Here is a 57,671-nt window from a genome sequence, read left to right on the forward strand (position 1 = left end):
TCCTACAGCATTACGCCAAAGGCGGGGTTTTAATGAACGGCGCTTCAGAGCAGGAAGATTGTCGCCAGCCCCAGGAAGATGAAGAAGCCGCCGCTGTCGGTCATGGCCGTGATCATCACGCTGGCCCCCATCGCCGGGTCGCGCCCCATCTTCGCCAGGGTCATCGGGATCAGAACCCCCATCAACGCCGCCAGTAGCAAGTTGAGCGTCATCGCGGCAGTCATCACCACGCCCAAAGACCAACTGCCATAGAGCAGGTAGGCAACCACGCCGATCACCCCGCCCCAGATCACGCCGTTGATCAGCGCTACCGCCAATTCCTTGCGCATCAGGCGCGAGGTATTGCCGGTGCTCACCTGGTCCAGCGCCATGGCCCGAACAATCATGGTGATGGTCTGGTTACCCGAGTTACCACCGATCCCCGCCACGATCGGCATCAACGCCGCAAGCGCCACGAGCTTCTCGATCGAACCCTCAAACAAACCGATGACCCGAGAAGCCACGAACGCGGTAATCAGGTTGATCGCCAGCCAGGCCCAACGGTTACGCAGGGATTTCCAGACCGACGCAAAAATGTCTTCTTCTTCACGCAGACCCGCCATGTTGAGAACTTCGCTTTCGCTCTCTTCACGGATCAGGTCGACCATTTCATCGATGGTCAGACGGCCGATCAGCTTGCCGTTCTTGTCGACCACGGGTGCGGAGATCAAGTCATAACGCTCGAATGCCTGGGCGGCATCGTAGGCGTCTTCGTCCGGGTGGAAACTCACCGGATCGCTGGCCATCACCTCGGAAACCTGTTTGTCCGGATCGTTGACCAGCAAACGCTTGATCGGCAACACGCCCTTGAGCACGCCGTCGTAATCGACCACGAACAGTTTGTCGGTGTGGCCCGGCAACTCCTTGAGACGGCGCAGATAACGCAAGACCACTTCAAGGCTGACATCCTCGCGGATGGTCACCATCTCGAAGTCCATCAACGCACCGACCTGCTCCTCGTCATAGGACAGAGCCGAACGCACGCGCTCGCGTTGTTGCTGGTCGAGGGTCTCCATGAGCTCATGGACGACGTCTCGCGGCAGCTCGGAGGCCAGGTCAGCGAGTTCGTCGGCATCCATGTCCTTGGCGGCTGCCAGGAGCTCGTGATCGTCCATGTCGGCGATCAGTGATTCACGGACCGAATCGGATACTTCAAGAAGGATGTCGCCGTCGCGATCGGCCTTGACCAGTTGCCAGAGCGTCAGACGGTCGTCCAGCGGCAAGGCTTCAAGGATGTAGGCGACGTCGGCGGAGTGCAGGTCATCGAGTTTGCGTTGCAACTCGACGAGGTTCTGCCGGTGGACCAGGTTCTCGACCCGGTCATGATGCGGGCCTTCCTGGCGGTGAGTCAGGTCTTCTACAACTCGCTGGCGCTGCAGCAACTCAACCACCTGAGCCAGGCGATCCTGCAAGCTTTCCTGCGTTTTCTTTACTTCAACTTCGGACATAGGCGAACTCCACTCCCAGCAGCGGGGCACGCCGGAAGGATCAATCAGTCAATTCATGATTGGTGAAACGGGGTACTGAGTAACTACTGGGTAAGTCCATGGAGGTATTCCACAAGCCCCGGCGGGGCTGACGGGCGCAATGATACACCGCCTGACGGTTTTAAACGTTAAAAAATCTCGGCTGAAACAAGCGCTTGCACAACAAACCTGAGCATCGGCCTGATCCATGAAAATGCGACGACGTATTCCGAAAAGAAAACACACACCCCTTCGAAAATTGTAGCCGCTACCCTTGAAAAGGAACGTCACGGAGGACGCCTGATGCCATCAGTTGCTCAATTCTTTTTGGTTTTCACCCTGCTCAGCCCCCTGCCCTTGGCGGTCGCCACCACCGTTCAGCGCTGTGAGGCTGCCAATGGGCGCATTACCTTCACCACACTGGGTTGTGCCGCGGGAGAGAATGTTTCACTTCAGGACGCCCGCGCCTTTACACCTGGCAACACGATGGCGCTAATGCCGCCAGCCGAGCCCCGCGAAACATCAGGTATGAAAATCCGAAGCAGAGAGCCGACCGTGGTCGGTCAGGCGCAGGACAAGTGTGGAAACCTGATCAATGCCAGAGAGCGCCGGGAGGCAATCATCAATCAGCGAGTGATCGCCGGCATGAGCCAGCAAGACGTCGAAAGCGCCCTCGGCAAGCCAGACAGGATCAGTATTCGAAATTCAGCCACGAGCTACCGCTACGACACCCTGCGAGGTCGCAGTGCACAGGTGGAGTTCGACGAGAGAGGATGCACGAAAGGAAAAGCCAAATCCCGGACGGCAAAAAGCCCGCATTAAATGCGGGCTTTCTGTTGTATGGTGCACTCGACAGGATTCGAACCTGTGACCGCTCGGTTCGTAGCCGAGTACTCTATCCAGCTGAGCTACGAGTGCAATTTGTGTTTTTATACCAGATCACAACTGGTTGAAACCAAGTTACTTACATTGCTGTAACTAACTCTTAAATGGTGCACTCGACAGGATTCGAACCTGTGACCGCTCGGTTCGTAGCCGAGTACTCTATCCAGCTGAGCTACGAGTGCATTTGTTGCCGCGCATTATAGGCCGCCTAATCTCTATGTCAAGCACTTTTTCTAGTAATTTCAACAACTTACCGAAAAAGCCAGATTACAACGTACTACGCAAATAATGGCGGAGAACGGGGGATTCGAACCCCCGACACCCTTTTGAGGTGTACTCCCTTAGCAGGGGAGCGCCTTCGGCCACTCGGCCAGCTCTCCGCAACACGGGGCGTATATTAACCAGCTTCTTCCCCGTTTGCAAACATAAAAAACGATAAAAATTAATGGCTTGGTTCTTCGTCCTTCTCTTTCTTGATACGCAGGTAAATTTCTTCCCGGTGAACAGCTACCTCTTTGGGGGCATTAACACCGATGCGCACTTGATTTCCTTTGACGCCGAGCACGGTCACGGTGATTTCGCCATCACCGATAATCAGGCTTTCTGCACACCGACGAGTCAGAATCAGCATACCTTTCTCCTCACGCATTTCATTTCAGGGACAACAGTCTGCAAAAAAAAGGCACTCGACCCACAACCGGAGCGGTCGCAGCCCTACATGCCTGAGTATTGACTAGCGCGAGCAAAAGAACAGTCTCGGGGGGTCACGCCATTCAAAAAAACAAAAGGCGCGGTCAGACCGCGCCTTTTGGCAAACGCATCACTCGCCCTGGCGGGCCGGTGCGTCCAGTTCGAAAGCCGTGTGCAGAGCGCGCACAGCCAGTTCCAGATACTTCTCTTCGATCACTACGGAGACTTTGATTTCCGAAGTCGAGATCATCTGGATGTTGATGCTTTCCTTGGCCAGGGATTCGAACATGCGGCTGGCCACGCCTGCGTGAGAGCGCATGCCAACGCCGACGATCGACACCTTGGCGATCTTGGTGTCGCCCACGACTTCACGGGCACCCAGCTCGCCAGCGGTTTTTTCCAGCACGGCTTGCGCCGCCTGGTAGTCGTTGCGGTGCACGGTGAAGGTGAAGTCGGTGGTGTTATCGTGCGCGACGTTCTGCACGATCATGTCGACTTCGATGTTCGCGGCACTGATCGGGCCGAGAATCTTGAAGGCAACGCCCGGGATGTCTGGCACGCCACGGATGGTCAGCTTGGCTTCATCGCGGTTGAAAGCGATACCGGAAATGATCGGCTGTTCCATGGTTTCCTCTTCATCAATAGTAATGAGGGTGCCCGGACCCTCCTTGAAGCTGTGCAGTACGCGCAGCGGAACGTTGTACTTGCCGGCGAACTCGACCGCGCGGATCTGCAACACCTTGGAACCGAGGCTGGCCATTTCCAGCATCTCTTCGAAGGTGATCTTGTCCAGGCGCTGAGCCACGGACACCACACGCGGGTCGGTGGTGTAGACGCCGTCGACGTCGGTGTAGATCTGGCATTCGTCAGCCTTCAGGGCTGCCGCCAGCGCCACGCCGGTGGTGTCGGAACCGCCACGACCGAGGGTGGTGATGTTGCCGTGCTCGTCGACGCCCTGGAAACCGGCGACAACCACCACACGACCTGCCTTCAGGTCACCGCGAATCTTCTGGTCATCAATCTGCAAGATACGCGCTTTATTGTGCGCGCTATCCGTCAGAATCCGCACCTGGTTGCCGGTGTACGACACCGCCGGCACGCCGCGCTTGATCAGCGCCATGGCCAACAGGGCAATCGTCACCTGCTCACCGGTGGAAACGATCACGTCCAGCTCGCGCGGAACCGGTTGGCCGTCGCCACTGATTTGCTTGGCCAGATCGATCAGACGGTTGGTTTCGCCGCTCATTGCAGACAGCACAACCACCAGGTCATCGCCGGCATCGCGGAATTTCTTAACCTTGTCGGCGACCTGCTCGATTCTCTCGACAGTGCCGACCGAGGTGCCTCCAAATTTCTGTACGATCAAAGCCATTTCAAAGCCGCCTCTGCCCATGAAGGGCGCCCAAATAATCACTCAAACAGCGTTGCGGCCCACCACTAGACTGCGGGCCGCAAGTACTGCCTTATAGACCCTGCTCTACAAACGGAACGGTCAGGGCCAGTGCCGCATCCAGTGCGCCAGCGTCGGTACCGCCGCCTTGCGCCATGTCTGGACGACCACCACCCTTCCCGCCCACTGCCGCAGCGGCTTGCTTCATCAAATCACCGGCTTTGAGTTGGCCAGTCAGGTCTTTGGTTACGCCTGCAACCAGAACGACCTTTTCCTCATGGACACTGCCGAGCAGGATCACTGCGCGGCCGAGTTTGTTTTTCAGTTGATCGACCAGCGCCAGCAGCGCCTTGCCATCCTGACCGTCCAGACGCACGGCCAGCACTTTCACATCCTTGACGTCCAGCGCCTGGGCCGACAGATCGTCGCCCGCGGCACTGGCAGCCTTGGCTTGCAACTGCTCGAGTTGCTTCTCCAGCAGACGGTTGCGCTCCAGCACAGCCGACAGCTTGTCGATCAGGTTATCGCGGCTGCCCTTGACCAGGCTGGCCGCTTCCTTGAGTTGTTCTTCCGCCGCGTTCAAGTAAGCCAGCGCTTGCGCACCGGTGACTGCCTCGATACGACGCACGCCCGATGCCACACCGCCTTCGCTGATGATTTTCAGCAGGCCGATGTCGCCGGTACGGTTCGCGTGGATACCGCCGCACAGCTCGACGGAGAAATCGCCCATGCTCAGTACGCGTACGTTGTCGCCGTATTTTTCGCCGAACAGCGCCATGGCGCCTTTCTGCTTGGCGGTTTCGATATCGGTTTCTTCGGTTTCAACTTCGGAGTTCTTGCGAATCTCGGCGTTGACGATGTCTTCCAGCGCTTTCAGTTGTTCAGGCTTGATGGCTTCGAAGTGGCTGAAGTCGAAGCGCAGGCGCTGACTGTCGACCAGCGAGCCTTTCTGCTGAACGTGATCGCCCAGCACCTGACGCAATGCTGCGTGCAGCAAGTGAGTCGCGGAATGGTTCAGCGAAGTGGCGTGACGCACCTCGGCATCCACCTGCGCCTGAACTGGCGAGCCAACGATCAGGCTGCCCGAATCCAGCACACCGTGGTGCAGGAACGCACCGCCGGTCTTGGTGGTGTCGCGCACGTCGAAACGCGCAGCGCCAGCCTGGAGGAAACCGCAATCACCAATCTGACCACCGGATTCCGCATAGAACGGCGTCTGATCGAGAACGACCACGCCCTCTTCGCCTTCGCTCAACACGTCGACCGATTGCCCGTCCTTATAGAGAGCAACGATCTTGGCGGAACCGCTGTGAGCGGTGTAACCGGTGAATTCGGTGTCCACATCAACCTTGACCAGGCTGTTGTAGTCCATGCCGAAGGAACTGGCGGAACGGGCACGAACGCGCTGGGCTTCCATCTCACGCTCGAAACCTTCTTCGTCGATGGTCAAGCTACGCTCGCGAGCGATGTCGCCGGTCAGGTCCATCGGGAAACCGTAGGTATCGTAGAGTTTGAACACCACGTCGCCCGGCACCACGTCGCCCTTGAGCTCGGCCAGATCCTGCTCGAGGATCTTCAGGCCCTGCTCCAGGGTCTTGGCGAATTGCTCTTCTTCGGCCTTCAACACGCGCTCGATGTGCGCCTGCTGGGATTTCAGTTCCGGGAAGGCTTCGCCCATCTCGGCGACCAGGGCCGCGACGATTTGATAGAAGAAGCTGCCCTTGGCGCCCAGCTTGTTACCGTGACGGCAGGCGCGACGGATGATCCGGCGCAGCACGTAGCCGCGGCCTTCGTTGGACGGCAGCACGCCGTCGGCGATCAGGAAGCCGCAGGAACGGATGTGGTCAGCCACGACTTTCAGCGAAGCCTGGGCGTCGTTGGTGCAACCGATGGCCTTGGCCGAAGCGCTCAGCAGGCTCTGGAACAGGTCGATTTCATAGTTCGAGTGAACGTGCTGCAGCACGGCACTGATCCGCTCCAGGCCCATGCCGGTGTCGACCGACGGCGCTGGCAGCGGGTGCAACACGCCATCGGCGGTGCGGTTGAACTGCATGAACACGTTGTTCCAGATTTCGATGTAACGGTCGCCGTCTTCTTCCGGCGAGCCCGGTGGGCCACCCCAGATGTCGGCGCCGTGATCGTAGAAAATCTCGGTGCAAGGACCGCACGGGCCGGTATCGCCCATGGTCCAGAAGTTGTCGGAGGCGTACGGTGCGCCCTTGTTGTCGCCAATGCGCACCATGCGCTCGGCCGGAACCCCGATTTCCTTGGTCCAGATGTCGTACGCCTCGTCATCGCTGGCGTAGACGGTGACCCAGAGCTTTTCCTTCGGCAGGTTCAACCACTTGTCGGAAGTCAGGAAGTTCCAGGCGTAGCTGATGGCATCACGCTTGAAATAATCACCGAAGCTGAAGTTACCCAGCATTTCGAAGAAAGTGTGGTGACGAGCGGTATAACCGACGTTTTCCAGGTCGTTGTGCTTGCCGCCGGCGCGCACGCATTTCTGGCTGCTGACAGCGCGGGTGTACGCGCGCTTTTCCTGGCCCAGGAAGCAGTCCTTGAACTGGTTCATCCCCGCGTTGGTGAACAGCAGGGTTGGGTCGTTGCCCGGAATCAAAGAGCTGGAGGCTACACGGGTGTGGCCTTGCTCTTCGAAGAAGCGAAGGAAGGCTTCACGGATTTCTGCGCTTTTCATTAGGTTCTTCCACGGAGGCTGCGGCCAAAGGCCTGTTCGAAACGTCAACAGACGAAGCGACGGCAAAGGGCCGCATTATATCGGCCCTGCGCGCGGGGTACAGCGTGTTTATACGATAGAAACGGTCAATTGGAGTGCTAACGCTATCACTTGCGCGAAAAGTCGACGAATGTCGCGACGACCTGCTCGATTTGCGCACGGCTGACGTCCATGTGCGTGACCATGCGCAGACGCGCAGCGGCACTGAGTTTGATCCCGCGCTTGGCGGCAAAGGCCTTGATGGCCTCGGCCTGGTCGCCCATCTGCACGTAAACCATGTTGGTCTGCACCGGTTCGACCTCGAACCCCGCCCCGCGCAGGCCTTCGGCCAGCAACTGCGCGTTGGCATGGTCATCGGCCAGGCGCTCTACGTTGTTATCCAGCGCATACAGGCCTGCCGCCGCGAGAACCCCGGCCTGACGCATGCCGCCACCGACCATCTTGCGCAGGCGCCGGGCCTTGCCGATCAGCTCGGCCGAGCCGCAGAGCACCGAACCGACCGGTGCGCCCAGGCCTTTGGACAGGCACACCGAGACGGAATCGAAATACTGGGTGATTTCCCGGGCATCCACACCCAGCTTCACTGCCGCGTTGTACAGACGTGCGCCGTCCAGGTGCAGTTGCAAGCCATGCTCGCGGGTAAAACTGCGCGCCCGCGCCAGGTATTCCAGCGGCAGGACCTTGCCTTGCATGGTGTTTTCCAGCGCCAGCAAACGGCTGCGGGCGAAATGGAAGTCGTCCGGCTTGATCGCTGCAGCGACCTGCGCCAGGTCCAGCGAACCATCGGCCTGCACCTCCAGCGGTTGCGGCTGGATCGAGCCAAGCACCGCTGCGCCACCCCCTTCGTACTTATAAGTGTGGGCCTGCTGGCCGACGATGTACTCGTCACCGCGCTCGCAATGGGCCATCAACCCCAGCAGGTTGCTCATGGTGCCGGTCGGCACGAACAGTGCCGCGGCGAAACCCAGGCGTCTGGCCAGTTCGGCTTCCAGGTGATTGACCGTCGGATCTTCGCCATACACGTCATCGCCGGTGGCGGCCTTGGTCATTGCCTCGAGCATGCCGGCGCAAGGTTGGGTGACGGTGTCGCTGCGAAGATCGATAACACTCATGAATCTGGCCTCGGTAAGCAGGGGGAAATCCCTTTCAGGAAAGAATTACTGCGGGCATGGCGACGATTAATCAACCCTTGCGTAGGAAAAGGCCGATTAAACCAACGGAAAAGTCGATGACAATCATCCAAAAGGGGTCATGCGCATACCGCAAATATGTGATAAAAACGCTGCGCCGCCAAACATTTGGGCGGCAAAAACGTTCTCAGGGCGGGGTGCAACTCCCCACCGGCGGTAATTGCGCGCAATGCGCATAGCCCGCGAGCGCTTGGTGACAGCACGGCTTCGGCGGTGCCTGACAGCAAGGTCAGCAGACCCGGTGTGATCCCGGGGCCGACGGTCATAGTCCGGATGAAGAGAGAACGGGATTGACAACAAAGGGCCGTCCGCCGGCATTCGTGCGAGCGTGCGTACCCTCAGATCCCCTTCGATTCATAACGCCCTGTTTTTCACACAAACAGGAGTCAGAACATGCAACCCACCGCAATCGACAGCAAAAGCAAACACCATCAGGGCGAGCGCGTAGCGTTCATCCAGGCCTGCTGGCACAAGGACATTGTCGACCAGAGCCGTAAAGGCTTCGTCGCCGAAATGATTACCCAGGGTTATCAGGAATCCGACATCGATTTCTTCGAAGTCGGCGGCGCCTTTGAAATGCCCCTGCACGCCAAGTTGCTGGCCAAGACCGGTCGTTATGCCGGCATCGTCGCCGCAGCCCTGGTGGTGGACGGCGGGATCTACCGTCACGAGTTCGTCGCCCAGTCGGTGGTCAGCGGCCTGATGCAGGTTCAACTGGAAACCGAAGTGCCGGTGTTCTCGGTGTCCCTGACCCCGCACCACTTCCATGCCGGTGAAGAACACCAGAAGTTCTTCTTCGAGCATTTCCTGCATAAAGGTCAGGAAGCGGCGAAGACTTGCGCGGATACGCTGATGAAGATCCGCTCGCTGCGTCGCAGTGAGCCGCGTGCGGTAGCTGTCTAAAGGCTAAGTGAGGTCTATGGCCTCACTCAAAACCAAATGTGGGAGTGGCGGTGCGACGATTCGACTTGCTCGCGAAAGCGGTGTAACAGTCACATCGATTCTGGATGTGCCTCCGCTTTCGCGAGCAAGCCCGCTCCCACATTGGTTCTATGCTGAATTCAAGCCAGGTTTTCGTCGGTAGTCGGCACAACCAGGATGCCGGCACGCAAACCATTCTTCACCCTGGGGTTCGGGAAGATGATTCGGGCGCCCTCTTCCTCGATGATCCAGCGGGTGTTGGCGATATCTTCCGCCAGCAGGTAACCCACTTCCAGTTCCGAAAAGTTCTCGATGTCTGCCGGCAGGTTCAGGCGGAAGCTGTCGCTGTGCTTGATGATTTCTCGCGCCACGCTGTACAGCTGCAAACCGTCCAGCGCGTCCTCAGTCAGTTCTGGTTCGGTGCCCTCGATGATCTGCTTGAGGCGCTTCTCCAGCAGCGACACGTTGACACCGTCGTTCTGACCGAACGGCCGCGCCTTGCCCAACTCCAGGGTAAAGGCCTCGGCACCCAGCTTGTCGTAGGTATAGGAGCTGAACACAATGGACGGCTTGTTCTGCAGCAACACCGCTTCCATGCCGGCAGCACGCAGGCGCGCCAGTTGCTGACGCGAATGCTGGCGGTCTTCCTTCCACGGGTACAAGGCGAACTGCTCGATTTTCGAGCCACGAATCGCCGTGTGCAGGTCGTAGTGCAGGCGCTGGCGATCCGGCAGGCTGAAGAAGCTGGCAGCCAAACGCTCCAGCTCACAGGCGCGCAGGGCTTCGCAACCGCTGCTTTGTTCGTGACGGCCATTGAACAGCCGATTGACGTCCTGCTCGACGAAACGCTCGCCCTTGCGAATCGCTTCCGGGTTGCCGAACAGGAACAGAATACGTGCGCGCGGCTTCAAGTCGCCGCGGGCAATGTCGTGCAACAGGCGATCGAGCAATTCGATCGGCGCTGTTTCGTTGCCGTGGATACCCGCCGACAGCAGCAGGTCCAGGCCATTGTCACGCGCTTCAGGTGGCCGGACTTCCAGCGCACCTTCGCTCAACCAGCGCATGCGCACGCCTTCGACAGTCAGTTGAGTCTTCTCCGCCGGTTCGCGGCCGGCGAGGGTCAGTTCAAGCAGTTTGCCGAGGGCGAGCATAGAGCGGTTTCCTTAATGGTCGTGGTTGCAATCCGGGCCGTGAACGTGATCCTCGTCGTCGCCGAGTTCAGCCGGTTCCATCTCCAGTTGCAGACTTACCAGATTAGTCGCCAATGGGCGCAACAGCAGGTTGGCGTATTCGGCATCGCCTTCCTCGACGTCCACGCCGATCAGCAACTGACCACGGCCGTCCTGCTGGATCCACAGCTCTTTACCTTGCCACAGGACCGCGACGCGGGTGCAGGACGTTTCCAGTTGCGTGCCGTCGGTGTCTTCAAGGATCAGCTGCAGGGTATCGCTCATGTCTTTACGCTCTCGTTTGAGATGAATCAGCGCGCTGCCGTAGAAAGCGGCGCGCCGTCGATCAATTGATCTGGAATGGATAAACCGCGCCCAGTTTAAGGATTTGCGTCAGTTCATCCAGTGCCGTCCGGCACTCAAGCAGCAATTGCGGGTCCGCCAGATCGTTTTCGGTCATGCGGTCGCGGTAGTGCTTCTCGACCCATTCGGTCAGTGTGCCGTACAACGGTGCCGTCATGATAACCCCTGGGTTGACGGCCGCCAGTTCGGTTTCGTTGAGCGCGACACGCAGTCGAAGGCAAGCAGGGCCACCGCCGTTCTGCATGCTCTGCTTGAGATCGAAGACTTTCACTTCGCGGATCAGGCCGCCGGAGCTGGTCAAACCCTGCAAGTACTGCCAGACACGCTCGTTGCCACGGCATTCTTCCGGCACGATCAACAGCATGGAGCCGTCAGGACGCGACAGCAGTTGGCTGTTGAACAGGTAGGAACGAACCGCGTCTTCCACGCTGACGGCGGAACGTGGCACACACACAGACTGAAATTTCCCACCGACTTTGGCGAGTTTGCTCTGCAATTCAGCGAGCATCTTCTCGGTCTCGAGGAACGCGTCCTCGTGATAGAACAGCACTTCACCATTACCCACGGCGATCACGTCGTTGTGGAACACGCCCTGATCGATCACCGACGGGTTCTGCTGGGCGTAGACCACGCCGTCATCGCTCAAGCCGTGCAAACGGGCAACGGCCTGGGACGCTTCGAGGGTCTGGCGCGCCGGGTACTTCTGCGGTGCCGGGTAGCGGGTGTCGAACGCACTGCGGCCGAACACGAAGAACTCGACACCGGCTTCGCCGTATTCACGGCAGAAACGCGTGTGGTTGGCCGCGCCTTCGTCACCGAATTGCGCCACGGCCGGCAAGGCGGCGTGGTGGGCGAAGTGTTTCTGGTCAGCGAACATCGCCCCCAGCACGCGGCTGGTGGTCGGGTGTTCGATGCTGCGGTGGTATTTGCAGTTGAGGTTGGCGGCGGTGAAATGCACGCGGCCATCAGCGGTGTCGGCGCTCGGGCTGACGGTCGCGGCGTTGGCCACCCACATGCTCGACGCCGAGCAACTGGCCACCAGCAGCGGCATCGCCTCTTTGGCAGCGCGCTCGATCACTTGAGCGTCGGTGCCGCCAAAGCCCAGGCGACGCAGTGCAGCCACATCCGGGCGCTCTTGCGGTGCCAGTACGCCTTGCTGGAAACCCATTTCCATCAGCGCTTTCATCTTTGCCAGGCCTTGCAGCGCCGCTTCCTTGGGGTTGGAAGACTGCTGGCTGTTGCTCTGGGACGCGACGTTGCCGTAGGACAGGCCGCCGTAGTTATGGGTCGGCCCCACTAGACCGTCAAAATTGACTTCATAGGATTTCATCAGCGAGGCTCCACGAGAATCTGTTGTTATAGGCTTCAGTAACTGTTCTTTTAGACCGGGTCGCGGCCATCGCGAGCAAGCTCGCTCCCACAGTGATTGCGTCGTACACAAGATATGTGAACGCCACCGAACCTGTGGGAGCGGGCTTGCCCGCGATGGGCATCACGCCATCTTCACGCCAGGCGTAAGGGCCGCTGGCAACACCAGGCTCGGCGTTTCCAGCGAGGCCACCGGGTACGCGCAGTAATCCGCCGCGTAGTAAGCGCTGGCGCGGTGGTTACCCGAGGCCCCTACGCCGCCGAATGGCGCGCTGCTCGCGGCACCGGTCAGTTGCTTGTTCCAGTTGACGATACCGGCGCGGCTTTCCAGCCAGAACTGCTGGTAGCGTGCTTCGGAGTCCGACAGCAGGCCGGCGGCCAGACCGTAGGCGGTGTCGTTGGCTTCAGCGATCGCCGCTTCAAAATCAGCGTAGCGGATCACCTGCAGCAACGGGCCGAACAGCTCTTCGTCAGGACGATCGGCAACGGCGCTCACGTCCAGGATGCCCGGGGTCAGCAAGGCCGATTGAGCCTGAGGCTGAGTCATTTCCAGCAGCGCCACGGCGCCATTGGCCAGCAGATGCTCTTGCGCATCCATCAACGCTTTCGCAGCGCCAAGGGAAACCACCGAGCCCATGAACGGCGCCGGCTGCTGATCGAAGGCTCCGACTGAGAGGGTCGAGCTGACCGCCACCAGGCGCGCCAGCAACGAGTCGCCCCAGGCACCTTGCGGCACCAGCAAGCGACGGGCACAGGTGCAACGCTGGCCGGCGGAAATGAACGCCGACTGAATGATGGTGTACACCGCGGCATCGAGGTCGGCGACCTGATCGACCACCAGCGGGTTGTTACCGCCCATTTCCAGCGCCAGGATCTTGTCCGGACGACCGGCAAATTGCTGGTGCAGGTGATTGCCGGTCCGGCTGGAACCGGTGAAGAACAGCCCGTCGATGCCCGGGTTCGCGGCCAGGGCGATGCCGGTTTCGCGAGCGCCTTGCAGCAGGTTCAAGACGCCAGCTGGCAGGCCAGCCTCGATCCAGCACTTGACCGTCAGCTCAGCGACTTTCGGTGTCAGTTCGCTAGGCTTGAACAGCACGCTGTTACCGGCCAACAGTGCCGGCACGATATGGCCGTTCGGCAGGTGACCCGGGAAGTTGTAAGGACCGAACACTGCCACCACGCCGTGGGGTTTGTGGCGCAGCACAGCGGTGGCATCGCCCAGCGGCCCGCTCTTCTCGCCGGTACGTTCGCGGTAGCTCTGCACCGAGATGGCAATCTTGTTGACCATGCTGGTGACTTCGGTCGCCGCTTCCCACAGGGGTTTGCCGGTTTCTTCGCCGATGGTATGAGCCAATTCGTCAGCGTGATTCTTCAGCGCGGCGGCAAAGGCCTCCAGCACCGAGATACGCTCTTCCAGGGTGCGCCGCGCCCAGTCCGGGAACGCCTGACGCGCCGCTTGCACAGCCGACTCGACCTGACCGGCGGTGGCTCCGACGCCGGACCACAGCACCTGCTGCGTCACCGGGTTCAGCGACTCGAAGGCTTCGCCCCCACCTGCCAGCCATTCACCTGCGATGTAAAGCGACTTCATTATTTCGACTCCCGAGCTGCGGACAACGCCACGGCGCGCACTTGATCGCCCGCGTTGAGTTGAAGACGTTTGGCGGTCAACGGGTCGACCACCAGGGTGCCGGCGGCCAGACGTGCAGGCGCGGCAGTGATCCGGCAGTCCTCGCGCTTGCGGTTGTGAATGATGAATGGCGTGGCATCGTCACCCGGTGTGCCGACGGCCAGCACCAGCGCCTGGCTGTCGCGCACGGCGCGGATCTTGCCCGTTTCGCACTCGATCGCCGGGCCTGCGTCGAAGATATCGACGTAGCCCTGGTAGCTGAAACCTTCGCTCTTGAGCATGGCCAGCGCCGGCTCGGTGTCCGGATGAACCTGACCGATCACATTGCGCGCATCCGGCGACAGGAAGCAGGTGTACAGCGGGAATTTCGGCATCAGTTCGGCGATGAACGCCTTGTTGCCCACGCCGGTCAGGTAGTCAGCCTGGCTGAATTCCATCTTGAAGAAGTGCCGGCCCAGGCTTTCCCAGAACGGCGAACGCCCGGCCTCGTCGGAAACACCGCGCATTTCGGCAATGATCTTGTTGCCGAACAGTTGCGGGAATTCGGCGATGAACAGCATCCGCGCCTTGGACAGCATGCGACCGTTGAGGCCACTGCGGAAATCGGCGTGCAGGAACAGCGAGCACAGCTCGGAGTTGCCGGTCAGGTCGTTGGCCAGGAACAGCGTCGGGATTTCACGATAGATGTTCAACTCTTGCGAGGCGCTGACCGTCAGACCGACCCGGAAGTTGTACCAAGGCTCACGCAGGCCAACGGCGCCGGCAATGGCGGAAATACCCACCACGCGCCCGTCGTCATCTTCGAGCACGAACAGGTAGTCCGCGTCGCCCCGCCCGGCTTCGCCGCGAAAGGTCTTCTCGGCCCAGCCGACCCGATGGGCCAGCCGCTCTTCGTTGGCCGGCAAGGTGGTCAGGCCGGTGCCGGTGCTGCGGGCCAGGTCGATCAGAGCGGGTAAATCGCTGCTGCGTACGGGACGAACGATCATGCTATCTCCTCAAACGGGCCGCTTGCGCCACCCGTGAAACTTCGCTGCTTTCTAAACGAGCAATCAGGCCAGGTCGCTGTTAAACCGCGACCAGGCGCACGCTGGCACCCTCGCCGACACCCAGGGCTTCGGCGGCCTCCAGGTCCAGGGTCACCGGTTTGCCCGGCGCGTAATCGAGCTCGAGCATGACCGCGCGGTAATCCTGCAACTGGGCATTGGCAACCAGGTACTGGCGACCGACGCCTTTGACCGGCTCACCGATCTTCACCGGCACCACACGGCTCTGGGCGATCGAACGGATCCCCGAGACACGGGCATGCAGGGTCGGGCCACCGTCGAAGATGTCGATGTAGTGATCGGTCTCGAAACCTTCGCGCATCAGAATGTCGAAGGTGATCTGCGCGCGCGGGTGCACCTGGCCCATGGCTTCTTGAGCGGAGTCCGGCAAAAGTGGCACGTAGATCGGGTAATGCGGCATCAGTTCGGCAAGGAACGTACGGCTTTTCAGCCCGCACAGACGCTCGGCTTCGGCGTAGTTGAGGTCGAAGAAGTTGCGACCGATGGCATCCCAGAACGGCGAGTCGCCGTTTTCATCGCTGTAACCGACGATTTCGGTCACCACGGAATCGGCAAAACGCTCCGGATGGCTGGCCACGAACAGCAAACGGCCACGGGAGTTGAGCTCCGACCAAGGCGACCCCACCAGCTCGCGCTGCACATAGAAGCTGGTCAGCAAGCTGTTGCCGGTCAGGTCGTGGCACTGGGAGAGCACGTGGATCTTGTTGTGAATCTTCAACTCGCGGGAAGCGTGCACGAAGGTTTCGTTGCGGAAGCTGTAGAACGGCTCGGAGTAACCGGCCGACGCCACGATGGCCGAGCAACCGACCAGCTTGCCGGTGGTGGAGTCTTCGAGGACGAAGAAATAGCTTTCCTCACCGTTGAAGCTCACTTCGGCGGCGAACGAGGCTTCGCTTGCCGCGATCTTGTCGCTCAGGCGCTCAACGTCATCCGGCAAGGAAGTGACACCAATCGGACTGTCCGCAGCCAGACGCTGTACCTCGCCCAGATCAGCCATTTGCGCGGGGCGCATCACCAGCATGGTGTCACTCCTTAATCTCAGAACTTACAGAAAAAAATCCCGGGCCATCTCCGCAGGAGACTGTGGGAGCGGGCTTGCTCGCGAAAGCGGTGGGTCAGACAGCAAAAATGTTGACTGATACACCGCTTTCGCGAGCAAGCCCGCTCCCACATTTGATCCGGCCCGGAACAAAAATTGGGTTCGACGCCTGAAAGGTCAGGCGTCGAAGGGTCTATCAGGCTTGCGTCAGTTTTGCCGCGGCACGTTCGAAGCGGTCCAGACCGGCATCGATATCCGCGTCTTCCACCACCAGGCTCGGGGCGAAACGCACCACGTCCGGGCCGGCTTGCAGAATCATCAGGCCTTCTTGTTCAGCGGCATTGAAGATGTCCTTGGCCTTGCCTTTCCAGGCATCGCTCAGCACACAGCCGATCAACAGACCCAGGCCACGGACCTGGGTGAACAGGCCGTATTTCTCGCCGATCTGCTCAAGACGTGCCTTGAACTTGTCGTGCTTGGCATTGACGCCAGCCAGCACCTCTGGGGTGTTGATCACGTCGATCACCGCGCCTGCGACAGCACACGCCAGCGGGTTGCCGCCGTAAGTGGTGCCGTGGGTGCCGACGACCAGGTGCTTGGCCAGGTCTTCGGTGGTCAGCATGGCGGCGATCGGGAAACCACCGCCCAGGCTCTTGGCGCTGGTCAGGATGTCCGGGATCACGCCGTAATGCTGGTAGGCGAACAGGTGGCCGGTACGGCCCATGCCGGTTTGCACTTCGTCGAACACCAGCAGCGCGTTGTGCTCGTTGCACAGTTCGCGGGCGCCTTGCAGGTAGGCCAGTTCGGCCGGCAGTACGCCGCCCTCACCTTGAATAGGCTCCAGGACCACGGCGCAGGTCTTGTCGGAAACGGCAGCTTTCAACGCAGCCAGATCGTTGTACGGCACGTGGGTGATGCCGGTGATCTTCGGACCGAAGCCATCGGAATACTTCGACTGGCCACCGACGTTCACGGTGAACAGGGTACGGCCGTGGAAGCTGTTGAGCGCGGCGATGATCTCGTACTTCTCGCTGCCATAACGGTCGAACGCGACACGACGGGCCAGCTTGAAGGCGGCCTCGTTGGCTTCGGCGCCGGAGTTGCAGAAGAAGGCGCGCTCGGCAAAGGTGGCGTCGACCAGCTTGTGTGCCAGGCGCAGGGCCGGCTCATTGGTGAACACGTTGGACACGTGCCACAGCTTGTTCGCCTGCTCGGTCAAGGCACCGACCAGCGCCGGATGCGCGTGACCCAATACGTTGACGGCGATCCCGCCGGCGAAGTCGATCAGCTCGCGACCGGACTGGTCCCAAACGCGGGAACCGGCGCCACGCACAGGAATGAATGCGGCAGGCGCATAGTTGGGAACCATTACCTGATCGAAATCGGCGCGTTGTACCGCAGCGTGCTCAACGGACATCGGAGTCTCCTGAAGAGAAAACACTCGCCTGAAACTGGCGAGCTTGGTGAGGATTGTAAGGACAGTTTTCGGCCCGGCCTTGCCGCCAAGCGACAACTTCTTATAGCGCAAACCCCGGATTTTCCCGGGTTTACGGCAATGCGACATATAGGGTCGCAAAGGCGCAGTTTAACTGGCGGCGGACGTTTGCGGCAGGCTTGCTGCGTTGTAACTCATGGCAATGGCCCGAGCGCGGTAAATATGTACCGCACAGCGTCCGGGCTAACGCGGTTTCCTAGGGGTCTCATCCAACTTCGATGGTCACCTTAACCGCATGAATACCCAACATACCGACATTGCTAGCGACGCCTTCAGGCCAGACGCTCACTATCAGCACTTGAGCAACGTGATCCCCTCCTGGCTCCGCCAAGCAACGCCTCAACGGCGTGAGGCACTGCGCAACAGCGCGCCAGGCATTCCGGCCGGGCTCAAGGACGCTCCACCCCATCAGCATGCAGAACTGGGCAAACTCATTGCCCGTCATGTGAGCAGCCAGAACCAGGTTGATCAAATGATGGCAAAGCTGCAGAGCCCCGCCGACTTTGCCAAACCACTACTCGAAACGGCGCTCAAGACCCAATTTGGCCTGGAACTGGACGCTCATAAAACGTTCCTTCGCCTTTATATCCCGGCTCACATTCCATGGCTTCGGCTGAAATCCGGCGCTGCGCGCATCTGGACGGTGTCGCTGCTGGATGCCGCATTGCACAATTTTGAAAGCGCCGAAACCAATGCAGACGCCTTCGAGCCCGCCTCGACTTACATCACGCCCCCTTCTGCTACCGGGCAATTCAATACATTGCCGCAGATACTGGAAAAGATGCCCATCACGGCTTTTACCCGCCTCTGCCGGGAACTGGACATTGGCCAGCGCTATAAAGAGTATCTGGACGACAATCTTGGCATCAGCAATCCCGTGGCCGCGGCAATACTGAAATCGAAAATTCACGACAGCCAGAAAACCGCAATCACCGCTGCCCTGCACATGGCGCAGATGCAAAAAATGCTGGGCAGTGACGTCCACCAACTGACTCTTGGCTTGCTCGACAACCTGCCTACTTTACGTTTGCATGGTCTGCCCTGGGGCTTCCATGAACTGACAATCATGAACGCTCGCCTGACCGGCATCGTTTTGTTTGCACCGGATCTGGAGCGCGCAACAGATGTGGTCAGAGTGGTGGCCTACATTCCTGACGACCCCGAACACCCGATCAAGGAATACAGTTCAACCGCCGCATTCGCCGAGGAACTTGGCAAGCGCTTGCGTGCCCCCGAATACCAACAGTTTTTCAGTCGATTCATCAATCATGAGGATCGCGGGCACTTTTTCGCGCAGTTGAACAACGAGCTATCACCTTTAACCTGGCAGCCTGTTCCACCGGGCGATCCGCACCCGACCTGGCGAGAGCGCCCCAACCAACGTCCCGACTTGCACATTGCGGCCACGCCGGTGAAAGACGATCTCTTGACCCACCTCTACCAGAGCAAGCTCAACAAGATCCTCAACGATGCGCGGGTGATCGCGGTATCCACCGCAACAGTCGACCAGAGAGCCCGCTGGGCGTTATGGGACTCCTTTACCGAAATAGCTTCGACCCTGCTGAACATCGCAGCCTTTATTGCCCTGCCGTTCGTACCTTTCCTTGGCGAGTTGATGCTGGCCTACATGGCCTACCAGTTGCTCGACGAAACCTTCGAAAGCATTGTTGACTGGGCCGAGGGCCACACCACCGAGGCCTTCGAGCATTTCATGGGCGTTGTTGAATCCGCCGTACAACTGGGCACCTTTGCGGTGGGTGGCGTGGTCGCGGCGGGAGAACTTCGCGCGATCCTGCCCAAGGAAATTGTGCAGTTCATCGACCGTTTCAATTCAGTGAAGCGGCCCAATGGCGAAACCCGCTATTGGAAACCCGACCTGACCACCTACGAGCACCCCGCCACACTCCCGGCAGACTCAAAACCGGATTCACTCGGACTGCACAGGCATCAAGGTAAAACCCTGTTACCCCTGGAAGGCAAAAACTACGCCGTCAGCGAGGACTCAGTCATCGGCGAGCATCGCATCGACCACCCCACCCGCCCTGACGCCTACAAACCACAACTGCGGCACAACGGCAGCGGCGCCTGGCAAACCGAACTCGACCAGCCGTTGAGTTGGGACCAGGCCACCGTGCTGCACCGTATCGGCCCGGACATGCAGCGATTTTCGGCCAGTACCCGCGAGCGCATCCTCAGTATCAGCGGCAGCCACGAAGATGCCCTGCGCAAGATGCACGTGAATACCGGGCAGGTGCCGCCGTTGTTGGCCGACACACTCAAACGCTTCGGGATCGATCAGGACATACAAACCTTTATCGATCAGATCGGCAGCAACCAGCCGGAGCACTTCCTCAAGGCGGATCCCGTGACACAACTGGAACTGCTCAATGAAAACGGTTACTGGCCGGCAAACAAAGGCCTGCGACTGATCGACGAAAATGCGCAAACCCTTTGGCAAAGCCCGGCGCCCGATGTACCCGTGGTGGAAGTCGACGCCTCCCGCCTCACCGACGGCGACCTGCTGAAAACCTTTCTCCTGCCCCTGTCGGACAGCGAAGCCAGAACGCTGATGGGCGAAGAATTCGCTCACCCCTCCCCTGGCCTGGAAAACCGGGCGCAGCGGTTGCGCAAGATACTTGCGCGGCTTGCCGAACAGAAACGGCAAGGCCTGTTCGATCAGCGTTATCGCAGACTCGAACGTGGCGCTAGCGCGGCCATACAAGTGGTTATGGATGCCGAGCCCGGACTGCCACGCAGCGTAGCTCAAGCAATTGTGGACACAGCAAGCGACCAGGAACTGCAGCAGCTAAAGAACGCAACCGTTGCCCCTCGATTAGCCGAGCTGAGCCGAGAGGCCGGATTGCAAGTGCGCGTGACACGCGCCTACGAGGGGCTTGATTTGCCATCGACCGAGAACAACCTCGACACCGACCGGCTGGCCTTGCACACCCTGGAAAAACTGCCAGGCTGGACGGGACAGCTACGGTTGGAAATCCGCCAGTATGCCCATGAGGGCCTGCTGATCGAGAGCCTTGGCCATGCCGACGCGCCTCTGCGTAAAGTGCTGGTACTCAGAGAGGACGGCTCTTATCAGGCCTTCGATCATGACGGCGAAGAACTCAGCGGCATGGGCTCGCTCTACACCTGCCTGCTACAGGCCATGCCGGACAGCGAACGCACCGCCCTGAATCTGAATATCGGTGAAGGTGAACGGCTCAAGCAGCTGATTCGCCAGCATGCCTTGAGCCGAGATGCATTGCGCGCGCGGCTGGTTCAACACCCCGACCTCAAACCCACCTACGACCCAAAGGTAATGCGCTTGCTCGGTGGCAGTGACGGGTATCGTCAAATGCCACGCAACACACCTACCTTGCAAGCTCGGGCTCAGACACTGTTCCCCCATCTATCCACCGAAGAGCTCGACGCCTTCGTCGAACGCTTGCAACAGCACCCAAACGGACCGCGGGCAGAACTGAGTCGGCTTATGGTTCAACACACGCAGCTCCAGGAAACGCTTTCTTCCTGGCGCGACGAAATTCCGCTGTTTATTCCAGACACACAAATCAGGGTCACTCCCGAGCAATTCGCTGCACAAAAGCAGGTCCGTCGACAGTTCACCATCGACCTGATGGACTGCTGGCGACAGCAATGGACCCTTTCCGAGACCGCGCCTGAAACAGTCGAATTCAACTTCTTCCAACCGATCATCGGCGAATTGCCAACCCTGAGCACCGACTTCAGCGGCGTCACAATGCTTACACTGGAAGGCAGCAGCGCCACGCGGGGCATGCATGAGTTTCTGCGCAGCTTTACCGGTTTACGCATCCTGAAACTGCGCGATTTCAACCTTGGCCACTTACCGGAAACCCTTCCATCGCTGCAGCTCGAAGAACTCATTCTGAGCAATTGCGCGATCACCCTCAGCCCAGAAAGCCAGGTCGGGCTCGCGGGCCTGCATCGGTTGACCACAATGGACCTGTACAAGAACCCCTTGGGCCTGACACCCGATGTCGGCAGCATGCCCGATTTGAATTACATCGACGTATCGCAGACGGGCATTACTGAACTCCCGCGCGATTTATTGACTCGCCCACGCCTGCGCACCGCCCTGCTCAATAACAACCAGATCAAAGAGTTGCCCGGCGAACTTTTCACGTTGCAACAACGCACACAGGAGGGTTTCGACCTGGGCAACAATCCGCTTTCAAGCGCAGCCCGCGAACGCCTCAAACAGCACTTCCTGCAGACCCGTCAGGACTTCGGTATCTTTGCCGAAGAAGCAGATATCCACCGCGCGCAGGCACTGTACCCCTGGATGGACCAGGAAGATGCCAGCAAATTCGTCTACAAACTGCCCGGGACCCTGGATGAGGGGCGAGTCGAACTGACCCGCCTGGAAGTCGAACTCACCACCCTGGAGAACGACCTGTCCGCCTGGACCGGCAATATTCCCGCCGTCCACCCCCACAGCAATCAACCCTTCACTGCCCAGCAACTGCTGATCGAACACTCGACGCGGGACGCATTCAGAGAGTCCGTACTGCGCTGCTGGCGCCGGGAAACCGAGCTGGATGATATCGACGATTCACTGCAAGCAACTACTTATGACCTGAGCCTGGACACGCGGATTACCGGTAACCTGCCGACACTGAGCGCAGATTTCAGCCATGTTTCTCTGGTTTACCTGGGTAGCGAGAGCGGCCTGACCACAGGCGTCACCGGATTTCTGGAGTGCTTCCCCAAACTCAAGACCCTCGTTATCAACGACTTCAGGCTAGGCGATCTCCCGGAGGCGATCTTCCGGATGAGCGATTTGAGATCGCTCAATCTCCTCGACTGCAACATCACCCTGACCCCGCAGTCTGCCCTGAACCTGGCCGAGATGGCCCACCTGGAGTTCATCGACTTGAGAGACAATCCGCTGGGGCTGGCTCCGGATATCAGCCAGATGGCGGACCTGGCGACCCTGCAACTGGACAACTGCGGGCTCACCGAATTACCCGCTGGACTGTTGCAGCTCAAGAGCCTGGAAACCGTAGACCTGAGCGACAACGCGATCAGCCGGATACCCGCCGACCTCCTCGAACTGCCGCTGGAGATCGCCGAAAGCATCAACTTGCGGGGCAATCCGTTCTCCGAAGACAGCCTGCAGATCCTGATCGAGTATTTCAGGCTGACCAGTGTCGACTTCGGCGTTCAGGAAGTGATCGATCGGGCAGAATTGGAAGTGTCGACGTCCGAGGCGTCCGAACCGGAAGACTGATCGGGATCAGGAGCTGCTCAGCCGCGTTCCGGCGGCACCGATGACAATTCGAACGGGCTGCTGCTGCGCCGCTGGTTGCGATCTTCCCGCGGCGTGGCACCGAAGAAATTGCGGTAGGCGCTGGAGAAATGCGGCCCCGAGGAGAAGCCACAGGACAGGCCGATCTGGATGATCGATTTGCTGGTTTGCATCAACATCTGCCGGGCCTTGTTCAGGCGCAGTTCCAGGTAATACTGGCTCGGCACACGGTTGAGGTATTGCTTGAAGATCCGCTCCAGCTGCCGACGGGATACGCACACGTGCTGGGCGATTTCGTCGGTGGTCAGCGGCTCTTCGATGTTGGCTTCCATGAGCAACACGGCTTGTGTGAGCTTCGGATGGCTGGAACCGAGGCGGTTCTGTAACGGAATGCGCTGGCGCTCGCCGCCCTCGCGGATGCGTTCGACCACCAGCTCTTCAGACACCGCACCGGCCAGTTCCGCACCGTGATCGCGGGCCAGCACGGCCAGCAACAAGTCGAGCACCGACATCCCGCCGCACGCGGTCAGGCGATCGCGATCCCAGTCGAACAGGTGACTGGTGGCGATGACCTTCGGAAAGCGCTCGGCGAAATCATCCTGCCAGCGCCAGTGCACAGCCGCGCGATAACCGTCGAGCAAACCCAACTGCGCCAGCGGGTAAACACCGGCCGACAGACCGCCGATCACACAACCGGAACGCACCAGTTGCTTGAGCGCACTGCTGAGCGCCGGCGCCAGTGCGGTCGGTGGTTCGTCAGCGAGCAGGAACAGTTTCTGGAAGTTTTCGAGCTTGCCGGTCCACGCCTCACCCGGCAATTGCCAGGCGCTTTCACTCGGCGCTTCGGCCTGCAGGAACGACAGTTCGTAAACCACGTCCGGATGCACACGCTGGGCAACACGCAAGGCCTCCTCAGCCAGCGCAAGCGTCAGTGCTTTAGTGCTGGGCCAAATCAGGAAACCAATTCGATGGGCAGTCATGGGCGAGCGATCCGAAGCGAAGAACAGTGATGAAGGCATGGGCCAATGCTAGCCCGTAAATGAACACAAATCGCAAAACCGGCAAAGATCAAATGTGGGAGCGGGCTTGCTCGCAAAAGCGGTGGTTCAGACAGCCATGATGTTGACTGACACACCGCCTTCGCGAGCAAGCCCACTCCCACAGGGGATCCGGGCCAGCCTTTAGACTGCGAAGCATGCACTATCGCAGTGCACAACGTCAGTTCTGATTACTTCAGGCTACCCGACAGGAATTGCTGCAGACGCTCGGATTGCGGGTTCACCAGCACTTCGCGCGGGTTACCGCTTTCTTCAACCACACCTTTGTGCAGGAACACCAACTGGTTCGACACTTCACGGGCAAAACCCATTTCGTGGGTCACCACGACCATGGTCCGGCCTTCTTGGGCCAGAGCCTGCATGACTTTCAACACGTCGCCGACCAGCTCCGGGTCGAGGGCCGAGGTCGGTTCGTCGAACAGCATCACCTCAGGTTCCATCGCCAGCGCACGGGCAATCGCCACACGCTGCTGCTCGCCGCCGGACATGTGCCCAGGGTAAGCATCCTTGCGATGGGCCACGCCCACCTTGTTCAGGTAGTGCTCGGCCTTCTCGCGTGCTTCAGCCTTGGACACGCCCAGCACATGCACCGGTGCTTCCATGATGTTTTCCAGCGCGGTCATGTGCGACCACAGGTTGAAATGCTGGAACACCATCGACAGGCGCGAACGCATGCGTTGCAGCTGCTTCGGGTCGGCGGCCTTCAGCGCACCGTCCTTGTTCGCCACCAGCTTCAGCTCTTCGTTGTTGAGCAGAATCTTGCCCGCGTGCGGCTGCTCCAGCAGGTTGATGCAGCGCAGGAAAGTACTTTTGCCGGAGCCACTGGAACCGATGATGCTGATCACATCGCCGGCTGCCGCTTTCAGGGACACGCCCTTGAGCACTTCGTGACTGCCATAGCGTTTATGCAGGTCTTGGACTTCAAGTTTGTACATGCTGTCGGTTCTCACAAAAACAGTCAGTCAGTGATATCAGTGCTTGCGCGGGGCCAGGTAGCCCAGCCAGCGGCGCTCGGCCATCTTGAACAGCTTCACCAGGATGAAGGTCAGGCACAGGTAGAACACGCCAGCGGTGATGTACGCCTCGAACGGCAGGTAGAACTGGGCGTTGACCGTGCGCGCGGCACCGGTGATGTCGATCAGGGTCACGATGGACGCCAGACTGGTGGTCTGCAGCATCATGATCACTTCGTTGCTGTACTGCGGCAGCGCGCGACGCAGGGCCGACGGCAGCAGGATGCGTTTGTACATCTTGACCCGCGACATGCCCATGGCCTTGGCCGCTTCGATCTCGCCGTTCGGCGTGGCGCGCAGGCTGCCGGCAATGATTTCAGCGGTGTAGGCGCTGGTGTTGATCGCGAAGGCCAGGCACGCACAGAACGTTGCGCTGGACAGCCACGGCCAGAGGAAACTTTCCCGCACGGCTTCGAACTGCGCCAGACCGTAGTAGATCAAAAACAGCTGCACCAGCATCGGCGTGCCGCGGATCACGTAGGTGTAGAGCCAGGCCGACATGTTGACGACCGAGTTCTTCGAGACGCGCATCAGGCCCAGCGGCAAGGCGCACAGCAAGCCGAAGAACAGCGACAGCGCGAGCAGTTTGAGGGTGGTCACCAGGCCGCCAAGGTACAGCGGCATGGCCTCCCAAATGACGTTGTAGTCGAAGATCATAGATCAGCCGCCCTTACGCCTACCGAGTAGCGCTTCTCAAGGTGACGCAATGCCAGCAACGACACACTGGTGATCACCAGGTACATCGCGGCTACTGCGAGGAAGAAGGTGAAAGGCTCGCGGGTGGCATCGGCCGCCTGCTTGGCCTTGAACATCATGTCTTGCAGACCCACCACCGAAATCAGCGCGGTAGCCTTGGTCAATACCAGCCAGTTGTTGGTGAACCCCGGAATCGCCAGGCGAATCATCTGTGGCACCAACACCCGGAAGAACACCTGAAAACTGCTCATGCCATAGGCCATGCCGGCTTCGGCCTGACCCTTGGGGATCGCCATGAAGGCGCCACGGAAGGTTTCCGACAGGTACGCACCGAAGATGAAGCCCAGGGTGCCGATACCGGCCGCCAACGGGTTCAGGTCGATGTACTCGTCAAAGCCGAGCAGCGGTGCGACGCGGTTGAGCAGGTCCTGGCCGCCGTAGAAAATCAGCAGGATCAGCACCAGGTCGGGAATACCGCGGATCACCGTGGAATACAGGTCGCCCAGCCAGGCCAGCCAGCGCACCGGCGACAGACGCAGTGCCACGCCGATCAGGCCCAGAACGATGGCCATGGCCATGGACGACAAGGCGAGCTGAAGCGTCAGCCAAGCGCCATCGAGGATGACAGCCCCGTAGCCTTTCAACATGATTCAGGTCCTCGAAAGTTGGGATGAAAAAATGGCGCAAACCTCAGAGATCCTGTTGCTTGCGCCATTTCGGACTTGTCGCTGGGACGTATTACTTGCCGTAGATATCGAAGGCGAAGTACTTGTCCTGGATTTGCTTGTACTTGCCGTTCGCACGAATGGCTGCGATGGCGTTGTTGAGCTTGTCCAGATCTTCCTTGTCGCCCTTGCGCACCGCGATGCCTACGCCGTCGCCGAAGTATTTGACGTCGGTGAACGCAGGGCCGACGAAGGCGAAACCTTTACCGGCATCGGTTTTCAGGAAGCCGTCATCCAAAAGCGTAGCGTCTGCCACGGTGCCGTCGAGGCGGCCGGCGGCCACGTCGAGGTAAATTTCGTTCTGCGAACCGTAAGGCTTGATCTCGGCACCCAGCGGGGCCAGGACTTCGCGGGCGAAACGCTCGTGGATCGAACCACGCTGCACGCCGATGTTCTTGCCCTTGAGCTCGGTCAGGCCTTCGCTGACCTGAGTGCCGGCCTTCATGACCAGGCGAGCCGGGGTGTTGTAGTACTTGTTGGTGAAGTCCACGGACTTCTTGCGATCTTCAGTGATCGACATGGACGACAGGATCGCGTCGATCTTGCGCACTTTAAGCGCAGGGATCAGGCCGTCGAACTCTTGCTCGACCCACACGCACTTGACCTTCATTTCTTCGCACAGCGCGTTGCCGATGTCGTAGTCGAAACCCACGATGCTGCCATCCGGCGCCTTGGACGCGAACGGAGGGTAAGCCGCCTCGATACCGATTTTCAGAGGTTTTTCATCGGCGAAGGTTGGCAAGGACAGCACGGACAGTGCCAGGGCGCCAAGCAGCACGAGTTTCTTCATCTTGGGACTCCATCGGTAAAGGGCAAAAACGGCAGAGTGAGCAACAGCCCAATATGCGAATGAGTGGAACCAGAAAGCAGTGCTGCGTCCTGGGAAGCGGGTGTTGAAATTCAACACGAGCAACGACGAGCGAGTGATCGGCATTCTAACGACAGGCCCGAGGCCGATATTTCTTCAATGCGACAACTAATTACAGAAGCACCGAGAAAGCCGTTTTAGCACGTTGACAGCCCTGCAAAATCATGCAAGAGCAAAAGATAGTGAACCGATCTATGTTGCAAATTGCGGGCCTATTATTGGCAAACCCTTCTAATCCGGCAAGCGCAGTGTAGCGGCTTATTTTTTTGAGGCGCATTTCAGGGCCGGATTTAAGCACTGGCGTTTCCCAATGCCCCGTATTGGCGCGATGCGGTTACACATTCAGTAACCTGAAATAACACAGGTAACAGTAGGAATTGTCCTGCGGCCGAAGCCGATATTTATTGGCCGTTGTTTATTTGGTGTCAGGCAGACCGCCTTCGCGAGCAAGCCCACTCCCACAATGGTTTTGTGTCGAACGCAAATTCCGCGTTCACCACAGACCCCCTGTGGGAGCGAGCTTGCTCGCGATGAGGCCAGCCCAACCAACACAAAACCCAGGCACAAAAAAGCCCCGCCAGGCTCAACACCTGACAGGGCGTTTAAGTGACTCAGAACCGCCGCTTACGCGACATTCATGGTCTTGTGGGTATCAATCAAATGCTGCACCACACCCGGATCAGCCAGGGTGGAGATATCGCCCAACCCCTCATACTCAGCCGTGGCGATCTTGCGCAGAATCCGCCGCATGATCTTGCCCGAACGAGTCTTCGGCAGCCCCGGCGCCCACTGGATCACATCCGGTGAAGCAATCGGGCCGATCTCCTTGCGCACCCAGTTTTTCAGCTCCAGGCGCAGCTGCTCGTTCGGCTCCTCACCGTTCTTAAGGGTGACGTAGACATAAATGCCCTGCCCCTTGATGTCGTGCGGCACGCCAACTACAGCGGCTTCGGCGACTTTCGGGTGCGCGACCATCGCGCTTTCGATCTCGGCGGTGCCCATGCGGTGGCCGGACACGTTGAGCACGTCGTCCACGCGACCGGTGATCCAGTAGTAACCATCGGCATCGCGACGGGCGCCGTCACCGGTGAAGTACATGCCGCGGAAGGTCTTGAAGTAAGTGTCGACGAAGCGGTCATGGTCGCCAAACAGCGTACGAGCCTGACCCGGCCACGAATCGAGAATCACCAGGTTGCCCTCGGCCTCGCCTTCGACGATGTTGCCCAGGTTGTCCACCAGGGCCGGCACCACGCCGAAGAACGGACGCGCCGCAGAGCCTGGCTTGAGCGCATGAGCGCCCGGCAGCGGGCTCATCATGTTGCCGCCGGTTTCGGTCTGCCACCAGGTGTCGACGATCGGGCAACGGGACTTGCCGACATTCTTGTAGTACCAGTCCCAGGCTTCCGGATTGATCGGCTCACCCACCGAACCCAACAGGCGCAGGCTGCTGCCATCGGCACCTTCAACGGCGGCGGTGCCCGAGGCCATCATGGCGCGGATCGCGGTCGGTGCGGTGTAGAGGATGTTGACCTTGTGCTTGTCGACGATCTTCGCCACCCGGGTGATATCCGGGTAGTTCGGCACGCCTTCGAACAGCAGCGTGGTCGCGCCATTGGCCAGCGGGCCGTAGACGATATAACTGTGGCCGGTGACCCAGCCGACGTCGGCGGTGCACCAGTAGATTTCACCCGGGCGGTAGTCGAACACGCGCTCGTGGGTCATGGCCGCGTACAGCAAGTAGCCGCCGGTGGTGTGCTGCACGCCCTTCGGCTTGCCAGTGGAGCCGGAGGTGTAAAGGATGAACAGCGCTTCTTCGGCGCCCATCTCTTTCGGCGCGCACACGGTGCCGGCCACTTTCATCAGGTCCTCGAACCAGATGTCGCGATGCTGGTTCCACTTGATGTCGCCACCGGTGCGCTTGCACACGATGACTTTCTGGATGCTGCTGGTTTCCGGGTTGGTCAGCGCGTCGTCGACGTTGGCCTTGAGCGGGATCCTCTTGCCGGCACGAATGCCTTCGTCGGCGGTGATCACCACTTTGGATTTGCAGTCGATGATGCGACCGGCCAGGGCTTCCGGCGAGAAGCCGCCAAACACCACCGAGTGAATCGCGCCGATCCGGGTACAGGCCAGCATGGCGACCACGGCTTCGGGGATCATCGGCATATAGATAGTCACCACGTCGCCGCGGTGCACGTCCTGGCCACGCAGGGCGTTGGCGAACTTGCACACTTGCTCGTGCAGTTCGCGGTAAGTGATGTTGCGGCTTTCGGCAGGGTCATCGCCCTCCCAGATGATCGCGACCTGATCGCCGCGCTCGGCCAGATGACGGTCCAGGCAGTTGTAGGAAACGTTCAGGGTGCCGTCGGCGAACCATTTGATGTCGACATGGTGATCGTCGAAGGAAGTCTGCTTCACCGTGGTGAAAGGCTTGATCCAGTCAAGGCGCTTGGCTTGCTCGCGCCAGAAGCCGTCGGGGTTGACGACCGACTGCTGGTACATCGCCTTGTAGGTCGCCTCGTCGGTCAGCGTGTTAGCCAGAACCTCGGGACGAACGGGATACAGGGAAGCCGCACTCATCTTTCTTACCTCGGTGGAATAGTTGTTTTTGTATGACCCTGTTGTAGCCCGGGCCGGGCCTATAGAACCATTCGACGATGGTAGTAACAAGTCCCTACAAAATGTCGTGAAAAACCGTCAACCCCACTACCGCCGCGGTACCTGTGGGAGCGAGCTTGCTCGCGATGGTCGTCAACGATAACGCGCCCAACCTGACACCCCGCAGTGCAAGCTCGCTCCTACAAAAGAAGAGGTTATTCAGGGATTGTTACAGGATCTGTCAAAAGTGTTTATCAAAACCACGCCTATATGGACGAAGCGTCGACGCCTAAAATCAGCCACGCCAACAAGGCAACCTGATTAACCAAGTTGCAGCCCCCACGAAGGCAGTTAATCAAACCCCTGATACCGAAGCTCCACACGCAATCCCAAAAAGATTGCGTGCCCCCTTTCGACCTCTAAAAGGTAAATTTCAAATGAAAGCTTTATTGGTTCTGGCCCTCAGCAGTCTGTGCGCAACCGCCATGGCAAACGAGGTCCCGACTGATGTCGCACAGCAACAACCAGCAATAGAGGAATACACCTACTCCACCCACCTGGACATCGCCAAAGTGATCTCCATGAGCGAAGCCCCGAACGTGTGTGAAGTTGTGCCGATGAAAATGGAATACGAAGACTCTCACGGCCAACGACATATCCTGCGCTACAGCATGATGGGCAATGGCTGCTCCAACGGCTGATCCCCTACTTCACCCCTCCCCCAAAAGGTTCGACCCACCCGCCGCAATCAGGCAGATGAAGCGCCGAACCCTAATGATCGATTAATTCGATTATTTTAAGCATTTATTTGCGCTTTTTAATCGAAATAGCAGGCGTAGAATCAACTGCAACCCAAGACAAACAACACCCACGAATCTGGAGCAACAACCATGAAAACCCAACTGATCCTCGCCCTGACCCTCTCCGCCCTGGCAGCCAACACCTTCGCCGCCGATGGTTACGACCGCACCGGCTCTGCCGTTTACACCAGTGAAGCGGCTGTCGCTTCCGACGGTTCCGACCACACCGGCGCCGCCCGCCTCGCTGCCGATGGTGCCGATCACGTTGGCGCAGGCAAATTGGCTTCCGACGGCTCTGACCACACCGGTGCCGCCCGCCTCGCCGCCGATGGTGCCGATCACGTCGGTGCAGGCAAACTGGCCTCCGATGGCTCCGACCACACCGGCGCAGCCCGTCTAGCCGCCGATGGTGCCGATCACGTCGGTGCCGCTCGCCTGAGCTGATCCGCCAGCGTGACTTCACAGCCCGACTTCGGTCGGGCTTAGTTGTGTCTGGAGCCTGAGAAACACCCACCGAAACACAAGATGTAGTGAAAAAAGCCTTTTTTGTTCATTTCTTGAACAAAAATAATCCGGGGCAAAAAATTAAGAAAAAAAATCTTCCCCCGCCAACATCGTTCAAAGCCCTGTAAACCCTCACTCCGACCGAAAAACGGCCCCCGTCGACCGTTCCGTGAGCCATTTCGCCGCACCACAGCACGCAAAACTTCCCTATAATGCGGCCTTAAACGGGCCTGCAATATTCCCTTACAGGGACGAAAAGCCAGTCTGAAGCCCCGCACAAGCGATCAACGCTTGCTGCGCCCATCAGTGGCTCTCGGAACCCCGTACAAAATTCTGTTTGATGCCTGCGTATAGCTGCCGCAAAAAACGATTCCTTTAGATCCAACGCGGCCAGTAAGGCCGTGTGAAAAACCGACCTATCCAATTTCACACGGGCACACTGGCCCTCACGCAGGAGACGACACGTCATGCTGAGCTGGGACGAATTCGACAAAGAAGACACGGAAGTAGCAGTCAAGAGCGCCAACGCTGGCCACGCCACCGAAGCCAACATGGACCGTCTCAACAGCGCCGGCGGTGCCGCCGCCCTGGAAGCCCGTGCCGTGACCGCCACTGACTCCGCCGCCGTTGCCCGCGCCAAAGCTGCCCTGGATTCCCTCGACGTCGCCGAAGGCCTCGCCGAACTCGAAGGCGCCTCCGCCCGTGTCGCCGTTGACGAAAAGCGCATGATCAACTGCCGCGCCGACCTCAACCAACTCGTACCCTTCAAGTACGACTGGGCCTGGCAGAAATACCTGGACGGCTGCGCAAACCACTGGATGCCGCAAGAAGTCAACATGACCGCCGACATCGCCCTCTGGAAAAACCCGGAAGGCCTGACCGACGACGAGCGCCGCATCGTGATGCGCAACCTCGGCTTCTTCTCCACCGCCGACTCCCTGGTTGCCAACAACCTGGTCCTGGCCGTGTACCGTTTGATCACCAACCCGGAATGCCGCCAGTACATCCTGCGCCAGGCCTTCGAAGAGGCGATCCACACCCACGCCTACCAGTACTGCATCGAATCGCTGGCCATGGATGAAGGCGAGATCTTCAACATGTACCACGAGATCCCGTCGGTCGCGAAAAAAGCCACCTGGGGCCTGAAATACACCCGCTCGATCTCCGATCCGAAGTTCGAAACCGGCACCGTCGAAACCGACAAAGAACTGCTGCGCAACCTGATCGCCTACTACTGCGTTCTGGAAGGCATCTTCTTCTACTGCGGCTTCACCCAGATCCTCTCCATGGGCCGCCGCAACAAAATGACCGGCGTCGCCGAGCAGTTCCAGTACATCCTGCGCGACGAATCCATGCACCTGAACTTCGGCATCGACGTGATCAACCAGATCAAAATCGAAAACCCGCATTTGTGGGATGCCGAGATGAAGGAAGAAGCTTCGCAGATGATTCTGCAGGGTACTCAGCTGGAGATTGAATACGCACGTGACACCATGCCTCGCGGCGTGTTGGGCATGAACGCGGCGATGATGGAGGATTACCTCAAGTTCATCGCTAACCGTCGCCTGTCGCAGATCGGTTTGAAGGAAGAGTATCCAGGGACGACTAACCCGTTCCCTTGGATGAGCGAGATCATGGACTTGAAGAAAGAGAAGAACTTCTTTGAGACTCGGGTTATTGAGTATCAGACTGGTGGGGCTTTGAGCTGGGATTGATTCCTAAGCTAGCCGCGATTTGCCGGTCATGATCTGAATCGGCAGACTGGAAAAATCAAAAGCCCTGACTTGTTCAGGGTTTTTGATTGGGCGAAAAACTAAATTACACCCTCTTCGACCACTAGCAGTCTTTTTAGATGCACCTGCTAGGCCCTTGGCAATTCAATTTACCAGCAGCAAATGCCACTTGCGGATTGTGTCTCGCTGTAACTCGACAGGCATCCAACCGGCGTAATCCGTTTCAGTCCCTCGCTGCAAGGTTCTGAGTAATAGGCCGATCCCCTGGCAGGCCGTGTTTTTCCGAGCTACTGCTGCTACGGCCTCGCTCAACCATGTCACGAGTTGTCCTCATCGTCGGTCCTCCAGTAGTCGCTGAGCTTTTTCGCAGCATCAACAATACCGCCGTTTTTCAGCGAGCACTTTGTCTTTGCGACAGCAATGCTCGCCCAAGTCAATCTCGGACAAAACGGCGGCGTCAAGGGCGACAACAAACTTGGTTCCGACTGACAAGCTCACGATCAATGGCCACGGCCTTGAATGGATACAGGGTCCGTCTCCCGGCCAACAATCTACCGGTTGCCTTACCCAAAAATCACGCCATCATCTTTGCTCATTGCTGCTTCTGGTTTCGCCACAAAAGGGGGGCGAGCAGCAACAATGCCATCGACACACCACAAATTCTGACAAGCGGAGTTTGGCGGAAAATATTATTCGTGACGACCGCAACTGCGCTAGTCTCCATGAAGCCAGATGGAACGTTATCGTCGTCTGGGAGTGTGATCTAAAAGCTGGCGCCGAAGGCGTCTGAGCAGAAATACGCGACAAACTACGGACGGTCAGTTGATGGCAAAACTTCATCATCTTCCGCCAAGCGCGGCCAGCCTCACGGCATCACTACGGGATTTAGGCTACTCGCTGGAGACCGCGATCGCAGATCTGATTGACAACAGCATCTCTGCGGATGCAACGGATATTCAGATTTTTTGCGATATGAGCCGCACCAATCCAGTTCTTGTCATCGCTGATAACGGGAATGGGATGGCAGAAACCGAGGTCATTTCAGCCATGCGACATGGCGCCATGGATCCCCGAAAACAACGTAGCCCTAAAGACTTGGGTCGCTTTGGGCTCGGACTCAAAACCGCATCTTTTTCCCAATGCCGTCGGCTGACTGTTCTGAGCGCTAAAAACAGTATCCGCACTGGCGCTGAATGGGACCTGAGAAAAGTTGAGGAGAATGACGACTGGTTCATAAGCATTCTCGATTCTAATGAGATTGACGAACAACCCTTCATCGAAGTACTCGGTGCCACGGGAACGATTGTCATATGGCGCGACCTCGATAGGTTGTTCGAAGATGAGGTTGGCCACAAGCGCGAAGAAATAGTTAACGAGAAGATTGATGTAGTCGGACGTCACCTCTCACTTGTCTTCCATCGCTTTCTTTCCGGTGAAATGAAAGGCCGGAAGAAACTCACCATCAGCATTAACGGGCATCCAATAACTTCGTTCGACCCGTTTTGCCAGAAAAATCCCGCCACGCAAATGCTGCCGGAAGAGACCGTCTGGGTAGACGATATTGCAGTTACGATGCAGCCATACATTTTGCCGCATCATAGCCGCCTTTCAGCTTCTGAATATGACTACTACCAAGATAGAAGCGATTTTATCTCCAATCAGGGTGCATATATCTACCGTAACGGCAGACTAATGGCTTGGGGTGATTGGTTCAGGTTGATCCCGAAAAATGAAACCACAAAACTCGCTCGAGTCAAAATTGACTTCGCGAATAGCCTTGATGAAGCTTGGACAATCGACATCAAAAAGTCCCGAGCTCGACCACCACATCCCGTACGGGAGCGTCTGAGGCAGATCATCTCAAAGATCGCTGCGCGGAGCGTGACAGTACATCGCGGCCGCGGCCAGCGGCTTTTTCAAGAATGCAAAGTACCTCTATGGGAACGCTACGTGGACCACGGTGGTATCCGATTCGCAGTAAACACCCAGCATCCTCTGATCACATCACTTGCAACGCGACTCCCAGCGAAGGAGATCGCTTCACTCCTTGTCCTTCTAGAGGCTGTCGCCGCATCACTTCCAGTAGAGATGATCTATTCCGACTATTCGACTAGCCCACGCGAGGTTAGCCAAGTAACAGCGGATGATGATCAGACTTTTAGCAGGCTGCAAAGTCTTAGACAAGCTATCTATGGCGATGGGCCCGTTGACCCGAAAGCATTCCTTCAGATCGTCCGCTCAACGCATTTTTTTGAAGGACAAATTGAATTGGTAGAGGAGTACATCAGGGAGACTTTCGAATGAGCGGTAATCCAGCATCGGAAGAAAAGAATATCGCAACAGCACTGATCTCGGGACTTGGCAATTTAAGTGAGCCCCCGACGCTAGCATTAGTCAAAGAAAAGGCCGAGCAGATAGCTACGATTTTCGGCTATACCGGTGATCTTCGAAACATCATCACTGAAGCAATGATTTCCGTCGAAACACGGATGGGTGCAGGCGTTTCGCTTATCGATATTGATGCTAAACACGATGACCAATGGGTTCACAAACGAGAGAATATCGCATCAGCCTATGCGGACGCCTACGAGAATTTTCTAAGAAAAGGTGGGTGGTCTCCACGTATGGTTCAGTCACTTAGCGATGTGACCACTCGTATCCTCGGACACCTTCAGGACCCACTCAGTGAGGGTACAGCCTGGAACCGGCGAGGCCTAGTCATTGGGCATGTACAATCTGGTAAAACGGCCAACTACACCAGTCTGATCGCTAAGGCCGCAGATGCTGGATACAAGTTCATCATCGTCATTGCAGGCATTCACAACAATCTACGCAAACAGACACAGGAGCGTATTGATGAGGCTTTCATCGGTCGCTCTAGCGACCCCGAAGATCGTCGACTGATTGGCGTCGGTCTTGAACCCCACTATCCGCATCCGGCCACCCTCACTAATATCAATGAAGATTTTAATAAAAACACAGCCGCCAAAAGTGGCTGGAGGATAAACGACTTCAGTAAGCCCATAATCCTTGTTATCAAGAAAAACGTGACAACCCTTACGGCTCTTCACAAATGGTTAAAAGAGCTGAATACGGAGGGCAACGGTCGAATTTCAGACGTACCTATGTTACTGATTGATGACGAAGCTGATAACGCCTCCATCAACACAAATAAGGAAGACTTAGACCCTACAAAGACCAACGCTATGATCCGGCGCATTCTCGGTCTATTTGCGAAATCCTGCTACGTCGGTTACACAGCTACCCCCTTCGCAAATATTTTCATAAATCCTGAAGCTTATGACGATGACGTACGGGAAGAGCTATTTCCTCGCGACTTCATATACTGTCTTGATGCCCCAACAACGTATTTTGGCGCCGAGAAGGTCTTTCTAAACGAACAGACAAGCCCATCGATCGTTCGACAGATTGATGACTGTGAAGATCTCATTCCTTATGCCCATAAACGCGATGACCCGGTATCCGAGCTGTCGCCGAGCCTTTATCGTGCTTTAAATGCGTTTCTCGTTGTGCGAGCGATCCGGAACCTCCGTGGGCAGACGCGCAAGCATTGCTCCATGATCATCAACATCTCTCGCTTCGTTCCCGTACAAAAGACCATTCGAGACTTTATAAGTCTGCGCGAGAAAAAAATTAGAGAGGCAGTGAAAGCGAACTACATGATGCCTGAATCCGTCTCGTCAGCAAACGCCTATATGCAAGGGTTAAAGCAAGTATATGAAACCGAATTTTTCAGCTGTGGTTTTTCTTGGAGCGAAGTAAAATTAGCGCTTAATGGAGTGTTCGACCATCTCCGCCTCTATGTCATTAACAGCAAGAGCGATGAAGTTCTCGACTACAGCAAGTATACAAAAGAGGGAGTTGGGCTTACTGCAATCGCAATTGGTGGTTTGAGTCTATCCCGAGGACTAACGATCGAGGGTTTGAGCGTAAGTTATATGTACCGCAACACAAAGATGTATGACACGCTAATGCAAATGGGACGGTGGTTCGGTTACAGGCCAGGTTATGAGGATCTCTGCCGCGTCCATCTCTCACAAGACTCAATTAACTGGTATTCCCATATTGCAGCCGCTGCCGAGGAGCTTACCCAGCAAGTCAAGCGCATGCGGAGAGATGGCTTGAGCCCGCGCCAGTTCGGACTTTATGTCATGGCACATCCGGATAGCCTTCTAATCACAGCCGCCAACAAGATGCGCACCGGTGAGAAGGTAACGTTCCGACAAAACTTCAGCGGCCGAATGCTCGAGAGCTACATCGTTTCGATCGACAAGAACGTAAATAAAGAAAACTTCTCTCTAATAGAAAAATTTTGGAGAAACGGTTTTGATGGAAAAATAGGAGAAGACACTGGTAAGGGTCAGATTTTCCGAAACGTATCAGTCGAACAGATTGAAGACTTCCTTATCGGTTTCCAAGCGCACAGTCAGTTCGCAGATCGCAAGGCTGATATCATCGCTTACCTCAAAGTTCTTAATGAAAAAAGCCCAGTCGGAGACGTGCTCCTAATTTCGCCGAAAAGTGACAGCAATGAACCTTATCGTTTAAATGGGCAGAAACGCGTCGTTGGTGGCCTGCAGGCTGGCGCCTGGAGACTCAATAAGGATCGCGTGGCTTCCCGTGGTGATGAAAAACTGGGGCTCACACTCACAGAACAAGCTGAAGCCGAAAGGCTCGCCGCATCCGGCAAAAAACTAGTCACACCATCAGACACACATTATCGTGAAGTACGGAACAAACCGCTTCTAATGATTCACTGCCTGCAGCCACATGGTGATAGTCGTGCAGAGGATCCGGTCGCAGCGTTCGGCGTTAGTTTCCCTCCAGGTCATTACGAGACGGAAATTGAGGTTGTGGCCAACCGTGTGTGGTTGGAACGTATGCAGGGAGCACCTGATGATCCCGATGAAGAGGACGACTACGATGACTGAGTCCTCCCCTTGGGACAATATTAAGGTACCCAATGCAGACTTCAATGTCCGCCAGGTGGACGTCACGACATTCGCGCCATGTTACTGGGGTCGTGATATAGAAGGCGCCTGTCTCTTTATCATGGAACTCGCCGGGGACCACACGGTTCAATACCGGAAAAACGTTACCACATTGAACGGGATTGAGGTTGATCTCCGCAGTGGGGCGGCTGGTAGCCAGCGGCTTGTTTTATCTCTTGAGCAGCATGTGGATCGTGACCTGTTCGAGGGTTTCTGCCACACACTGGTTACAGCGCTTACATATGCGAGCGACTCATCAAGCTCGCTTGCCGTAGCCCTTGCGCATATCCGCAGGTGGAAGACGTTCCTATCCGGTCGTATCGGCCATCACCTCTCAATGGAGGAGATTCGCGGGCTCTTTGCCGAACTAACCTTTCTTTTTGAACTTCTTGAGCGATGGCCCGCGGCGAGCGATGCAATCACGGCTTGGCTTGGCCCAGAGAAATCGCATCAAGACTTCATTTTCGGTAACACGGCGGTTGAGATCAAAGCCCTTTCGGGCACCGAGCGCAGCACTATACGCATCTCATCAGAAGACCAACTTGAATCTCTCAACGACGCTCTTTTCCTGAAAATTTATCGACTTAGTAGCTTGCCCGAATCCTCCAAAGCACAATCACTGAACGAAATTGTTGCAAAGATCCAAGGTCTACTCTCGGATATTGCCAGTGTCGAGGCATTCGATCGTAAGCTCGTCACTCGAGGTTATGCGCCATTACCCGAGTACGATGAACCGCACTTGGTAGTTAGCGATGCTCGTACATTCCAGGTGACAAACGGTTTCCCGAGGCTAATCCGTTCCGAGCTACTGAATGGAATTACCAAAGTTAGCTATGACATTCAGATTGAAACCATTGCTCCCTTTCAGTGCGATGGCGAAACTATATTTGTTGGAGGGGACTGATGGAACAGACCATCGAAGACTTTTTCCACGATTTCCGGCAGGAAATTATCGCAGATGCGGAGTCGAACAGAACCTATCAGCTGGAAGCATTCGTGAGCGCCGTTTCAAACGAGCTAATCGAGACGGGCTTCGTCGAGGGTTTCGAGCACTGCCACTACCGTGCCGTGCGTGGAATGCGGGTCGATGGATACTGGTTCAACGACGAAGATGCTCTCGATATTTTTGTGGCGGACTTCGACTCTCGCCGCGAACTCGAAACACTTACCCGGACGGATATTGATACCACCTTAAAGCGTTTAGTGAACTTCTTCGACGCGAGCCTTCAGAACTCAATAGAGCCCGATATCACGACCCCGGAATATGGGCTTGTCCGTCAAATTATCGATCGCAAAGAATTGCTACGTCAGGTCAACTTCTACGTAATGTCCGAACGTACTCTAAGCGACCGATTTCAGACCCTCCCAGAAAATGAGGTCAGTGGAATACCAGCGACGTATCACATCTGGGACATGTCGCGGCTCCAGCGTCAGCATAGCTCGAGAGGCCACAAAGAACCACTGACCATAGATTTTTTGGAGCTATTTGGACATGGCATAAGCTGCCTTCCTGCCAATCTCGGGTCGGACTCTTATCACTCGTTTCTGATCGTTATGCCGGCAACAATACTCTCTGCACTTTACGATCGATATAACACTAGATTACTGGAACAAAATGTGCGGACATTCCTTCAAGCACGAGCGCAGGTAAATAAAGGTATTCGTGCAACAATCCTCAGCGAACCGCACATGTTCTTCGCATACAACAATGGCATCACCGCAACGGCCCTGTCCGTTGAAACGGAGGTGACAGAACGTGGTCTTCAGATCACACGGATGATTGACCTGCAGATAGTAAATGGGGGGCAGACGACGGCTTCCCTATTCCACACCCAACGGCGCGACAAGGCGGACCTCTCGCACATCTTCGTTCAGATGAAGCTCTCTGTTATCGATAACGAGCAAAGCGAGATGATCGTGCCGCGCATTTCCGAGTATGCCAATACGCAGAACCGCGTTAACGCAGCCGACTTTTTCTCCAATCATCCGTTCCATGTGCGAATGGCGGACTTTTCGCGGCGCATCTGGGCGCCGGCACGGCAAGGTACGCAGCGTGAGACAAAATGGTTCTATGAACGCACGCGTGGCCAGTATGTCGATGCTCAGGCGAAACTCACAACTGGCGAGCAAAAACGCTTTAAGGCTGAATATCCAAAGGCTCAGATGTTCACCAAAACGGATCTTGCGAAATTCGAGAACGTTTGGGATGAGCACCCAAAATGGGTCAACCAAGGTGGCCAAAAGAACTTCGCACGCTACGCTCTCCGCATCGGTAAGGAATGGGAGACATTGTCAGATGGCTTCAATGAGTTGTATTTCCGTCGTGCGATTGTGCGCTGCATCCTATTCCGGACCACCGAAAAACTTGTTTCAGCTCAACCTTGGTACAATGGCGGATACCGGGCAAACATCGTCGCTTACACGCTTGCGATCCTTAGTGAGATTACAAGGCGCCGTAAAGTAACTATCAATTACCCGCGTATCTGGAGCAGCCAGGAGGTTGATGGGTTGCTTACCAGCGTGCTCGAAATCACAGCAAAGGCTGTAAACAATATTATCACTCAACCACCACAGGGAATTTCCAACATATCTGAGTGGTGCAAAAAGGACAGCTGTTGGGAGCGTCTTACCGAGCAGGCAACTGCTATCTCCAAACTACTACCTGAAGATTTTTGGGTTGAGCTCATTTCAGCCGAAGATAGTCGACTTGATGCTAAGGCCGCGCGTGAAACCCAGAAAATCGATAATGGTATAGAGGCGCAAAGGCAAGTAATCGCTATACCAGCCTCACGCTGGCGGAGTATCTGTGACCAGATGAACGCTAAGCATCTACTCACGCCAAAAGAGCTCAGCATTATGAATGTAGCCGCTCAAATCCCTACCAAGATACCCACCGAAAACCAGTCTCGCGTGTTGATTGGCATCCTTGAAAAAAGTAGAAATGAGGGTGTTCTCTTACCGGAATAAACTGATCTGGAGACAGCAACTTCAGATAGACATTAGCGAATGCATTGTATCCCCTCAATGCTCAATGACAGTTAACCCAACGCACTGCCGTCGTTGACTACTTGATCAGTTCTACCTTGGATGCCCTCAGCCAAGAGGCAAATCGCGGCGTCAAAACATGATGGGGACGGTTCCTTCATAGATCAAATCCACCCACCGGCCAATTCGGCCATCAACTATATCTAGCCATATTGCAGCTGAACACGCTCTACATCGAATCCTCAAAAAAACTTTCTAAAATAGTCAACTGATAACGTAAACCATCATCCCACGATCCACTTTCAGTTCTTTGCTCACCCTCAGCCTCAGCCTCAGCCTCAGCCTCAGCCTCAGCCTCAGCCTCCGAATGCTCCCCATCAGTTTCGCAAACACCAACAAAATCTGAACATTCGACTTCCTTAAAATCAACCAACCCAGATCCGTATTTTTTGAAGAAAAATCAATCAACACTGAAAATTTTTTGCACCCTATTTAAAATCATGCACACACACTTCACTAATTTTGTAAAACTGTGAGAGTTAGCAACTATTAACTTTCGTAAGTGCAATAAAACTCTCAAGCGCCATCAGCCAGTCTCTCTGGGAACCGGAATAGGTTGTTTGTATTTTTTTGGGTACTACAAGCTGCAATCCATGAGATCGCATCTCCATAATCTGACTTTCGCTAATAGCAGCTTCCATCGTAACCAAGTGCTTCTCGGTAATTCTGTGAGCCTCGCTCAAAACCTGGCGCCAACGATCTTTACAGGTTGTCTTTGCCCCTAGCATAAATAGCTTCTCAGGAGGAAACACAGGGTCACGATACTCAGCAAAACCCGGAAATATGAAATCAGGCCTAGAGTTATTTTCGGTTGTTAAACCTTTACCTCGCCCCTGTTGGAAGCGCAAGCCGTGCAACCGGAAGATTTCGTCCAGATGACCTTCAAACGCATGGCCCACCCTGGATTTCCGACGATTTTGCACGCTCAAAGAGAAACTGATGAACTCATCGACATCATCACCCGCCTCGCCAAACCCACTGCGAAGTCGCTGCTGAACCAAATGCCGTTCGTAAATACGAAAAAGCTTTTCTTCATGCTCCATCCAATCAAGGATGGTCTGATCGGGGCAACCTAGAGGATCAACCATCTCCTCAATAGATTTTCTTGCGTAAGCCGAGAATGCGGACGTCGTTGGAAAAGCCTTTCCGCCAAACATTTGAACGAGTTGTTCAAGCCAAACATCATCTCCCGTTTCAATTCGGCTTACTTCAATTCCTAAATCTTCTAGCATTAGCCGTAATGGTAAAAGCAACTGCACAGAGTCCAGCGTTCCCGAGATAAAGCTCTCACCTACGTGATCCAGACCGAACAGAAGCCGCAATTGGCTCTCAACCGTGCTACCTGCCGGCGTGAATATCATCAGCAATGAACCGTCACGCATTTTCGCTACCAGAAGGAAATCCCCTTCTTCGAGCAACTCGGTTACTGCATTCGTATTGTAATAGAGACGAAACTCAGCGCTTCGATGAGGTTGCTTTCGCCGACAATCGTACCAAGTGACCATCCCTTCGCTGATGTCGGGCGCAACAGATTCATCCGTGAAATAAATTTGCTTGGCCTTGAATCGATACTCCTCATTCTTCGCAGGAGTACCTAGGTATTGCTTGAATCCTGCGGCAGGAAGACCACCAATTTCGTGCTGATGAGAACGACCTGGATCTGCATCCACTGCGCTCAAATACTTGGCAGCTACACCTTCGAAGTAATCACTGATTCGGTCGCTGAACATGCTTTTTCATCTATCTGTAAATGTTCATTACCGTTTATCAGCCACTCAGCTATTAGGTCAATCAGCAAAGAAGATTTCTCTCGCTTCATTGACCTTACCGCGCACTCCCAAACGACAAGAACCCTCCACCCTTGCCCCAACAGGGAAGTCTCATGGGATCGGTCTCTGATCTGATTTTTACCGATTTTCTCCAACCAAAAATCAGGTCGCGTCTGGGGGACTTTGAAATATTGACAGGTGTGTCCATGCCAAAAGCAGCCGTGTACAAACACCACTGCGTTGTATTTTGGTAAGACCAGATCAGGTTTACCGGGGAGATGTTTAACGTGCAAGCGGAAGCGGAAGCCACGTGCATGCAAGGCTCTACGGATTAGAACTTCTGGTTTGGTATTTTTACCCTGAATGCCAGCCATCATTCGAGAGCGGGTTACCACGTCCACAATATCGACCAAAAAACCACCCCCATGCAATCGATAGCTACACCCCTTTGTATACCTTAGGAGCGAGTGCTCTCAAGGCTGGATGTGAGCTATCCGATGCATTCGAGAATGTCGATCGACGCGCCGGAGCGCAAGCGCTCCGGACTTCCTGCTGGAGGGGTATCTCCTCACTCGGGAAGGGCAAACTCCAGCTGTGGTCGCTCCGTGTCAGCAGTCTTTTCCTTTGCAGCCAAAATACGATCTTTCATAAGCCGAGCCACAGCTTCAAAAACCGGGACGGCTACCGAGTTACCAAATTGACGGTAAGCTTGGGTATCAGATACAGGGATCACAAAATTGCTTTCGCCCGGCTTGTCGAAGCCCATCAAGCGTGAGCACTCATGTGGAGTAAGCCTACGTGGCCGATTGATCTGATTCAGTTCACTGTTGAAATCCAGGCTTTCCAGAAAACCGCGGTCAACCAAAATCTCCGATCCATCCTTGTGGTATCTAGCGGAGAGCGTGCGCGCCACATCATTCGGACGAGTCAAACCAAAGCCAAAACCATTGCCTTTCTCGCGGTGTTTTTCTGCATACCGATAAAGGTAGTCCCAAAGCTTTGGTGTCAGGATGTACTTGCTGTCCACTTCCTTATCAAGCAAATCACCAAAGCTAGGTCGCTGCTTGGGTATCAGTTTGCTGATATCGCGTAGTGTGAAACCTTGGTGAACATTCAGGTTCCGACGGAAACCTACCAGCACAATTCGCTCGCGATGCTGTGGCAGGAAGTGTCGCGCATCAATGACCTTTGGATCTGTTCCCTTCGGCGCATTGACGTCGGCAACCTCGTAGCCCAGTTCATCGAGAGCCTCGCAAATGATCCGGAACGTATTGCCCTTATCGTGACTTTTGAGGTTTTTCACGTTTTCAAGCAAGAACGCGGCTGGCTGCTTTGCAGCGATAATTCGAGCCACATCAAAAAATAGAGTGCCTTGGGTTTCACATTCGAAGCCGTGTTTGCGTCCCAAGGAATTTTTCTTGGAAACGCCAGCAAGGGAGAACGGCTGACATGGAAAACCTGCCAACAGAACATCGTGATCAGGGATCTCATGATCAATATTCTTATACGCCTCCTCGTCACTCACCTCGGGCTTGTCCGAAAGAGTGACCGACCGAATATCCAGATTGAAGCTATGCCGAACCGGATCGCAAAAATGGTTCGCCTTATAGGTTTTGACTGCGTATTTGTTCCACTCGGACGTGAACAGGCATTCGCCACCGATGGCTTCAAAACCTTTTCTGATACCCCCGATACCGGCAAAAAGATCAATGAAGGTAAACGAAGGTTTATGGTTCAAACGCTTGGGTAAAAGAGCTTCCAGGCGAGTGAATTCGATATGAGAAAGCTTTGGTGAAGCTTTACCTTTGACCCAGCGATTTATGGTTTCACGACACCAGTGAGTAGGGCTGACATCGTTGAGAATTTCAGCGAGCTGACCTTGGTCATAGATTTCCAGCAGCTTATGAAGCAGTGCGAGATCAGTGGCTGGATGGGTATCTGTGTCATGGGAGCGCGAACTCATTTCACTCAAGGATTCAAAAGATGGCGTTTCAAAAAGATTCATGAGCCCGAGATCCTCTGGGTCAAAGCTGTGACGAATGGTCACCATTTTAGCCCTTGAAACTTCAAAGTAAATGAAATTTCTTGGGTTTCCAAGCATTTGGATTGATGACGCAAGACAGGGTTAGGGGTAGGAATTTGCAAATGCAAAATACTGTATATGCAGCCAGTCTAATTCACTCTTCGTCGTTGTCCAGCGATCCTTGTGTTCAGAAATTTATGAAACGAACTGTGGGTTGACGGAGCTATCTGATCCTCCTACCCTCGGCTCCGAGCCTAAGAAACTCTACAAACCAGAGCGGTCCTCCGCACCCGACAGTCATGCGGCTTTTTTTCGTCTGCGGTTTCTCTACGCCTGCGAGAAAATCCCCGTTATGTCGGGAGTGGGCGAATACAAGACCCGAAAGGGGAATATGTCCGGCCCGTCTCTGGTGGGTTTCTTAGCTCCCGACACCCTTAACGAATGCCCTAAGAAAGCAGCCAGAGGTAAAGGAAATGCCTGACTATCTGACCTTCACGATGAAGGTGAATCGCCGTACCCACAGATCCAACCACGCGCTTCCGCTCCAGGAGGCCCGCCATGCCTGAATCACTCAAACCCACCATTTTCACTCGTCACAACGTCCACCTGCATGCCCTTCTTTTGGAGAACCAGGCCTGGTTCTGCGCACATGATCTCGGTCGACTTATGGGTAAACACCTTGATGAGCGCGTGACGCGCAAGCTCGATGCGGACCAGAGGCAAATGATGCTCGTCGACCTCTTTGGCGCCACTAAAGAGCGTTTGATGGTGAGCGAGTCAGGTGTGTATGCGTTGTTGATTTATCACTACTGCCCTGAGAATCGATTGCTGCGAGAGTGGCTGACTCATCAGGTGGTGCCTGCGCTGCGGGATGCACGGCCGTCGCGAATGGTGGAGCGCCCGACGTTGAGTTTGCTTGATTGGCCGAAGATGTCGCTCTGTATGTTGCATTGGCAGGATGAGCCGTGGATTCGATTGCGGGATATGCCGTGTGTGTTGGCGGATGATCCTTTCAATCGGCGTGAATCCTGGTGGCGGAAGGCATCAAGAGTGATGCGTGGATACTGATTGTTCACTCACATTAAAATTGGCTGCCTAGGTTTCAGGCAGCCAATTTTTTCGACAGCAGTCGTCAATCCGCGCAATTCGGTTTGTCTGATGCTCCCGAGTTGCAGCATTTGGGGCCGCTTCGCAGCCCAACGGGGGCAAGCCCCCTCGCCACAAAGTTGGTGGTTGGCTTGGTTGTTGTGTTGGTTTTGTGAATCGCGAGCAAGCTCGCTCCCACAGGGGTTCAGCGGCTGGCTTGGTAACGTCTGTGTATCAGGGCCGCAGGATTTATCCTGCGGCCTTTTTCTTTGGCTGTGATTGCGGTTACGAGATCATTTCCCCAACCCACTAATCCGCCACGGACACACCGCCGCCCTAACCCCACTAGGCCCAACAATCTCCGGCGTCTGCCCCAACGACCTAGCACTCAACACACTCCCCACCCGCTCAATCAACTGATCAAACCCCAACGTCGCATCCTCCTGCTGCGACTTGCGCAGTTGTTCGACCATGGCGTAGGTGAAGGCGCCGTAGTGGTTGGAGCCCACCACATATTCACTGGCCTTTTCGTTCTCCCGCGCCGCGTAGAGCATCAGGGGCATGTAGGGCCCGTGGTGGCCGTAGAGTTTGGTTTGGCGCAGCAGTTGGGCCTTTTTCTCGGGGCGCAGGCCGGTGGCGGCGCCTTGGGTGTTGCGGGTGCGGGTGAGGCCGCGGGTTTTGTTGTCTTGTTCGCTGAAGTCGCGGCGGTCGGCGTCGGTGGCATAGACGCGGCGGTCCCAGTCGCCGGCGTAGGGGTCCCAGCGCAGCATGCGGTGGCGGATGTCGCTGGGTGGGGTGATGCCGCGCACGCGGCCGTTGCCGCGGGTCATGCCGCCGGCGTAGCAGCAGTCGAACAGGACGGTGAGTTTGGCGCCGTGGCCGTCCGGGTCGAATGGCAGGTGGCTGTAGAACTGGCGGAACAGTTTGTCGGTGAAGTGGGTGCTTTCGTCGTCCCAGTCGAAGTCGTGGAGCACCAGGGTTTCGTCCATGCAGTCGGCTTCGCCGCTGCTGCTGTATACGGGCAACTGGGTGCCGTGGCCGGAGTAGAACAATACGCGCTCGTCGCCAGCGCGGGCGCCTTCCACCAGCCATTCGAGGCGTTCGACGAAGTTGGCCCGGGTCGCTCGGGCGTCGTGCAGCAAGCGGATGTCGCCGGCGTCGTAGCCGCTTTCCTGAAGCATGCGGCTGATCAGGTAGGTGTCGTTGATGCAGCCCTCAAGGCGTGCGCTCGGGTCGAGGTAGTCGTTGATGCCGACCACCAGGGCGCGGCGTTTGCGTTGGCCGCTGCGGGACAGGAACGCCGGCACTTCCAGCGCTCGCGCCGCCACCACATCGCGGGCGAGTTGCGGCCACAGGCCGGTCTGGCTGGTGGGTGAGGACAAGTAGGCCTGGGCGGCGTGATTGAGGTCGAGCAGGTCATCGCGCAGCTGCACGCTGAATTCGGTTTGCAGGTCGACCCGCGCTGAATCCGGCGAGGTAATAGGCCGGGTCAGCAAGCCGTCGTTGGGGTTGTGGAGGTGGAACCAGCGGCGGATGCCTCGGCCGTTGTCGCTCAGGCGCAGCACCCGCCCGCCCCACACTTCGCGCATCACCAGCGGCAGTGCGATCGGCGAGCCGAAGCTGACGAACACTCGGCCATCGATGCGTTTCAGTGCCGACCCTTTTTTTGCCACCGAGCGGCGCAGGGCGTCATAGCCGATCAGGCTGCCCAGCCCTTGGGCGAAGATGATCTGTGGATTGAATGCCTCGACCTTCGCCAACAGATGTTGCGTCAACGCCGTGCGCAACTCGGCGTCTTCGATCCATTGCACGATGGCGCCAACGGTAGTGCGCAACATCTGGTTGACCGGCAGTCCCCAACTGCCGAAATTCTCGTCGGCCTTGCCCCTGGCGTCGGCGCTCAGCATCGCCAGGCCTCGGGTGATCTGGGCGAAGTCCGGCCCCTCCTTGAGTTGCTCGTCGAAGGACAGGAAGTCGATGTCCTGGTCATCGATGAGGCGACCGTTCTGCGCCAGTTGAGTACGGATCAAGGTGCGCCATTGATCCTGCCAGTTCGCATCGATGCCGCCCTGCCCCTGGCCGGCTGGCGTGAAACCGACACCAGGCAGGCACAGGACGCGCAGCCGTGTTGGCGCGACTTCCGCCCCCGGTTCTGCCAAGGCTTTGCTGGCAGGCACTGCAACGGGGCGAACAGCTTGCCCTTGGGCGGTCACCATCAAATCCTGCAGGCGTCGCAGTTTCGCCTCCAGGCTGTCCGCACTGGGCGCGGCAGGCGTGAGCGCGGCCTGAGCCGGATCAGCCAGGGCCCGGCTGCGGTTGCCAAGAAAACCGCTGACCCATTGGGCGCTGCTTTTCCAGATCTGCTCTGGATCGAGGCCGTCGAGGTAACCGGTGGCGCTGTCCACCACCTGCCGGCTCTGGGTCGCCAGTTCGGACTCGATCAATGGCAACCCGACGCGACTGGGCACCACGGTGGCCGCCAATTTTGGCGCAGCCGTTACACCCGGTGCAGCGCGCCAGATAGGTGCGTTGCCGAAGTGCTGCGCCGCGACCACCCGCGGGCCGAGGGCACTGCGCGGCAATTTGAAGTGATCGCAAAGAAACGCCAGCAGGCTGGTGTGATCGTAATGCTGGGCCTGGACGTTGCCCGTCCAGGGAATCAAGCCTGGCTTGAGCCACGGCGAAGCCAGGATCGCCGGAACACGAACGCCGAGGCGGGTGAATGGATTTTTCCACGGAACATCGACCGTTGAACCGGTCGCCACGCAAGTCGGCGGCACCACGTGGTCATGGAAACCGCCATGTTCGTCGTACAGCAGCACGAACAGGGTTTTGTTCCAGACAGCGGTGTTGGCCGACAAGGCGTTGAACACCTCACCGACAAACTGATCGCCAAAGCGCAAATCTTCGGGCGGATGATGCGACACATTGGGCCCGAGTTTGCCGTTGAGCAGGCCATAGCTCGGCTCGATCCAGGACAGTTCGGGGAGCTTGTCACCGGCGACGTCCGACTTGAAGTCGTCGATGCTCAGGTGCTGCAAACCACCCTTGACCAGCGCCGCCAGCGGGATCGCGCCATCGGAATAAATCCGCGCGTCGTGGCCGTTGTTGCGCAGCAGCGAAAAAATACTCTCGCCACCGAACTGCGCAATCAGGCTTTTGATGCCGGCCAGCACCGTGCCCGTGGAGGGCATCAGCAAGTGACCATTGCAACTGCCGAGCATGGCAAAAAAACGGTTCGGCCAAGTGGGGCCTGGCACCGAGGAAAACCAGCGGTCGCACACGGTGAAGTTACGCGCCAGTCCGTGGATGGCCGGCAGCGTATCCTTCGCTGGCGTGGCGCCGAACGGGATGTAGTTCATCGCCCGCTGGGCCATGGATTGCGACCAGGTTTTGTATACCTTCAGGTCGCTGCGGGCCTTGTCGTAGGCGTCCTGGGCAAAGCCGGCGAGCGTAGGGTTGGCCGGGCTGGTCTTGAAGGAGACGCCCAGTTGTTTCTCTACGTTGACGAATTCGTGGCCAAGGTCGAAACCCTCGCTGTTGCCCGGCGGCAGCGCCGGAGGCAGAGGGGGCGGCGGCGCCCACAGGCTGTAGTTTTCCGGGAACTCCGACGCTTGGGTGATCACCGTCGAATTACCTTTGGCCAGCTTCAACGGGTTGGTGCTGGGCGCCTTGCGGTTGATACCGTCACACGCGGCATTGATGCTTGTGTAATCCCCCAGCAAATGGTCGAACGAACGGTTTTCCATCATCAGCACGACGACGTGCTCAATCCCTGCGGGCCAGTTGTTCGGCATGGTTCGCTCCTTGATGTGAAGTCTCTATTTCAATCTCGCGGGTTTCACGGCAATCCGTTCCCTTCATCTTCCCGCTCCCTGTAATCCACCCGATAATTCGCCACATAACTATCCACAGCCGTCCCAATCGTAGGAAAAAACGCCGTCTCTCCCAGCCGCGCAAACAACCCGAACCGCTTCAGCTTGTCCTTCACCGGATCCTTCATCTCGGCAATGCACAACTCAATACCCGCCGCATGCAAGGTGTCGTCCAGTTCGGCCAGCATGTCGGCAGACGTCACATCGACACTGGTGACGGGCTCTGCGGCGACCACCAGCCAGCGCACGGGCGTGGGCGATGCCGCCACGGCGTCCAGCACTCGGTCGCTGAACAGTTCGGCGTTGGCGAAAAACAAGGGCGCATCCCAGCGAAACAGGACCAGGCCGGGGATCAGGCGTGCGTCGGGGTAGCGTTTGATGTCGTGGTAGCCCTTGACCCCATCGGCGCGCCCCAATACCGCGGAGTACGGGCGCCAGCCGTCCCAGAGGAATTCAATGACGGCAATCACGATGGCCAGGCCGATGCCCTCGATGGCGCCGAACACGGCCACGCCGACGGTACAGACAATCGACAGCCAGCACTCCCAGCGCTGGATGCGATAGATCCGGCGCAGGTCGGTGATCTCGATCAGGCCAATGGCCGAGGCGATCACGACTGCCGCCAGGGCGCTGGACGGTAAATGTTGCAGCAGGTCCGGCGCCACCACCAGCAGCAAGGCAACCGCCAATGCGCCGATGACGCCGGTCATTTGGGTTTTGGCTCCGGCGGCCTCGGCTACGGGCGTGCGGGACGAGCTGCTGCTGATCGGGAAGCCCTGGAAAAAACCGGCCGCCAGGTTGGCGATGCCGAGGCCCACCATTTCCTGGTTCGGGTTGACGTAGGTTCGGGTCCGCGCCGCATAGACGCGGGACAGCACGCTGGTGTCGGCGAACGAGACGAGTGCGACGGCGCAACCGCCGATCAACACCGGGACGATGTCGGCGCTGGTGATCCAGGGGATGGCGAAACCGGGCAAGCCCTGGGGGAGCGAACCGAGGACCGACACACCGGCGCGTGTCGCAAGGTCGAGTACGCCCACGGCGACTGTCGCGCCAACCACGGCGATCAGGATGCCCGGCAGTCGCGGCCATCGTTTGAGCAGCAGGATCACCGCCAGGGTGAGCCCGCCCACCGTGAAGGTGGTCCAGTTGACCTTTCCCTCCATCACCGCGGAGGCAATGGCCCCTATGTTGCTCAATGGACCGTCGGACTCAATCGTAAAACCGAACAGCTTGGGCAACTGGCTGATCAAAACGGTCAGTGCGATGCCGTTCATGTAGCCGTAGCGGATCGGTTTGGACAGCAGCTCGGTGATGAAACCCAGGCGCGCGATACCAGCCAGGATGCACACCGCGCCTGAGACGACCGCCATCATGCCCGCCAGGGCGACGGCTCGCTGCGGGTCGCCGCCGGAGAGTGGAATGATGACCGCAAGGATGACGGCCACCAGGGAGGAATCCGGCCCCATCACCAGAATTCGGCTGGGGCCGAACAAGGCATAGAACAGCAGCGGAACGATGGTCGCGTAGAGGCCATATATGCCGGGCACGCCTGAAGCGACCGCATAGGCGATACCGACGGGCACCAGCATCGTGGTCAGCACCAGGCCGGCCACGATGTCGTAACGCAACCATGCCGATTGGTATTCGCGCAGCATGCCCAAGCCCGGTAGCCAGCGGCGCCAACCGCTCTGTTCATCCCGACGTGCTATCCGGCCCTGCTCCGGGAGGGGCGGCGAAGCATCTGAATGGCTCATGAAACCGCTCTCTTTGATGGACTGTGCAGACCCGGCGATATTGAAGTGATCTCAGTGTAGCTATTGCTTCGAATGCGCCATCACTGGAAGCTGTTCATCTAAAGGATTTGGAACCCGTCATGAAATTCGACCTCGCCTACTGCCTCAGCCTCAACGACAAGTTGTCGATCTATGACGTTCGGGATCTGAATTTCGACGAGACGATGGCGTTCGATTCGGCCAAGGAACACTTCCAGTGCCCCAACGATGCCTGCCGTTTGACGTTCGATGCGACCAATGAGCTGGGTACGTTCAACGCGAAGAATGTGAATTACGTGCGCACGCCGCACTTCAAGAACCTGCCGAGTACGCGGCATGTCGAGGGCTGCCCTTATGTCAGCTTGAAGACGCCTGCGTCGGGTGTGGATGAGACGGAAACGGATGACAGCCGCGAGGAAAATTTCCCGTCGGAATTGTTACTGACTCGGCGTGAATATGTGCGTAAGCCGTCCAGCCCGAAGGTCGCGGTGGACGGGGTGCGGGATGAGTCGCTGACGCCTTCGGTGGCAAGCAATGTCGAGCAACCGGGCAGAGAATCGGCCCCGGACAAGACCAGCGTCTTCGCCCATCCGGTGGAGTGTTTCGTGTCGAACTTCGACGACAAGGATTTGCTCAAGCGCGTGCCGCTGAAGATTGGCGAGCACACCGCGCCCTACGGGTCGTTTTTCAAGAAAATCGAATACCTGCAGGACAACAAGGGGCTGATTTACTGGGGCAAGGTCAAGGAGATCAAGGACTACACCCAGAGCTTTCGCATCGATTTCGAGAAGAAGGTCTGGTTCGAGAAAAAGCCTTACTCGGTCAATGTTTACCTGAGCAAGAAGCTGATCGACAGCTACCGCAAGCGCAAGGCATTCCTGGAGGAGATCAAGCACGCCATCGAAAGCGGGCGGGAGTTGTATTGCTTCTTTTATGGGGTGACGCCCGAGCTGAAGCAGGTGCCGAGCAAGAAAAACCCCGAGCAGACGTTCGGGGTGTTCAGCGCCAACATCGAGAATCTGGATCACTTTATCGTGCGGGAAGCGCCGGGGTTGGCGGGTAAGTAATACGAAAGGCCGCGTTGGTTCATTGCGAATTGAGCTCCCTTTGCAGCGCCCATATCTCCCGCTTCACTTCCATACGTCGATCCAGTGCAGTCTGGATGCCTGATTCGTCGAGGCCGCAGTATCGACGTAACCAGTGGGCCATCATTTCCGAGTCCGGGAAGTAATAGTCTTTATGGCCTTTGCTGTTTCTTGGGCAATCATTCATATCGCCATCAAAGCGGCATGCCGAGAACTCGTCCGGTGGTAAAGAGCCCCGTTCAGCGGCGACATCCTGAAAAATCCAGGCGACTTCATCGATGTGTTTTTGCGCGCTGCGATGGCTGCGCCGGTACAGGATGAACTGGCCGCAGCTTTCTTGAAAGCGCTCCATCATCGGCTCGTCATCGACCCACTGAAGGATGTCGAACTGCCCTGCATGACGTATCAGGCCGTTAATCCAGCGATCTGCGAAACGTTGAACAACCCCCTCAGCGTCGGCCTTTTTGGCATCGGCGAAGATCATGCAGTAACGAGTCGGAATGTGAATGGCGAACAGCACATGTTTGCGTTGAACAGTGACGGCGTGGACCAGCCACTGTTCGGCGGACTCATCAGGCTCATCGTCCTCAATGACGGGCGATGGTGGACTTTCCACCCTGGTGATTTTTTTGCCCTTGTGCACACGACTGAAGAATTTGCTGGCCGCTTCGGTGCAGTTGAAAATCAGCATTCCAGGCTCTCTGGTTAAGGTTGGTCAGTCCTGCGGGACGACTCCCTATTCTTGCGAAAAAAAACCGCCGTTACCAACCCTCAAATCGAGTTGTGATTCCCTGGCGACTTCGACAGTGTTTCCCCTCGCACCAAGACAGCCACCGTTCGTCCGGCCAAAAAGACACATCAAAAATTGCATTTGATCTCGGCTCAAAACAACTGTACAAAAACACAGTATATTTTGACCAACACTCTCGAGCCCGGAGAACACCATGGCCTCTCAAGCGATGAAAATCACCCTGGAACGTATCGCCCTCTTCCAATTCACCCCGGCCCACTGCGCCCAGGCCCGAGCGATGCTGGGCTGGAGTGTGGAAGAGTTGTCGCGGGAGTCCCGAGTCTCGGTGGATGCCATTCAACGCTTCGAGGCACGCCAGGAGGTGCTGGATGTCACGCGCCTGGCGCTGGCCTATCGGTTCGAATCGGAGGGGTTGGTGTTCTTCCCGGGGTTTGCGCCGGGTCGAGGGATGAATGTGAAGGGGTCGACGCCGAATCCGGTTGGGCGGGCGGATTTTGCGATGGTGGAGTGAGCCAACTTATCGATTGACGATTATTCCCATTTAGGTATATTTTCACATGAGTACAAGGAAGCCACTCCTGTGGGTTAGCAGCAGTAAAAAAGACCTGAAGCAGATGCCTGCAGATGTACAGGACGTTTTTGGCCACGCTCTTGATCTGGCCCAAAGCAACAAGAAGCACCCAGATGCAAAACCACTGAAAGGCTTTGGTGGTGCCGGAGTCCTTGAGTTGATTGAGGACTTCGATACGAACACCTATCGCGCCGTTTATACCGTTCGTTTTGGTAATGCTGTTTATGTTCTGCACTGTTTTCAGAAAAAGTCGACCACGGGAATCAAAACCGCGCAGCACGACATCGATTTGATCAGGAAGAGACTTCAAGCGGCGCAGGAACACGCAAAAGGATCAGAACATGATTGAAATCGAAGAAGGCAGTGGCAACGTCTACGAAGACCTCGGGACACCGAACGCCAATGAAATGCGAGTCAAATCCCAATTGGCTGCAAAAATTGGCGAAATCATCAAGGCTCGTCATTTGACCCAGGTTCAGGCGTCTGAAATTTTAGGTCTGTCACAGCCCAAGCTATCTGAAATGTTGCGCGGTAAATTTCGTGGGATCAGTGAGGCCAAGATGATGGAGTGCCTGTTACTTCTCGGGCGTGATGTGCAAATCGTGGTCAAGTCGGCCCCGCGCTCACGCAAAGAGGGCCGAATTGAAGTGGTTTTTAGCTGAGGTCTACAACTCAACCAATCACTCTACGCGTTATGAGCCACCACCCGATCACTCTCCCCTTCCACCGCCAGCCACCACGCCCCACCACGCTGCGGATGCATCAGGTTGAACGCCTCGCCCATCTGCGGCGTGGTGATCGATACGTTGCGCTCCCAGGCCAGGGCCAGGATACGGTCGAAAGGTTCGTACCAGGCGTGCATCGACAGGTCGAACGTGCCGTTGTGGATCGGCAGTAGCCAGCGGCCCTTGAGGTCGAGGTGGGCTTGCAGGGTTTGTTCGGGTTGCATGTGCACGTGTGGCCAGTCGACGTTGTAGGCACCGGTTTCCATCAGGGTCAGATCGAATGGACCGTACTGTTCGCCGATGCGTTTGAAGCCGTCGAAGTAGCCGCTGTCGCCGCTGAAGAAGATGCGTGTGTCGCCGTCGATCATCACCCACGAGGCCCAGAGGGTGCTGTTGCTGTCGAACAGGCCACGGCCGGAAAAGTGCTGCGACGGGGTGGCGATGAACTGGATGCCATCGACTTCCGTGCCTTGCCACCAATCCAGCTGGCGGACTTTGCTCGCGTCGATGCCCCACTTGATCAGGGTGTCGCCTACGCCCAGCGGGGTAAGGAAGTGTTTGGTCTTGTCCGCGAGCTTGAGCACGGCCTGATGATCCAGGTGATCGTAGTGGTCGTGGGACAGGATCACCGCTTCGATCGGTGGCAATTCTTCCAGGCTGATCGGTGGCTGGTGGAAACGCTTGGGGCCGGCCCATTGTACGGGCGAGGCACGCTCGGCGAAGACTGGGTCGGTGATCCAGAATTTGTCGCGCAGCTTGAGCAACACCGTGGAGTGGCCCAGGCGATAGACGCTGTGGTTGGGCGCTGCGATCAGCGCGGCTTGAGTCAGCGCTTGCACCGGGACGGGCGCGCTCGGGCGAGTGTTTTGCGGTTTGTGGAACAGCACGTTCCATAGGACACCCATGGTTTTGCCAAAGCTTAAACGTTGAACCGGCGTAAAGTTTTGATACTGCCCTTGAGCCTGTCGGGACGCTTCGGGCGTGGAGGCGTTGTCCGCCGGGGAGGTTGAATTGGCCATGTCTGAATGACTCCAGAAAAACCGCGCATGACGCGACTTTCCGTTTTGGGACGATAAATGGCCAAGGCACGCACGCATCAGCCGGACTTTCTATTTTTTCTGGGCAGGATTAACAAAACATTACACTGCACAGTGTAGTTTCTAGGTTGCATCAAAGTCGATGACAAGTAAACTACTGAGTGTAATTCCCCCATTTTTCCTGCCGAAGCGTACTTATGACAGCTCCACAGCGCCTCACCGACCGAAAACGCCAAGCGATCATTCATGCCGCGATCAATGAATTCCGTGACAACGGTTTCGAGATCACCAGCATGGACAAGATTGCTGCCACTGCCGGTGTGTCGAAGCGCACGGTGTACAACCACTTTCCCAGCAAGGAAGAGTTGTTCGCCGAGATCCTCAATCAATTATGGACCCGGGTGACGGCCGAACAGGAAACGGCCTACCGTCCCGACCTGCCGCTGCGTGAGCAATTGCGTGGATTGCTGATGGCCAAGCTGCAAATGTTGGGCGATGACAATTTTCTCGACCTGGCGCGGGTGGCGATAGCGGCGACGATTCATTCGCCGGAGCGGGCGCAGGATATGGTGGCGCGAATGGGCGAACGCGAAGAAGGGCTGACGGTCTGGATTCGTGCCGCTCAAGCGGATGGCCGATTGAAAGCCACAGCCCCTGATTTTGCCGCACAACAGGTGCAGGGGCTGCTCAAGTCGTTTGCCTTCTGGCCACAGATTTCCATGGGCAAACCAGGCTTGTCACCCGAAGAACAACACCAGGTGGCAGACTCCGCGCTGGACATGTTTCTGGCCTGCTATCAGTTGCAATAAATGACAAGTTTGACGGCGGTGTCGAAGGATCGATGGCTCTGATTTGAACGGCACGATGTGTTTCAGAATGAAACTGGCACTGAGGCTTTAGTGAGCCTCAGCCAAGAACCTGAACAGGTTCACGGCAGTTTCAGCGCCCGCCCCAACTCATCGAACAAGGTAACCACTGAGCGCAAGGCACGGCAGTCGGGACGGGTCAGCAGCCACAGCGCGGTGTCGTATCCGTGCAGGGGTTCGCTCAGCGGCTGTAATCCGTCGCCGATCAAAAAATCCGGCAACGCCGCTACACCCAGGCCGGCCCTGACCAGTTCGGTCACCGACAGCATGCTGTTGCAGCGATAGCCCGGCGTTACCCCCGGCAAGGCTTGGCGACGCCAGGTAACGGTCGGGTGATCAGGCAGGAAGTCATCCGGGGCGATCCAGGTCAATGAGGCCAGATCAGTGGTATTGACCGATTGCAGGTATCGCTCGCTGGCACACACGCGATAGGAAATGTCCGCCAGCCGCCGTCCCACCAGATGCTCCGGTGGCGTGCGGGTCAGGCGCAGGGCGATATCGGCATCCCGACGGCTGAGGTTGGCAAAATCATTGGACGTGCTCAGTTCAAGGGTCAGCGCCGGATAGTTCGGCATGAACTGCGCCAGCGCCGGCAACAGCAAACCTTGCAGGACCGAATCGGTACAGGTCAGGCGCACGATGCCGCTGATCACTTCTCCGCCCTGCTCCACACCGATGCGCGCCGCCTCCAGAGCCTGTTCAGCGCGCTCGGCCTGTTCAGCAAGGGACTGCGCCAGAGTGGTGGGCAGGTACCCGGCGCGGCTTTTTTCGAACAGTTGCTGACCCAGTGCACCCTCCAGCCGGCGCACTGCTCGAAACACCGTCGAAACATCCACCTTCAGCAGTTGCGCTGCCCGGGCCAGAGAGCCGCCGCGTACCAGCGCGAGGATCAGGGCCAGGTCCGGGTAGTCCAGTCGATAGTGCGTCGCTGCATTGATCACTTGGGAAAACGCCAATATTGAGTGCGTGAGCGCCAATCTATAGTGGGCACCAGCAATCAACAAGTGCAGAGGCCCCACATGGAAACCCGCCCGATTCGCATCGCCCTGATCGGCGACTACGACCCGCAAGTCACCGCCCACCAGGCCATTCCCGTCGCCATCGAAATGGCCGCTGAACACAGTGGCCCGAACGTGCAATGGCAATGGCTGGCCACCGATGACATCCACGTCGAGACACCGCTGCACAGATTCGACGGGTTCTGGTGTGTGCCGGCCAGCCCTTACCGGAGCATGGACGGTGCATTGCTGGCGATTCGCTTTGCCCGCGAACAACGGCGACCTTTCCTCGGCACCTGCGGTGGTTTTCAACACGCGGTGCTGGAATATGCGC

Annotated in this window: 44 protein-coding genes, 3 tRNA genes, 1 pseudogene and 1 riboswitch (1 of these 49 cut by a window edge); of the genes and pseudogenes, 17 read left to right on the top strand and 31 right to left on the bottom strand. The window is 57.2% G+C overall.

Annotated elements, in window-relative coordinates:
- Window positions 1-44 precede the first annotated feature (44 nt).
- Window positions 45-1,487, bottom strand: coding sequence for a magnesium transporter (gene mgtE / locus KGB29_RS17825; protein WP_007971042.1), 1,443 nt, complete (start codon window positions 1,485-1,487; stop codon window positions 45-47).
- A 321-nt stretch (window positions 1,488-1,808) separates the two neighbouring features.
- On the opposite strand from mgtE, the gene KGB29_RS17830 reads away from it, so the two are divergent.
- Window positions 1,809-2,327: a cell envelope protein SmpA gene (locus tag KGB29_RS17830; RefSeq protein ID WP_150812132.1), complete on the top strand. Its 519-nt coding sequence runs from the start codon at window positions 1,809-1,811 to the stop codon at window positions 2,325-2,327.
- A gap of 19 nt (window positions 2,328-2,346) precedes the next feature.
- On the opposite strand, the gene KGB29_RS17835 is transcribed toward KGB29_RS17830, so the two are convergent.
- From KGB29_RS17835 to ltaE, 7 genes are all read right to left on the bottom strand, one after another.
- Window positions 2,347-2,423: transfer RNA gene (locus KGB29_RS17835), tRNA-Arg, on the bottom strand.
- Between the two features lie 72 nt (window positions 2,424-2,495).
- Window positions 2,496-2,572, bottom strand: a tRNA-Arg gene (locus KGB29_RS17840).
- Between the two features lie 107 nt (window positions 2,573-2,679).
- Window positions 2,680-2,770 (bottom strand) — tRNA-Ser (locus KGB29_RS17845).
- Between the two features lie 62 nt (window positions 2,771-2,832).
- On the bottom strand, window positions 2,833-3,021 hold the full coding sequence (csrA, locus tag KGB29_RS17850; protein WP_002554426.1) for a carbon storage regulator CsrA: 189 nt from the start codon (window positions 3,019-3,021) through the stop codon (window positions 2,833-2,835).
- A 189-nt stretch (window positions 3,022-3,210) separates the two neighbouring features.
- Entirely contained in the window at window positions 3,211-4,452 is a 1,242-nt protein-coding gene (locus tag KGB29_RS17855) for an aspartate kinase (RefSeq protein WP_007971040.1), read from the bottom strand.
- A 91-nt stretch (window positions 4,453-4,543) separates the two neighbouring features.
- The gene (alaS, locus tag KGB29_RS17860; RefSeq protein WP_057713617.1) at window positions 4,544-7,165 is read right to left on the bottom strand and encodes an alanine--tRNA ligase; all 2,622 of its coding nucleotides are present in this window, start codon (window positions 7,163-7,165) and stop codon (window positions 4,544-4,546) included.
- A 146-nt stretch (window positions 7,166-7,311) separates the two neighbouring features.
- The gene (ltaE, locus tag KGB29_RS17865; RefSeq protein ID WP_150812131.1) at window positions 7,312-8,316 is read right to left on the bottom strand and encodes a low-specificity L-threonine aldolase; all 1,005 of its coding nucleotides are present in this window, start codon (window positions 8,314-8,316) and stop codon (window positions 7,312-7,314) included.
- A gap of 197 nt (window positions 8,317-8,513) precedes the next feature.
- Window positions 8,514-8,684: riboswitch (FMN riboswitch) on the top strand.
- A gap of 103 nt (window positions 8,685-8,787) precedes the next feature.
- Between ltaE and KGB29_RS17870 the strand changes: the two genes are divergently transcribed.
- Window positions 8,788-9,297: a 6,7-dimethyl-8-ribityllumazine synthase gene (locus KGB29_RS17870; protein WP_150812130.1), complete on the top strand. Its 510-nt coding sequence runs from the start codon at window positions 8,788-8,790 to the stop codon at window positions 9,295-9,297.
- 158 nt (window positions 9,298-9,455) lie between these two features.
- Here KGB29_RS17870 and astE read toward each other — a convergent pair whose 3' ends face one another.
- The 7 genes from astE to KGB29_RS17905 all read right to left on the bottom strand — a co-directional run bounded on the left by astE (window position 9,456) and on the right by KGB29_RS17905 (window position 17,365).
- A complete protein-coding gene (astE, locus tag KGB29_RS17875) occupies window positions 9,456-10,466 on the bottom strand; it encodes a succinylglutamate desuccinylase (RefSeq protein ID WP_150812129.1) in 1,011 nt (336 codons plus the stop codon).
- A gap of 12 nt (window positions 10,467-10,478) precedes the next feature.
- Entirely contained in the window at window positions 10,479-10,769 is a 291-nt protein-coding gene (locus KGB29_RS17880; RefSeq protein ID WP_046042326.1) for a hypothetical protein, read from the bottom strand.
- Window positions 10,770-10,830: 61 nt separating this feature from the next.
- Window positions 10,831-12,177 carry an N-succinylarginine dihydrolase gene (gene astB, locus KGB29_RS17885; protein WP_057713613.1) on the bottom strand — a complete coding sequence of 449 codons (1,347 nt, stop codon included), beginning with the start codon at window positions 12,175-12,177 and terminating at the stop codon, window positions 10,831-10,833.
- Window positions 12,178-12,339: 162 nt separating this feature from the next.
- Complete coding sequence (astD, locus tag KGB29_RS17890) at window positions 12,340-13,809, bottom strand: succinylglutamate-semialdehyde dehydrogenase (protein WP_174245554.1); 1,470 nt, start codon at window positions 13,807-13,809, stop codon at window positions 12,340-12,342.
- Window positions 13,806-14,831 carry an arginine N-succinyltransferase gene (gene astA / locus KGB29_RS17895; protein ID WP_150812127.1) on the bottom strand — a complete coding sequence of 342 codons (1,026 nt, stop codon included), beginning with the start codon at window positions 14,829-14,831 and terminating at the stop codon, window positions 13,806-13,808. Before astA ends, astD begins: the two co-directional genes overlap by 4 nt.
- 79 nt (window positions 14,832-14,910) lie before the next feature.
- Window positions 14,911-15,930, bottom strand: a complete 1,020-nt coding sequence (aruF, locus tag KGB29_RS17900; RefSeq protein ID WP_150812126.1) for an arginine/ornithine succinyltransferase subunit alpha — start codon at window positions 15,928-15,930, stop codon at window positions 14,911-14,913.
- Window positions 15,931-16,144: 214 nt separating this feature from the next.
- Window positions 16,145-17,365 carry an aspartate aminotransferase family protein gene (locus KGB29_RS17905; protein ID WP_057713610.1) on the bottom strand — a complete coding sequence of 407 codons (1,221 nt, stop codon included), beginning with the start codon at window positions 17,363-17,365 and terminating at the stop codon, window positions 16,145-16,147.
- A gap of 313 nt (window positions 17,366-17,678) precedes the next feature.
- Here KGB29_RS17905 and KGB29_RS17910 point away from each other — a divergent pair, with 313 nt between their 5' ends.
- A complete protein-coding gene (locus tag KGB29_RS17910; protein ID WP_150812125.1) occupies window positions 17,679-22,706 on the top strand; it encodes a dermonecrotic toxin domain-containing protein in 5,028 nt (1,675 codons plus the stop codon).
- A 17-nt stretch (window positions 22,707-22,723) separates the two neighbouring features.
- On the opposite strand, the gene argR is transcribed toward KGB29_RS17910, so the two are convergent.
- From argR to acs, 6 genes are all read right to left on the bottom strand, one after another.
- Window positions 22,724-23,704 (bottom strand): transcriptional regulator ArgR, encoded by a 981-nt coding sequence (gene argR, locus KGB29_RS17915; RefSeq protein ID WP_150812124.1) that lies wholly within the window; start codon window positions 23,702-23,704, stop codon window positions 22,724-22,726.
- Window positions 23,705-23,952: 248 nt separating this feature from the next.
- Window positions 23,953-24,717 (bottom strand): ABC transporter ATP-binding protein, encoded by a 765-nt coding sequence (locus KGB29_RS17920; RefSeq protein WP_007971015.1) that lies wholly within the window; start codon window positions 24,715-24,717, stop codon window positions 23,953-23,955.
- A 36-nt stretch (window positions 24,718-24,753) separates the two neighbouring features.
- Complete coding sequence (locus tag KGB29_RS17925; protein ID WP_056724135.1) at window positions 24,754-25,452, bottom strand: ABC transporter permease; 699 nt, start codon at window positions 25,450-25,452, stop codon at window positions 24,754-24,756.
- Complete coding sequence (locus KGB29_RS17930; protein WP_015096506.1) at window positions 25,449-26,138, bottom strand: ABC transporter permease; 690 nt, start codon at window positions 26,136-26,138, stop codon at window positions 25,449-25,451. Before KGB29_RS17930 ends, KGB29_RS17925 begins: the two co-directional genes overlap by 4 nt.
- Window positions 26,139-26,229: 91 nt before the next feature.
- A complete protein-coding gene (locus KGB29_RS17935) occupies window positions 26,230-27,006 on the bottom strand; it encodes an ABC transporter substrate-binding protein (protein WP_056724133.1) in 777 nt (258 codons plus the stop codon).
- Window positions 27,007-27,708: 702 nt separating this feature from the next.
- Entirely contained in the window at window positions 27,709-29,664 is a 1,956-nt protein-coding gene (acs, locus tag KGB29_RS17940) for an acetate--CoA ligase (RefSeq protein WP_150812120.1), read from the bottom strand.
- Window positions 29,665-30,119: 455 nt separating this feature from the next.
- Between acs and KGB29_RS17945 the strand changes: the two genes are divergently transcribed.
- The 3 genes from KGB29_RS17945 to KGB29_RS17955 all read left to right on the top strand — a co-directional run bounded on the left by KGB29_RS17945 (window position 30,120) and on the right by KGB29_RS17955 (window position 32,701).
- Entirely contained in the window at window positions 30,120-30,383 is a 264-nt protein-coding gene (locus KGB29_RS17945; protein ID WP_057713604.1) for a DUF2790 domain-containing protein, read from the top strand.
- Between the two features lie 189 nt (window positions 30,384-30,572).
- Window positions 30,573-30,926: a hypothetical protein gene (locus KGB29_RS17950; RefSeq protein ID WP_150812119.1), complete on the top strand. Its 354-nt coding sequence runs from the start codon at window positions 30,573-30,575 to the stop codon at window positions 30,924-30,926.
- Window positions 30,927-31,453: 527 nt separating this feature from the next.
- Window positions 31,454-32,701 carry a ribonucleotide-diphosphate reductase subunit beta gene (locus KGB29_RS17955; RefSeq protein WP_223616465.1) on the top strand — a complete coding sequence of 416 codons (1,248 nt, stop codon included), beginning with the start codon at window positions 31,454-31,456 and terminating at the stop codon, window positions 32,699-32,701.
- Window positions 32,702-32,935: 234 nt separating this feature from the next.
- Here the strand turns inward: KGB29_RS17955 and KGB29_RS17960 are convergent.
- Window positions 32,936-33,208: pseudogene (locus tag KGB29_RS17960) on the bottom strand (IS3 family transposase); the annotation flags it as partial.
- 336 nt (window positions 33,209-33,544) lie between these two features.
- Here KGB29_RS17960 and KGB29_RS17965 point away from each other — a divergent pair.
- From KGB29_RS17965 to KGB29_RS17980, 4 genes are read left to right on the top strand one after another with little or no spacing between them, the layout of a single operon-like run.
- Window positions 33,545-35,023 carry an ATP-binding protein gene (locus KGB29_RS17965; protein ID WP_150812118.1) on the top strand — a complete coding sequence of 493 codons (1,479 nt, stop codon included), beginning with the start codon at window positions 33,545-33,547 and terminating at the stop codon, window positions 35,021-35,023.
- Complete coding sequence (locus KGB29_RS17970; RefSeq protein ID WP_150812117.1) at window positions 35,020-37,671, top strand: Z1 domain-containing protein; 2,652 nt, start codon at window positions 35,020-35,022, stop codon at window positions 37,669-37,671. Before KGB29_RS17965 ends, KGB29_RS17970 begins: the two co-directional genes overlap by 4 nt.
- A complete protein-coding gene (locus KGB29_RS17975) occupies window positions 37,664-38,635 on the top strand; it encodes a PD-(D/E)XK motif protein (protein WP_150812116.1) in 972 nt (323 codons plus the stop codon). The genes KGB29_RS17970 and KGB29_RS17975 overlap by 8 nt, the downstream gene beginning before the upstream one ends.
- Window positions 38,635-40,698, top strand: a complete 2,064-nt coding sequence (locus tag KGB29_RS17980; RefSeq protein WP_150812115.1) for an AIPR family protein — start codon at window positions 38,635-38,637, stop codon at window positions 40,696-40,698. The genes KGB29_RS17975 and KGB29_RS17980 overlap by 1 nt, the downstream gene beginning before the upstream one ends.
- A gap of 247 nt (window positions 40,699-40,945) precedes the next feature.
- Here KGB29_RS17980 and KGB29_RS17985 read toward each other — a convergent pair whose 3' ends face one another.
- The 4 genes from KGB29_RS17985 to dcm all read right to left on the bottom strand — a co-directional run bounded on the left by KGB29_RS17985 (window position 40,946) and on the right by dcm (window position 44,550).
- Window positions 40,946-41,149 carry a hypothetical protein gene (locus KGB29_RS17985; protein ID WP_150812114.1) on the bottom strand — a complete coding sequence of 68 codons (204 nt, stop codon included), beginning with the start codon at window positions 41,147-41,149 and terminating at the stop codon, window positions 40,946-40,948.
- Between the two features lie 106 nt (window positions 41,150-41,255).
- Window positions 41,256-42,506, bottom strand: coding sequence for a type II restriction endonuclease (locus KGB29_RS17990; protein WP_150812113.1), 1,251 nt, complete (start codon window positions 42,504-42,506; stop codon window positions 41,256-41,258).
- Window positions 42,467-42,946: a very short patch repair endonuclease gene (locus KGB29_RS17995; RefSeq protein WP_317851087.1), complete on the bottom strand. Its 480-nt coding sequence runs from the start codon at window positions 42,944-42,946 to the stop codon at window positions 42,467-42,469. The genes KGB29_RS17990 and KGB29_RS17995 overlap by 40 nt, the downstream gene beginning before the upstream one ends.
- Window positions 42,947-43,113: 167 nt before the next feature.
- Window positions 43,114-44,550 (bottom strand): DNA (cytosine-5-)-methyltransferase, encoded by a 1,437-nt coding sequence (gene dcm / locus KGB29_RS18000; RefSeq protein WP_150812111.1) that lies wholly within the window; start codon window positions 44,548-44,550, stop codon window positions 43,114-43,116.
- Between the two features lie 576 nt (window positions 44,551-45,126).
- On the opposite strand from dcm, the gene KGB29_RS18005 reads away from it, so the two are divergent.
- On the top strand, window positions 45,127-45,636 hold the full coding sequence (locus tag KGB29_RS18005; RefSeq protein WP_150812110.1) for a Bro-N domain-containing protein: 510 nt from the start codon (window positions 45,127-45,129) through the stop codon (window positions 45,634-45,636).
- A gap of 311 nt (window positions 45,637-45,947) precedes the next feature.
- On the opposite strand, the gene KGB29_RS18010 is transcribed toward KGB29_RS18005, so the two are convergent.
- Both KGB29_RS18010 and KGB29_RS18015 read right to left on the bottom strand, forming a co-directional pair.
- A complete protein-coding gene (locus tag KGB29_RS18010; RefSeq protein ID WP_223616466.1) occupies window positions 45,948-49,451 on the bottom strand; it encodes an alkaline phosphatase family protein in 3,504 nt (1,167 codons plus the stop codon).
- Window positions 49,452-49,495: 44 nt separating this feature from the next.
- Window positions 49,496-51,286 (bottom strand): SulP family inorganic anion transporter, encoded by a 1,791-nt coding sequence (locus tag KGB29_RS18015; protein WP_218543263.1) that lies wholly within the window; start codon window positions 51,284-51,286, stop codon window positions 49,496-49,498.
- Window positions 51,287-51,405: 119 nt separating this feature from the next.
- Between KGB29_RS18015 and KGB29_RS18020 the strand changes: the two genes are divergently transcribed.
- A complete protein-coding gene (locus tag KGB29_RS18020) occupies window positions 51,406-52,371 on the top strand; it encodes a hypothetical protein (RefSeq protein ID WP_150812107.1) in 966 nt (321 codons plus the stop codon).
- Between the two features lie 19 nt (window positions 52,372-52,390).
- On the opposite strand, the gene KGB29_RS18025 is transcribed toward KGB29_RS18020, so the two are convergent.
- Window positions 52,391-53,080, bottom strand: coding sequence for a DUF6933 domain-containing protein (locus KGB29_RS18025; RefSeq protein ID WP_150812106.1), 690 nt, complete (start codon window positions 53,078-53,080; stop codon window positions 52,391-52,393).
- A gap of 253 nt (window positions 53,081-53,333) precedes the next feature.
- Here KGB29_RS18025 and KGB29_RS18030 point away from each other — a divergent pair, with 253 nt between their 5' ends.
- Genes KGB29_RS18030 through KGB29_RS18040 form a run of 3 tightly spaced genes read left to right on the top strand, consistent with a single transcriptional unit; the run spans window position 53,334 to window position 54,373 of the window.
- On the top strand, window positions 53,334-53,651 hold the full coding sequence (locus KGB29_RS18030) for a helix-turn-helix transcriptional regulator (RefSeq protein WP_007998876.1): 318 nt from the start codon (window positions 53,334-53,336) through the stop codon (window positions 53,649-53,651).
- Window positions 53,652-53,697: 46 nt separating this feature from the next.
- A complete protein-coding gene (locus KGB29_RS18035; protein WP_102670295.1) occupies window positions 53,698-54,060 on the top strand; it encodes a type II toxin-antitoxin system RelE/ParE family toxin in 363 nt (120 codons plus the stop codon).
- Window positions 54,053-54,373 (top strand): helix-turn-helix domain-containing protein, encoded by a 321-nt coding sequence (locus KGB29_RS18040; RefSeq protein ID WP_102670296.1) that lies wholly within the window; start codon window positions 54,053-54,055, stop codon window positions 54,371-54,373. Before KGB29_RS18035 ends, KGB29_RS18040 begins: the two co-directional genes overlap by 8 nt.
- A 23-nt stretch (window positions 54,374-54,396) precedes the next feature.
- Here the strand turns inward: KGB29_RS18040 and KGB29_RS18045 are convergent, their stop codons facing one another.
- Window positions 54,397-55,455: an MBL fold metallo-hydrolase gene (locus KGB29_RS18045; RefSeq protein ID WP_150812105.1), complete on the bottom strand. Its 1,059-nt coding sequence runs from the start codon at window positions 55,453-55,455 to the stop codon at window positions 54,397-54,399.
- Between the two features lie 215 nt (window positions 55,456-55,670).
- Here KGB29_RS18045 and KGB29_RS18050 point away from each other — a divergent pair, with 215 nt between their 5' ends.
- A complete protein-coding gene (locus KGB29_RS18050) occupies window positions 55,671-56,282 on the top strand; it encodes a TetR/AcrR family transcriptional regulator (RefSeq protein ID WP_150812104.1) in 612 nt (203 codons plus the stop codon).
- Window positions 56,283-56,401: 119 nt separating this feature from the next.
- Here the strand turns inward: KGB29_RS18050 and KGB29_RS18055 are convergent, their stop codons facing one another.
- The gene (locus KGB29_RS18055; RefSeq protein ID WP_150812103.1) at window positions 56,402-57,343 is read right to left on the bottom strand and encodes a LysR family transcriptional regulator; all 942 of its coding nucleotides are present in this window, start codon (window positions 57,341-57,343) and stop codon (window positions 56,402-56,404) included.
- A 15-nt stretch (window positions 57,344-57,358) separates the two neighbouring features.
- On the opposite strand from KGB29_RS18055, the gene KGB29_RS18060 reads away from it, so the two are divergent.
- On the top strand, window positions 57,359-57,671 hold the beginning of the coding sequence (locus tag KGB29_RS18060; RefSeq protein WP_150812102.1) for a CTP synthase. Its footprint extends 395 nt past the window's final position; 313 of the gene's 708 nt are visible here — the first part of the coding sequence; the start codon lies at window positions 57,359-57,361; its stop codon lies beyond the right edge, outside the window.

It is taken from the genome of Pseudomonas sp. BF-B-30 (genome assembly GCF_019956305.1).
Lineage (GTDB): Bacteria > Pseudomonadota > Gammaproteobacteria > Pseudomonadales > Pseudomonadaceae > Aquipseudomonas > Aquipseudomonas jessenii.

Excerpts from the sequence above, each read along its gene's own strand:
- mgtE (WP_007971042.1), bottom strand. The coding sequence starts at position 1,487 with ATGTCCGAAGTTGAAGTAAAGAAAACGCAGGAAAGCTTGCAGGATCGC.
- KGB29_RS17830 (WP_150812132.1), top strand. The coding sequence starts at position 1,809 with ATGCCATCAGTTGCTCAATTCTTTTTGGTTTTCACCCTGCTCAGCCCC.
- csrA (WP_002554426.1), bottom strand. The coding sequence starts at position 3,021 with ATGCTGATTCTGACTCGTCGGTGTGCAGAAAGCCTGATTATCGGTGAT.
- KGB29_RS17855 (WP_007971040.1), bottom strand. The coding sequence starts at position 4,452 with ATGGCTTTGATCGTACAGAAATTTGGAGGCACCTCGGTCGGCACTGTC.
- alaS (WP_057713617.1), bottom strand. The coding sequence starts at position 7,165 with ATGAAAAGCGCAGAAATCCGTGAAGCCTTCCTTCGCTTCTTCGAAGAG.
- ltaE (WP_150812131.1), bottom strand. The coding sequence starts at position 8,316 with ATGAGTGTTATCGATCTTCGCAGCGACACCGTCACCCAACCTTGCGCC.
- KGB29_RS17870 (WP_150812130.1), top strand. The coding sequence starts at position 8,788 with ATGCAACCCACCGCAATCGACAGCAAAAGCAAACACCATCAGGGCGAG.
- astE (WP_150812129.1), bottom strand. The coding sequence starts at position 10,466 with ATGCTCGCCCTCGGCAAACTGCTTGAACTGACCCTCGCCGGCCGCGAA.
- KGB29_RS17880 (WP_046042326.1), bottom strand. The coding sequence starts at position 10,769 with ATGAGCGATACCCTGCAGCTGATCCTTGAAGACACCGACGGCACGCAA.
- astB (WP_057713613.1), bottom strand. The coding sequence starts at position 12,177 with ATGAAATCCTATGAAGTCAATTTTGACGGTCTAGTGGGGCCGACCCAT.
- astA (WP_150812127.1), bottom strand. The coding sequence starts at position 14,831 with ATGATCGTTCGTCCCGTACGCAGCAGCGATTTACCCGCTCTGATCGAC.
- aruF (WP_150812126.1), bottom strand. The coding sequence starts at position 15,930 with ATGCTGGTGATGCGCCCCGCGCAAATGGCTGATCTGGGCGAGGTACAG.
- KGB29_RS17905 (WP_057713610.1), bottom strand. The coding sequence starts at position 17,365 with ATGTCCGTTGAGCACGCTGCGGTACAACGCGCCGATTTCGATCAGGTA.
- KGB29_RS17910 (WP_150812125.1), top strand. The coding sequence starts at position 17,679 with ATGAATACCCAACATACCGACATTGCTAGCGACGCCTTCAGGCCAGAC.
- argR (WP_150812124.1), bottom strand. The coding sequence starts at position 23,704 with ATGACTGCCCATCGAATTGGTTTCCTGATTTGGCCCAGCACTAAAGCA.
- KGB29_RS17920 (WP_007971015.1), bottom strand. The coding sequence starts at position 24,717 with ATGTACAAACTTGAAGTCCAAGACCTGCATAAACGCTATGGCAGTCAC.
- KGB29_RS17925 (WP_056724135.1), bottom strand. The coding sequence starts at position 25,452 with ATGATCTTCGACTACAACGTCATTTGGGAGGCCATGCCGCTGTACCTT.
- KGB29_RS17930 (WP_015096506.1), bottom strand. The coding sequence starts at position 26,138 with ATGTTGAAAGGCTACGGGGCTGTCATCCTCGATGGCGCTTGGCTGACG.
- KGB29_RS17935 (WP_056724133.1), bottom strand. The coding sequence starts at position 27,006 with ATGAAGAAACTCGTGCTGCTTGGCGCCCTGGCACTGTCCGTGCTGTCC.
- acs (WP_150812120.1), bottom strand. The coding sequence starts at position 29,664 with ATGAGTGCGGCTTCCCTGTATCCCGTTCGTCCCGAGGTTCTGGCTAAC.
- KGB29_RS17945 (WP_057713604.1), top strand. The coding sequence starts at position 30,120 with ATGAAAGCTTTATTGGTTCTGGCCCTCAGCAGTCTGTGCGCAACCGCC.
- KGB29_RS17950 (WP_150812119.1), top strand. The coding sequence starts at position 30,573 with ATGAAAACCCAACTGATCCTCGCCCTGACCCTCTCCGCCCTGGCAGCC.
- KGB29_RS17955 (WP_223616465.1), top strand. The coding sequence starts at position 31,454 with ATGCTGAGCTGGGACGAATTCGACAAAGAAGACACGGAAGTAGCAGTC.
- KGB29_RS17965 (WP_150812118.1), top strand. The coding sequence starts at position 33,545 with ATGGCAAAACTTCATCATCTTCCGCCAAGCGCGGCCAGCCTCACGGCA.
- KGB29_RS17970 (WP_150812117.1), top strand. The coding sequence starts at position 35,020 with ATGAGCGGTAATCCAGCATCGGAAGAAAAGAATATCGCAACAGCACTG.
- KGB29_RS17975 (WP_150812116.1), top strand. The coding sequence starts at position 37,664 with ATGACTGAGTCCTCCCCTTGGGACAATATTAAGGTACCCAATGCAGAC.
- KGB29_RS17980 (WP_150812115.1), top strand. The coding sequence starts at position 38,635 with ATGGAACAGACCATCGAAGACTTTTTCCACGATTTCCGGCAGGAAATT.
- KGB29_RS17990 (WP_150812113.1), bottom strand. The coding sequence starts at position 42,506 with ATGTTCAGCGACCGAATCAGTGATTACTTCGAAGGTGTAGCTGCCAAG.
- dcm (WP_150812111.1), bottom strand. The coding sequence starts at position 44,550 with ATGAATCTTTTTGAAACGCCATCTTTTGAATCCTTGAGTGAAATGAGT.
- KGB29_RS18005 (WP_150812110.1), top strand. The coding sequence starts at position 45,127 with ATGCCTGAATCACTCAAACCCACCATTTTCACTCGTCACAACGTCCAC.
- KGB29_RS18010 (WP_223616466.1), bottom strand. The coding sequence starts at position 49,451 with ATGCCGAACAACTGGCCCGCAGGGATTGAGCACGTCGTCGTGCTGATG.
- KGB29_RS18015 (WP_218543263.1), bottom strand. The coding sequence starts at position 51,286 with ATGAGCCATTCAGATGCTTCGCCGCCCCTCCCGGAGCAGGGCCGGATA.
- KGB29_RS18020 (WP_150812107.1), top strand. The coding sequence starts at position 51,406 with ATGAAATTCGACCTCGCCTACTGCCTCAGCCTCAACGACAAGTTGTCG.
- KGB29_RS18025 (WP_150812106.1), bottom strand. The coding sequence starts at position 53,080 with ATGCTGATTTTCAACTGCACCGAAGCGGCCAGCAAATTCTTCAGTCGT.
- KGB29_RS18030 (WP_007998876.1), top strand. The coding sequence starts at position 53,334 with ATGGCCTCTCAAGCGATGAAAATCACCCTGGAACGTATCGCCCTCTTC.
- KGB29_RS18035 (WP_102670295.1), top strand. The coding sequence starts at position 53,698 with ATGAGTACAAGGAAGCCACTCCTGTGGGTTAGCAGCAGTAAAAAAGAC.
- KGB29_RS18040 (WP_102670296.1), top strand. The coding sequence starts at position 54,053 with ATGATTGAAATCGAAGAAGGCAGTGGCAACGTCTACGAAGACCTCGGG.
- KGB29_RS18045 (WP_150812105.1), bottom strand. The coding sequence starts at position 55,455 with ATGGCCAATTCAACCTCCCCGGCGGACAACGCCTCCACGCCCGAAGCG.
- KGB29_RS18050 (WP_150812104.1), top strand. The coding sequence starts at position 55,671 with ATGACAGCTCCACAGCGCCTCACCGACCGAAAACGCCAAGCGATCATT.